This window comes from Scytonema hankhaensis NUACC26, from assembly GCF_045865695.1.
Lineage (GTDB): Bacteria > Cyanobacteriota > Cyanobacteriia > Cyanobacteriales > Nostocaceae > Scytonema.
Window position 1 is genome coordinate 1 of the sequence record NZ_BAACAP010000254.1, and the last position, 55,438, is coordinate 55,438.

General features: G+C 42.7%; 63 protein-coding genes and 1 pseudogene (1 of these 64 cut by a window edge). 33 read left to right on the top strand and 31 right to left on the bottom strand.

Translation table 11 applies throughout. The features are described from left to right. From ACKTT2_RS50265 to ACKTT2_RS50285, 5 genes are all read right to left on the bottom strand, one after another. Window positions 1-773: aldo/keto reductase (locus ACKTT2_RS50265; protein WP_407900635.1), on the bottom strand; the 773-nt coding region annotated here is incomplete at its 3' end. A gap of 190 nt (window positions 774-963) precedes the next feature. After that, window positions 964-1,584 carry a GDSL-type esterase/lipase family protein gene (locus ACKTT2_RS50270; protein WP_407900636.1) on the bottom strand — a complete coding sequence of 207 codons (621 nt, stop codon included), beginning with the start codon at window positions 1,582-1,584 and terminating at the stop codon, window positions 964-966. A gap of 52 nt (window positions 1,585-1,636) precedes the next feature. Next, a complete protein-coding gene (locus ACKTT2_RS50275; RefSeq protein WP_407900637.1) occupies window positions 1,637-2,305 on the bottom strand; it encodes a carboxylesterase family protein in 669 nt (222 codons plus the stop codon). 21 nt (window positions 2,306-2,326) lie between these two features. Next, a complete protein-coding gene (locus ACKTT2_RS50280) occupies window positions 2,327-3,766 on the bottom strand; it encodes an NAD(P)-binding domain-containing protein (protein WP_407900638.1) in 1,440 nt (479 codons plus the stop codon). Between the two features lie 355 nt (window positions 3,767-4,121). Further along, complete coding sequence (locus ACKTT2_RS50285) at window positions 4,122-5,534, bottom strand: amidase (protein WP_407900639.1); 1,413 nt, start codon at window positions 5,532-5,534, stop codon at window positions 4,122-4,124. Window positions 5,535-6,032: 498 nt separating this feature from the next. On the opposite strand from ACKTT2_RS50285, the gene ACKTT2_RS50290 reads away from it, so the two are divergent. The 5 genes from ACKTT2_RS50290 (at window position 6,033) to ACKTT2_RS50310 (ending at window position 9,468) form a co-directional block, all read left to right on the top strand. Next, entirely contained in the window at window positions 6,033-6,932 is a 900-nt protein-coding gene (locus ACKTT2_RS50290; RefSeq protein ID WP_407900640.1) for an NAD(P)-dependent oxidoreductase, read from the top strand. A gap of 267 nt (window positions 6,933-7,199) precedes the next feature. Beyond that, window positions 7,200-7,340, top strand: coding sequence for an SDR family NAD(P)-dependent oxidoreductase (locus ACKTT2_RS50295; protein WP_407900641.1), 141 nt, complete (start codon window positions 7,200-7,202; stop codon window positions 7,338-7,340). A gap of 50 nt (window positions 7,341-7,390) precedes the next feature. Beyond that, entirely contained in the window at window positions 7,391-8,002 is a 612-nt protein-coding gene (locus ACKTT2_RS50300; protein ID WP_407900813.1) for an SDR family oxidoreductase, read from the top strand. A 93-nt stretch (window positions 8,003-8,095) separates the two neighbouring features. Further along, window positions 8,096-9,049, top strand: a complete 954-nt coding sequence (locus tag ACKTT2_RS50305; protein WP_407900642.1) for a DMT family transporter — start codon at window positions 8,096-8,098, stop codon at window positions 9,047-9,049. 215 nt (window positions 9,050-9,264) lie between these two features. Beyond that, a complete protein-coding gene (locus ACKTT2_RS50310) occupies window positions 9,265-9,468 on the top strand; it encodes a hypothetical protein (RefSeq protein WP_407900643.1) in 204 nt (67 codons plus the stop codon). A gap of 257 nt (window positions 9,469-9,725) precedes the next feature. On the opposite strand, the gene groL is transcribed toward ACKTT2_RS50310, so the two are convergent. The 3 genes from groL to ACKTT2_RS50325 all read right to left on the bottom strand — a co-directional run bounded on the left by groL (window position 9,726) and on the right by ACKTT2_RS50325 (window position 12,878). Next, window positions 9,726-11,366 (bottom strand): chaperonin GroEL, encoded by a 1,641-nt coding sequence (groL, locus tag ACKTT2_RS50315; RefSeq protein ID WP_407900644.1) that lies wholly within the window; start codon window positions 11,364-11,366, stop codon window positions 9,726-9,728. Window positions 11,367-11,456: 90 nt separating this feature from the next. Beyond that, window positions 11,457-11,768, bottom strand: a complete 312-nt coding sequence (groES, locus tag ACKTT2_RS50320) for a co-chaperone GroES (protein WP_407900645.1) — start codon at window positions 11,766-11,768, stop codon at window positions 11,457-11,459. A 231-nt stretch (window positions 11,769-11,999) separates the two neighbouring features. Beyond that, the gene (locus ACKTT2_RS50325; protein ID WP_407900646.1) at window positions 12,000-12,878 is read right to left on the bottom strand and encodes a CmcJ/NvfI family oxidoreductase; all 879 of its coding nucleotides are present in this window, start codon (window positions 12,876-12,878) and stop codon (window positions 12,000-12,002) included. 631 nt (window positions 12,879-13,509) lie between these two features. Here ACKTT2_RS50325 and ACKTT2_RS50330 point away from each other — a divergent pair. Beyond that, window positions 13,510-15,831 (top strand): FAD/NAD(P)-binding protein, encoded by a 2,322-nt coding sequence (locus ACKTT2_RS50330; RefSeq protein ID WP_407900647.1) that lies wholly within the window; start codon window positions 13,510-13,512, stop codon window positions 15,829-15,831. Window positions 15,832-15,857: 26 nt separating this feature from the next. Here ACKTT2_RS50330 and ACKTT2_RS50335 read toward each other — a convergent pair whose 3' ends face one another. After that, a complete protein-coding gene (locus ACKTT2_RS50335; RefSeq protein ID WP_407900648.1) occupies window positions 15,858-16,064 on the bottom strand; it encodes a hypothetical protein in 207 nt (68 codons plus the stop codon). A gap of 111 nt (window positions 16,065-16,175) precedes the next feature. On the opposite strand from ACKTT2_RS50335, the gene ACKTT2_RS50340 reads away from it, so the two are divergent. After that, the gene (locus ACKTT2_RS50340; protein WP_407900649.1) at window positions 16,176-16,568 is read left to right on the top strand and encodes a VOC family protein; all 393 of its coding nucleotides are present in this window, start codon (window positions 16,176-16,178) and stop codon (window positions 16,566-16,568) included. A gap of 107 nt (window positions 16,569-16,675) precedes the next feature. Here ACKTT2_RS50340 and ACKTT2_RS50345 read toward each other — a convergent pair whose 3' ends face one another. Next, a complete protein-coding gene (locus tag ACKTT2_RS50345) occupies window positions 16,676-17,860 on the bottom strand; it encodes an LLM class flavin-dependent oxidoreductase (protein WP_407900650.1) in 1,185 nt (394 codons plus the stop codon). Window positions 17,861-17,898: 38 nt separating this feature from the next. Continuing rightward, window positions 17,899-18,036 (bottom strand): hypothetical protein, encoded by a 138-nt coding sequence (locus ACKTT2_RS50350; protein WP_407900651.1) that lies wholly within the window; start codon window positions 18,034-18,036, stop codon window positions 17,899-17,901. Between the two features lie 237 nt (window positions 18,037-18,273). On the opposite strand from ACKTT2_RS50350, the gene ACKTT2_RS50355 reads away from it, so the two are divergent. After that, a complete protein-coding gene (locus tag ACKTT2_RS50355) occupies window positions 18,274-19,164 on the top strand; it encodes an alpha/beta hydrolase (protein ID WP_407900652.1) in 891 nt (296 codons plus the stop codon). A 95-nt stretch (window positions 19,165-19,259) separates the two neighbouring features. Here ACKTT2_RS50355 and ACKTT2_RS50360 read toward each other — a convergent pair whose 3' ends face one another. From ACKTT2_RS50360 to ACKTT2_RS50380, 5 genes are all read right to left on the bottom strand, one after another. After that, window positions 19,260-19,769 carry a sterol desaturase family protein gene (locus ACKTT2_RS50360; RefSeq protein ID WP_407900653.1) on the bottom strand — a complete coding sequence of 170 codons (510 nt, stop codon included), beginning with the start codon at window positions 19,767-19,769 and terminating at the stop codon, window positions 19,260-19,262. A 2-nt stretch (window positions 19,770-19,771) separates the two neighbouring features. After that, window positions 19,772-20,215 carry a protein tyrosine phosphatase family protein gene (locus ACKTT2_RS50365; RefSeq protein ID WP_407900654.1) on the bottom strand — a complete coding sequence of 148 codons (444 nt, stop codon included), beginning with the start codon at window positions 20,213-20,215 and terminating at the stop codon, window positions 19,772-19,774. Window positions 20,216-20,236: 21 nt separating this feature from the next. Then, the gene (locus ACKTT2_RS50370; protein WP_407900655.1) at window positions 20,237-20,365 is read right to left on the bottom strand and encodes a hypothetical protein; all 129 of its coding nucleotides are present in this window, start codon (window positions 20,363-20,365) and stop codon (window positions 20,237-20,239) included. A 303-nt stretch (window positions 20,366-20,668) separates the two neighbouring features. Beyond that, window positions 20,669-21,448 (bottom strand): class II aldolase/adducin family protein, encoded by a 780-nt coding sequence (locus ACKTT2_RS50375; RefSeq protein WP_407900656.1) that lies wholly within the window; start codon window positions 21,446-21,448, stop codon window positions 20,669-20,671. A gap of 294 nt (window positions 21,449-21,742) precedes the next feature. Next, window positions 21,743-22,399, bottom strand: a complete 657-nt coding sequence (locus ACKTT2_RS50380) for a class I SAM-dependent methyltransferase family protein (RefSeq protein ID WP_407900657.1) — start codon at window positions 22,397-22,399, stop codon at window positions 21,743-21,745. A 575-nt stretch (window positions 22,400-22,974) separates the two neighbouring features. Between ACKTT2_RS50380 and ACKTT2_RS50385 the strand changes: the two genes are divergently transcribed. The 4 genes from ACKTT2_RS50385 (at window position 22,975) to maiA (ending at window position 25,245) form a co-directional block, all read left to right on the top strand. Beyond that, on the top strand, window positions 22,975-23,202 hold the full coding sequence (locus ACKTT2_RS50385; RefSeq protein ID WP_407900658.1) for a hypothetical protein: 228 nt from the start codon (window positions 22,975-22,977) through the stop codon (window positions 23,200-23,202). A gap of 50 nt (window positions 23,203-23,252) precedes the next feature. Then, window positions 23,253-23,510 carry an EamA family transporter gene (locus ACKTT2_RS50390; RefSeq protein ID WP_500691438.1) on the top strand — a complete coding sequence of 86 codons (258 nt, stop codon included), beginning with the start codon at window positions 23,253-23,255 and terminating at the stop codon, window positions 23,508-23,510. 23 nt (window positions 23,511-23,533) lie between these two features. After that, window positions 23,534-24,487 carry a hypothetical protein gene (locus tag ACKTT2_RS50395; RefSeq protein WP_407900659.1) on the top strand — a complete coding sequence of 318 codons (954 nt, stop codon included), beginning with the start codon at window positions 23,534-23,536 and terminating at the stop codon, window positions 24,485-24,487. 86 nt (window positions 24,488-24,573) lie between these two features. After that, window positions 24,574-25,245, top strand: coding sequence for a maleylacetoacetate isomerase (maiA, locus tag ACKTT2_RS50400; RefSeq protein ID WP_407900660.1), 672 nt, complete (start codon window positions 24,574-24,576; stop codon window positions 25,243-25,245). Between the two features lie 197 nt (window positions 25,246-25,442). On the opposite strand, the gene ACKTT2_RS50405 is transcribed toward maiA, so the two are convergent. Continuing rightward, window positions 25,443-26,219 carry a class I SAM-dependent methyltransferase gene (locus ACKTT2_RS50405; protein ID WP_407900661.1) on the bottom strand — a complete coding sequence of 259 codons (777 nt, stop codon included), beginning with the start codon at window positions 26,217-26,219 and terminating at the stop codon, window positions 25,443-25,445. A 250-nt stretch (window positions 26,220-26,469) separates the two neighbouring features. Here ACKTT2_RS50405 and ACKTT2_RS50410 point away from each other — a divergent pair, with 250 nt between their 5' ends. Both ACKTT2_RS50410 and ACKTT2_RS50415 read left to right on the top strand, forming a co-directional pair. Beyond that, a complete protein-coding gene (locus ACKTT2_RS50410) occupies window positions 26,470-26,706 on the top strand; it encodes a hypothetical protein (RefSeq protein ID WP_407900662.1) in 237 nt (78 codons plus the stop codon). Window positions 26,707-26,769: 63 nt separating this feature from the next. Further along, entirely contained in the window at window positions 26,770-27,141 is a 372-nt protein-coding gene (locus ACKTT2_RS50415; RefSeq protein WP_407900663.1) for a hypothetical protein, read from the top strand. Window positions 27,142-27,646: 505 nt separating this feature from the next. On the opposite strand, the gene ACKTT2_RS50420 is transcribed toward ACKTT2_RS50415, so the two are convergent. Further along, window positions 27,647-28,270, bottom strand: coding sequence for a hypothetical protein (locus ACKTT2_RS50420; protein ID WP_407900664.1), 624 nt, complete (start codon window positions 28,268-28,270; stop codon window positions 27,647-27,649). 560 nt (window positions 28,271-28,830) lie between these two features. Here ACKTT2_RS50420 and ACKTT2_RS50425 point away from each other — a divergent pair. After that, on the top strand, window positions 28,831-29,058 hold the full coding sequence (locus ACKTT2_RS50425; protein ID WP_407900665.1) for a hypothetical protein: 228 nt from the start codon (window positions 28,831-28,833) through the stop codon (window positions 29,056-29,058). A gap of 363 nt (window positions 29,059-29,421) precedes the next feature. Further along, the gene (locus ACKTT2_RS50430) at window positions 29,422-30,006 is read left to right on the top strand and encodes a beta-class carbonic anhydrase (protein ID WP_407900666.1); all 585 of its coding nucleotides are present in this window, start codon (window positions 29,422-29,424) and stop codon (window positions 30,004-30,006) included. A 35-nt stretch (window positions 30,007-30,041) separates the two neighbouring features. Here the strand turns inward: ACKTT2_RS50430 and ACKTT2_RS50435 are convergent, their stop codons facing one another. Together ACKTT2_RS50435 and ACKTT2_RS50440 are read right to left on the bottom strand one after the other, a co-directional pair. Beyond that, entirely contained in the window at window positions 30,042-30,284 is a 243-nt protein-coding gene (locus tag ACKTT2_RS50435; protein ID WP_407900667.1) for a hypothetical protein, read from the bottom strand. Beyond that, a pseudogene (locus tag ACKTT2_RS50440) lies at window positions 30,262-30,981 on the bottom strand (transglycosylase domain-containing protein); the annotation flags it as partial. The pseudogene ACKTT2_RS50440 and the gene ACKTT2_RS50435, both read right to left, overlap by 23 nt. A gap of 503 nt (window positions 30,982-31,484) precedes the next feature. Here ACKTT2_RS50440 and ACKTT2_RS50445 point away from each other — a divergent pair. The 8 genes from ACKTT2_RS50445 (at window position 31,485) to ACKTT2_RS50480 (ending at window position 38,985) form a co-directional block, all read left to right on the top strand. Further along, window positions 31,485-33,113 (top strand): FAD-dependent oxidoreductase, encoded by a 1,629-nt coding sequence (locus ACKTT2_RS50445; RefSeq protein ID WP_407900668.1) that lies wholly within the window; start codon window positions 31,485-31,487, stop codon window positions 33,111-33,113. Between the two features lie 77 nt (window positions 33,114-33,190). Next, window positions 33,191-34,057, top strand: coding sequence for a CmcJ/NvfI family oxidoreductase (locus ACKTT2_RS50450; RefSeq protein WP_407900669.1), 867 nt, complete (start codon window positions 33,191-33,193; stop codon window positions 34,055-34,057). Window positions 34,058-34,066: 9 nt separating this feature from the next. Then, window positions 34,067-34,873 carry a sulfite exporter TauE/SafE family protein gene (locus ACKTT2_RS50455; protein WP_407900670.1) on the top strand — a complete coding sequence of 269 codons (807 nt, stop codon included), beginning with the start codon at window positions 34,067-34,069 and terminating at the stop codon, window positions 34,871-34,873. A gap of 209 nt (window positions 34,874-35,082) precedes the next feature. Further along, window positions 35,083-35,283 (top strand): hypothetical protein, encoded by a 201-nt coding sequence (locus ACKTT2_RS50460; protein WP_407900671.1) that lies wholly within the window; start codon window positions 35,083-35,085, stop codon window positions 35,281-35,283. Beyond that, complete coding sequence (locus ACKTT2_RS50465; protein WP_407900672.1) at window positions 35,280-36,104, top strand: hypothetical protein; 825 nt, start codon at window positions 35,280-35,282, stop codon at window positions 36,102-36,104. Before ACKTT2_RS50460 ends, ACKTT2_RS50465 begins: the two co-directional genes overlap by 4 nt. Continuing rightward, complete coding sequence (locus ACKTT2_RS50470) at window positions 36,088-36,261, top strand: hypothetical protein (RefSeq protein ID WP_407900673.1); 174 nt, start codon at window positions 36,088-36,090, stop codon at window positions 36,259-36,261. Before ACKTT2_RS50465 ends, ACKTT2_RS50470 begins: the two co-directional genes overlap by 17 nt. A 254-nt stretch (window positions 36,262-36,515) precedes the next feature. After that, window positions 36,516-37,601 carry an aliphatic sulfonate ABC transporter substrate-binding protein gene (locus ACKTT2_RS50475; protein ID WP_407900674.1) on the top strand — a complete coding sequence of 362 codons (1,086 nt, stop codon included), beginning with the start codon at window positions 36,516-36,518 and terminating at the stop codon, window positions 37,599-37,601. Between the two features lie 154 nt (window positions 37,602-37,755). After that, window positions 37,756-38,985, top strand: coding sequence for a sulfate ABC transporter substrate-binding protein (locus ACKTT2_RS50480; RefSeq protein WP_407900675.1), 1,230 nt, complete (start codon window positions 37,756-37,758; stop codon window positions 38,983-38,985). Window positions 38,986-39,477: 492 nt separating this feature from the next. On the opposite strand, the gene ACKTT2_RS50485 is transcribed toward ACKTT2_RS50480, so the two are convergent. Then, window positions 39,478-40,380: an exosortase-dependent surface protein XDP2 gene (locus tag ACKTT2_RS50485; protein ID WP_407900676.1), complete on the bottom strand. Its 903-nt coding sequence runs from the start codon at window positions 40,378-40,380 to the stop codon at window positions 39,478-39,480. Between the two features lie 623 nt (window positions 40,381-41,003). Between ACKTT2_RS50485 and ACKTT2_RS50490 the strand changes: the two genes are divergently transcribed. The 7 genes from ACKTT2_RS50490 to ACKTT2_RS50520 all read left to right on the top strand — a co-directional run bounded on the left by ACKTT2_RS50490 (window position 41,004) and on the right by ACKTT2_RS50520 (window position 47,093). Further along, window positions 41,004-42,053, top strand: coding sequence for an LLM class flavin-dependent oxidoreductase (locus ACKTT2_RS50490; RefSeq protein ID WP_407900677.1), 1,050 nt, complete (start codon window positions 41,004-41,006; stop codon window positions 42,051-42,053). Between the two features lie 27 nt (window positions 42,054-42,080). Beyond that, window positions 42,081-42,893, top strand: a complete 813-nt coding sequence (locus tag ACKTT2_RS50495) for a hypothetical protein (protein ID WP_407900678.1) — start codon at window positions 42,081-42,083, stop codon at window positions 42,891-42,893. Next, window positions 42,886-43,200 (top strand): hypothetical protein, encoded by a 315-nt coding sequence (locus ACKTT2_RS50500; protein WP_407900679.1) that lies wholly within the window; start codon window positions 42,886-42,888, stop codon window positions 43,198-43,200. The genes ACKTT2_RS50495 and ACKTT2_RS50500 overlap by 8 nt, the downstream gene beginning before the upstream one ends. Window positions 43,201-43,445: 245 nt before the next feature. Then, on the top strand, window positions 43,446-44,330 hold the full coding sequence (locus tag ACKTT2_RS50505) for a MetQ/NlpA family ABC transporter substrate-binding protein (protein WP_407900680.1): 885 nt from the start codon (window positions 43,446-43,448) through the stop codon (window positions 44,328-44,330). Between the two features lie 99 nt (window positions 44,331-44,429). Then, window positions 44,430-45,407: a methionine ABC transporter ATP-binding protein gene (locus ACKTT2_RS50510; protein WP_407900681.1), complete on the top strand. Its 978-nt coding sequence runs from the start codon at window positions 44,430-44,432 to the stop codon at window positions 45,405-45,407. Beyond that, on the top strand, window positions 45,407-46,063 hold the full coding sequence (locus ACKTT2_RS50515) for a methionine ABC transporter permease (protein WP_407900682.1): 657 nt from the start codon (window positions 45,407-45,409) through the stop codon (window positions 46,061-46,063). The genes ACKTT2_RS50510 and ACKTT2_RS50515 overlap by 1 nt, the downstream gene beginning before the upstream one ends. A 172-nt stretch (window positions 46,064-46,235) precedes the next feature. After that, on the top strand, window positions 46,236-47,093 hold the full coding sequence (locus ACKTT2_RS50520) for a MetQ/NlpA family ABC transporter substrate-binding protein (protein ID WP_407900683.1): 858 nt from the start codon (window positions 46,236-46,238) through the stop codon (window positions 47,091-47,093). A 29-nt stretch (window positions 47,094-47,122) separates the two neighbouring features. On the opposite strand, the gene ACKTT2_RS50525 is transcribed toward ACKTT2_RS50520, so the two are convergent. The 9 genes from ACKTT2_RS50525 to cutA form a co-directional block, all read right to left on the bottom strand. Further along, on the bottom strand, window positions 47,123-48,265 hold the full coding sequence (locus ACKTT2_RS50525) for an acyl-CoA dehydrogenase family protein (RefSeq protein WP_407900814.1): 1,143 nt from the start codon (window positions 48,263-48,265) through the stop codon (window positions 47,123-47,125). 250 nt (window positions 48,266-48,515) lie between these two features. After that, window positions 48,516-48,686, bottom strand: a complete 171-nt coding sequence (locus tag ACKTT2_RS50530) for a hypothetical protein (RefSeq protein ID WP_407900684.1) — start codon at window positions 48,684-48,686, stop codon at window positions 48,516-48,518. Window positions 48,687-49,183: 497 nt separating this feature from the next. Beyond that, on the bottom strand, window positions 49,184-50,188 hold the full coding sequence (locus ACKTT2_RS50535) for a HEAT repeat domain-containing protein (protein ID WP_407900685.1): 1,005 nt from the start codon (window positions 50,186-50,188) through the stop codon (window positions 49,184-49,186). 9 nt (window positions 50,189-50,197) lie between these two features. Next, a complete protein-coding gene (locus ACKTT2_RS50540) occupies window positions 50,198-50,425 on the bottom strand; it encodes a 4Fe-4S dicluster domain-containing protein (RefSeq protein ID WP_407900686.1) in 228 nt (75 codons plus the stop codon). Between the two features lie 140 nt (window positions 50,426-50,565). Beyond that, on the bottom strand, window positions 50,566-51,099 hold the full coding sequence (locus ACKTT2_RS50545; protein ID WP_407900687.1) for a GNAT family N-acetyltransferase: 534 nt from the start codon (window positions 51,097-51,099) through the stop codon (window positions 50,566-50,568). A gap of 210 nt (window positions 51,100-51,309) precedes the next feature. After that, on the bottom strand, window positions 51,310-51,843 hold the full coding sequence (pyrE, locus tag ACKTT2_RS50550; protein ID WP_407900688.1) for an orotate phosphoribosyltransferase: 534 nt from the start codon (window positions 51,841-51,843) through the stop codon (window positions 51,310-51,312). Between the two features lie 16 nt (window positions 51,844-51,859). Then, on the bottom strand, window positions 51,860-52,207 hold the full coding sequence (locus tag ACKTT2_RS50555) for an HD domain-containing protein (protein WP_407900689.1): 348 nt from the start codon (window positions 52,205-52,207) through the stop codon (window positions 51,860-51,862). An 89-nt stretch (window positions 52,208-52,296) separates the two neighbouring features. Then, window positions 52,297-52,731 (bottom strand): FosX/FosE/FosI family fosfomycin resistance hydrolase, encoded by a 435-nt coding sequence (gene fosX, locus ACKTT2_RS50560; protein WP_407900690.1) that lies wholly within the window; start codon window positions 52,729-52,731, stop codon window positions 52,297-52,299. A gap of 24 nt (window positions 52,732-52,755) precedes the next feature. Then, window positions 52,756-53,088: a divalent-cation tolerance protein CutA gene (gene cutA / locus ACKTT2_RS50565; RefSeq protein WP_407900691.1), complete on the bottom strand. Its 333-nt coding sequence runs from the start codon at window positions 53,086-53,088 to the stop codon at window positions 52,756-52,758. A gap of 289 nt (window positions 53,089-53,377) precedes the next feature. On the opposite strand from cutA, the gene ACKTT2_RS50570 reads away from it, so the two are divergent. Continuing rightward, window positions 53,378-53,809: a VOC family protein gene (locus ACKTT2_RS50570; RefSeq protein WP_407900692.1), complete on the top strand. Its 432-nt coding sequence runs from the start codon at window positions 53,378-53,380 to the stop codon at window positions 53,807-53,809. Window positions 53,810-53,901: 92 nt separating this feature from the next. Next, entirely contained in the window at window positions 53,902-54,258 is a 357-nt protein-coding gene (locus ACKTT2_RS50575; RefSeq protein WP_407900815.1) for a DOPA 4,5-dioxygenase family protein, read from the top strand. A gap of 113 nt (window positions 54,259-54,371) precedes the next feature. Here ACKTT2_RS50575 and ACKTT2_RS50580 read toward each other — a convergent pair whose 3' ends face one another. Then, on the bottom strand, window positions 54,372-55,438 hold the 3' portion of the coding sequence (locus ACKTT2_RS50580; protein WP_407900693.1) for an MFS transporter. Its footprint extends 250 nt past the window's final position; the window shows 1,067 of its 1,317 coding nt (coding positions 251-1,317); the start codon falls outside the window, past its right edge; the stop codon is at window positions 54,372-54,374.

Genomic DNA, 55,438 nt, shown 5'->3' on the forward strand with positions numbered 1-55,438 from the left:
ACAGTATTGAACTCGCGATCGTGCCAATAGCGTTCTTGATAACGTTCAGCAGCAGCACCTAAAGTGAAACGAGTTCCTGTAGTGGGACCTTGAGCAAGATTGTGTTTGCCAGTAAGTAAACCTCCCGCTAACGGATTGTAAGGAATTACACCCAGCCCTTCTTCTTGCGCGAGGGGCAAGAGTTCTCGCTCAATTTCGCGAAACAATAGATTGTAGCGAGGCTGTATCGAGACAAAGCGAGTTAGATTCCGAACATCAGCACGACCTAAAGCGCGGCTGAGTCGGTAAGCTAAGAAGTTAGAGACTCCAATATAGCGTGCTTTACCAGAACGAACTATGGTGTCTAGAGCCTCTAAAGTCTCATCCAAAGGGGTTGAGGCATCATCAGAGTGCAATTGATACAGATCCACATAATCAGTTTGCAATCGTCTGAGAGAAGCATCGATCGCATCTAAAAGATGCTTGCGCGAAGCACCCCGATCCCAAGGTGCAGGACCAACCTTACCTACAGCCTTAGTCGCTAGTATAAAATGTTCGCGCTTGCCTTTGAGCCAGCGTCCAATGATTTCTTCGGTGCGTCCTACAGTGTCAATTCCACCGCCAAGGGGATAAACATCAGCTGTATCCAGAAAGTTAATACCAGCATCGGCGGCTGTATCAAGGATGACCCTAGAAGTTTCTTCGTCACTCTGCAATCCAAAGGTCATGGTGCCAAGAGTAAGGCGTGAAACAGTCAATCCTGTTTTACCGAGATTTGTAGTTGGTAACGTCATGATGATGTTGTTGATTGAAATTTCTAAATATAGAGGTTTTCAGTTGAGTGCAGTACATAAAAAAGGGCGTTGCTGAATCAAGATATGAATTTCAAAATTCCCATTGATGTAGAGACGCGATTAATCGCGTCTCTACATCGCGTCTCTACAAGGATGTGTAGGAAATTGAAAATGTGCTACGGTTCTATTTTTAAGGTGTGAACCAATTTAACCAACCCTCCCAAGTTTGTACCATCGCGGCAAATTCTGCATAACCGTCTGCTTTTGGATGAGCACCGTCATTAGCTTTCGCTTCTGTTAGCCAGATCGATGACTTCACCAAACTGGAAAACACATCAAGATATGGAACATTTAATTCATTACAAACTAATGCAAATTCCCGCGACAGATTTGCAATAATTTGATTTCTTTTTTCTTGATTGGCATCACCACACGGTGGTGGTCCAACCATCAAGATAGGATAGAGTTGCTTTGCTTGAGTCAGGATATTACGAGCATTTGCGATCGACTCTGAAAGTTCGATGCCTTGCTTTTTCCCCGCCCATCCTGAATCATTTACCCCAAAGGAAAACACTACTCGACCATCATGTTCTGGTGGGAGTCGATAGGAAACTTCTGAGTGCCAACGTTGTTTGAGATACCGACTCGTCTCTGCTCGTACCCCCAAGTTGTAGTGAGTGATTGCGTATCCTTTAGATTCAGTATTGCGACACACTCTACCTGTCCAGCCCAGAAACTCTGGATCGCCTGTGCCATTGACAAACGATTCACCAATAAAACAAATTCTGATTTCTTTGCGAGAATCTGACATTGCGATCGCAGGTTAAGTCAGTGGGCATAATTCAACTTGATTATATGATGTATCAGACAACTAGGGCAGTGTTGCGACGGTTCTGTGAAACTAGCCACTGTTGCAACTTCGGATCGCTGTACACTTCATCGGCAATAAAATGATCCCCATCAGGCAGTACGGTAAAATCTACTTTTCCCCCTAGTCCGCGCAAAGTAGCGACAATAGACTCTGTGTCCTCAATCGGTAGTTTTTCGTCTTTTCCACCTTGGAATATTTGAATGGGAATTTCCTTGAGTGCAGTCAGTTGAGTTTCGTCTAATGTCTTGGGTACACGACCTGATACTGCGACTAAACCAGCAAATCGTCCGGGATTGGAAGCGGCAATATGCCAAGCACCAGCCGTACCCAAGCTGAATCCAGACAAGATTACACGATATGGATCGATGGGATGTCCGGCGATGAGATCGTCAAGCAAAGCAATAACATCTGAATCTCGCTCCACCCAAGTCTGTCCTTCAGGAAGTTGGGGGGCTGCAAAAACATAAGGTAATGGGCTGGAAATATCTACAAAACGAGGTAGACCCCATTTCAGCAGCACATCTAAATCGTTACCGCGATCTCTCGCTCCGTGTAGAAAAAGTACAAGGGGCGAGGGTTTACTGGCATTGTCAGCAACAGGCGAGAAAAGATAAGGCAATGAACCATTGCTATTGTCTTGAGAGCGTTTTTCCACTGGCATATTCTTTACTCCTAAAGTTTACTAGCTAACTGCATGGGCTGGCTGTTTCCACACTGCTTTGGCATATAGTGAGTCCTGAAAGTCCGGTGCAACATTGTCGCTGGTAATGCGTGCCTCGTGCTGCTCCCAGTCAGCGAAGAACAAGTCATGGCTGATGCGTGCTACTATTGCTGGCACGTCACGTCGGATGCTGGGTACGTCACCGATAGGCAGACCGAAGCTCACGAAGCCAGCTGGGTTAAACACGTGGATGTCTTTGAGGTAGGGCTCACTGCCAGGTACTTTCTCTAGGTATTCGTGGGCGCTGCCGAGGTAGGGATGGGTTCCCAGATCGTCGTTGCGTTGGTCAGCCGGTGGCTCGTAGCGATCGCGCCAGAGGGCAATATGATGAGCAAAGTCGGCTAGTTCGGGACGTTTTGTTGGGTCAACAAAGTAACCAGTACCAGCGATCGCAAAATCAAACTCGAAAACATCATCGTTTACTTGAGCGACGATACGACCGCTCTTTTCCTGTGCTTTTTTCCAAGGTGCAGACAGATGCAAGTGGAAATTAGAAAACGCGCTCGCTCGCTCAATTGCATCAGGTGGTGGTGTGGAGCCTACTTGACGAAAGCGCCAAGCTTGAAACCAACGAGCTGCATCTGGCAGTTGTGGATAGTTGTAATAAGCACCAGGGTAACCTCGTACTCGAATTACTGGCAGTGATGCAATCTCCGAGCGACGTGCAAATAAGTGTACTGCTTTTGCTCCTGATTCCAGCGCCACCCCTGCTGCATCAAAAGCTGAAGCTGCAGCACCTATCACTGCCACAGTCTTACCTTGTAATGCGTCGAAGTCAATGGCATTAGCGGTGTGAGCGTAGAGCGTGCGCGGTAAGTCAGCGAGTACAGGCGGTATGTATGGACCACCAGTCCCAGCGACACCATTGGCGAAGATAATCTTACGTGTAGTTTCCACCTGCGGGACACCGTTTACCTCAAGGTGGAGGCGAAAAAAACCTTCGGCTGGCTCCACCCGCACCAACTTCGTCTGGTATCGAACTGAAATGCCGAGGAACTGCCGATACCAGCTGAGGTACTCAGCCCATGTCACTCGTGGAATGCGATCGATGGCTGCATATGCCTCAGCACCATGTCGTGCCTCATACCAGGCTTGGAAGGATAGTTCTGGGATGCCCAGTTCATGACCAGGTAAGTTCTTTGGCGTGCGTAGCTTTTTCATCCGCGCTCGCGTGAGCCACACGCCTGCATGGGTCTCGTCCTCAGCAGCATCAATTATCGTCACGCGACCAATGCCAGCACGCCGTAGCGCAAATGCAAATGTGCTGCCACTGCCACTACCACCTACTATTGTGACGTTGTGGTCTATCCCTGGACGGTCAGGTATCCAGTTTTCTGGATCGGAACCGAGTAGGCGTAGTGCCTCACGAGCATTAAAATCAATGTCAGTCGTTGCTGTCATGTTGCTCTTTGTGATTCGTCATTGGTAAGAATTTCAGGCAGATTTACATTTTGTAATGTAATTTGGTTTATTTCTGCCTAGCTACGTACAAAAATCTGTATTGCACGTACTGCGAAACATAATTATATGATACACGAATTATTCGTTTATCAAACATTAAATATTACAAACTATTTTTGATGGCTGAGATGATTGTGTGAGATGCTTGCTAGATAGGTCTTAGGGGCTTCTGAATATCTCTTGTGGTGTGGACTTTTAGCCCACTTTTGGAATGTACGGGCGGGGACGCCCGTACCACACGCAAGATGGAGTATTTATTTGAAAATTTTTTACTGTCAATCATTTTCGGTTGAGATTACTGGACAAGATTTGTGTTTAATTCTGAAGGCATGATGAACGGAAAAACGGTTTCGTATGCTCTAGCTGCTTGTAATACTAGTAAATCTCTGTATTTAGCAGAGACAATTTGTATACCCACAGGTAAGCCGTTTTTAGTGAAGCCACAAGGTACAGAGGCAGCTGGTTGTTGTGTAAGATTAAAAAGATATGCAAACGGCGACCAATCTCGTTGTGGCTTGTCAATATATGCTTGGGGTCTATTTTGTCCGACAGGAAAGGCAACTACAGGTAAAGTAGGCGTTATCAGTAGATCGTAATTTTCGTGAAAGCGTTGCAGATGTCTTCCTAAAGCTTCGCGAGCATCTTGGGCGTTGAGATATTCTGATAAAGTAATGCGATCGCCTTCTTTGGCTATACCCCGCAAGTCTTCTTCAATCGCAGCTTGTTGTTCTGGGCTAAAACCACGAAGTAACTTGGCTGCACCCGCCCACCACAAGGTTTGGAAAATACTACGGGGATTAGCAAAACCTGGATTGACTTCTTCAATAACAGCACCAAGTTTAGCGAAAACATCTATTGCTGCTTTCACTAAGGCGGCTACTTCTGGCTCGACATCAGCATATCCAAAATTGGGACTGTAAGCAATTCGCAATCCTGCTACACCCCGATCTAAATCAACAGTATAATCTTGTCGATTATCTGGTAAAGCATACCAATCGCGTACATCAGGACGAGCAATGACATTTAATGTAACTGCTGCATCAGTAACAGTGCGAACAAGAAGGCCAATATGAAACAAAGTACCTGTATGAGCTGATGGGTAACCAGCCACATATCCAAAAGTTGGTTTGAAACCAAACACCCCTGTTAACGCTGCTGGTGTTCTTGACGATCCGCCGCCATCTGTAGCGAGATGGACTGTTCCCATCCCTAATGCAGCAGCCACAGCCGCCCCACCACTACTACCTCCGGGTGTCAGTTCTGTATTCCAAGGATTGCGAGTGATACCAGTGAGAGGACTATCTGTGACACCTTTCCAACCAAATTCCGAGGTTGTAGTTTTTCCAAGTAATACGGCTCCCTGTTCGCGCAAACGAGCCACTGCAGGTGCATCTTCTTCCCAAGGTTGACTGACGATAATCGCTTTACTTCCTCGGCGCGTTGGTAAACCTTTAGTTAACAGTAAGTCTTTGGCAGTAAAGGGTATCCCATCCATCAAGCCAAGTGGATTTTTATTTAGCCAACGGACTTCTGAGGCATGGGCTTCAGCAAGAGCAGTCTTTTCATCTACGATCGCAAAAGCATTAACTGAGGTATTGTAAGTATCAATCCGTTCCAGAGCAGCTTTTGTTGCCTCTACTGGTGACAACTGGCGATCTCGATAGAGGGATAAAAGTTGAGAAGCAGAAAAATCGGCAATTTCTGACATATTTTAGGGTTTTGTAAACAAGAACTTGCGAAATTCTATACGGAATCAAACTTGCAGCAGTACAAGCCCACTTGTTAATACTTCATCCCACTGAGCTAGGTGGTTCTAGCTCAAAGGAAATTGCTGTTTCGCGGACAATCGGTGCATAGATGGTCAACATATGTGATACATCTTTTCCATTAACTAATCTGATTCTCGTTTTCAAAGCAAGTTATTGATTAAAGCTCAGTAGGTGGGAAAACAACTATGTAAAGGTATGTAAATATGCATCTTAACTAGATAGAACCCTCCTTTTTGAGACATTCAGTTCAGTTTCTTGCTTCTTAAAATGGATTTGTGGTAAGTTCTTAATTAAATAAAATACAGTATATTTATTAGATTACCGTACTTTGTTTCGTAACTCAAGCTTTGAGCTTATGCTGAACAATCAGTACAGGGAGTTGGGTCTAACGAAGTATGTTAGTACTCTTTGAGTAGCATTTTGGAATCAAGCTTTCCATGCAAATTCAAACTGTTGGTATTTTAAGTCCGGGTGACATGGGGCAGGCAATAGCAGCTGTACTCCATCAACATGGATTAAAGACAATTGCTGCTTTGGATGAACGGAGCGATCGCACTCGACAATTAGCAGCAGCAGCTAACGTCCAGGATGTCGGTTCCCTTAAACAACTGGTGATAGAATCAGATGTAGTGCTATCAGTTTTAGTACCCGCCGCCGCGACTGAAGCAGCAGAACGAGTGGCTGAGGTAATAGGCAGTACAGGTAAAAGCATTTTATACGTTGACTGTAACGCCATATCACCCCAAAAAGTAAAAAGTATTGCCCATATTATCGAATCCAAAGGTGGACAATTTGTTGATGCATCAATCATTGGACCGCCTCCACGAGTACCCAATCGCACCCGCATCTATGCATCAGGAAAACAGGCAGTTGAACTCCAACAACTACGGGATTATGGATTAGATATACGGGAGATTGGCAACGAAATTGGTAATGCTTCTGGTTTGAAGATGTGCTATGCAGCCTTGACAAAAGGACTGACAGCAATTGGCACAGAATTACTCATTGCAGCTCATCGCCTTGGTTTAGATCGACAACTCTGGGACGAAGTATTGAGCAGTCAACCAGAACTAGCAAAAATACTCTCCCGCTCTATTCCATCTATGACGCCAAAAGCACATCGGTGGATCGGGGAAATGGAAGAAATAGCAGAAACCTTTGAAGCGTTAGAGTTAACAGAGCGAATTTTCCAAGGAGCAGCTGATGTTTATCGCCTAGTCAAAGAAACGTCTTTGGGCAAAGAAACACCAGAAGAACGCGATCGCGAGCGTCCGATCGCAGAGGTTATTACAACTCTTTCTCAAGAAACTTTAAGAGTTACAAATCAGAAGAACTAGTGCTGCACCACATTAATTTTGAGGATCTGTCGAAAGTTTGTATCACCTCGATCCGGTGGCTCCGCCTAGGAATGCCTTACGGGAGGCTCCGCCTCCTCTATGGCGAGGCTCTGCCTCGCTGTCCGCATTCCCAGGTTCTACCTGGGAACGAGAGAGACTAGAGAGAAAAAATCCGTTCCACCCATGAAAACTTACGTGGCGAACCACTAGTAAATTATTTGTTACAGACAGTAAATAGTTAGACCACCAAATCGAGGAATTAATCTCATGAGCTTGGAACTACATCTATCAGGTAAAACAGCAATTGTTACAGGTGGTAGTGCGGGTATTGGTTTAGCCATTGCCAAAGCCCTGTATAGTGAAGGTGTGAATGTGACCATTGCTGCTCGTAACCCCCAGAACGATTAGAGAATGCAGTCAGTGCTATTCAGTCCCTACCCACACCAGGAGCGAAAGTCATTGCGATCGCAGCCGATCTGACACAAGTAGAAAGTGTTGATAAAGTTGTCTCAACTACACTGGAACAGTTTGGACAAATTGATATCTTAGTCAATAATGCAGGGTCAGCTCGTGCAGGGTCTTTTCTGGAACTAAGCGATGATGTATTTCTAGACGCTTGGAACCTAAAATTATTGGGTTACATTCGCCTAGTAAAAGCTGTTGTTCCCCATCAAAAAAATCGGCGAGATGGACGAATTGTCAATATTATTGGCGGTGCAGGTCGGACACCCCGTCCTGGCTTCCTTCCTGGTGGCACAACTAACGCTGCTTTGCTGAACTTCACGCGGGGAATTTCTAAAGAGTTAGCTGAGTATAACATTCGGATTAATGCTATTTCGCCCGGAGCGACCGCTACCGAACGGGCTGAACGCTTGGCAGAACAAAACGCTCAAGCTCGTGGGATTACAGTTGAGCAAGCAAAAGCAGAAACTTTACAAGGAATTCCTCTCAAAAGAATCGCCCAACCAGAAGAAATCGCTGCATTAACACTGTTTTTAGTGTCTGACCTTGCTGCTTCTATTACAGGTGCTGAGATTCTTGTTGATGGTGGACACACTCCAGGGGTTTAAAGTGCGGTAGTTTTTAATATCGGATAATACTCTTGTGGAGCAGGACATGGTTATGGTAAAGCACAAGAGTCGCTACTAAAGGAACTTTTAACCTTGTTGGGCATCTCGATCGTTCTTTTATCCTCCTTGTTCTTGTCATTGCATAACGTTGCTGTCCGAGTTTTATTTTCAGAACATCTCATACTGAGTTTATTTTTACTTGGTGGATACGTTAAACCAGATTTTCAGAATTCATTTTTGCTGATGTTTATGCGAATGCTACTGGTAGTTCCACTTATGGCTTCTGTAGCATTCAAACTCTATCCATCTGCTCTTCAAGAATTCCTAAGTTTGTTCAAGCGAGAACGCTTGGACGTTATGCTCCAAGCCTCTAGCTGTGGAATTCTCATGTTTGTGTATATTGCTTTACTCTACATTGCAATTGGCTTGATTCCTACTGGCATTGCAATTGCGCTCTTCTTCACCTATCCTGTCTTCACAGCACTACTGTCGTGGAAGTTTTTTGGCGATCGCCCTACACTCTTCCGTTGGCTAGTGATGAGTATTATTCTGGGGGGCGGTGTTCTGATTATTCCCCATTCTTCTACTAGCTACAGTAGTAATACCATTACGATTGGCATTTGTGCTAGTGTTGTGTCTGGGATAGTTTACGCCTTCTACAACGTCATCGCCCAAAAATGTCTAGAAAAATTCCATCCCGTTCCCTTTACGTGGATTAGTTTTGCCTTAACTTTGCTGCTCTCTGGTATTAGTTTATTGTTGTTTCCACCTAGCACTACCCAACTTGACTGGACACCTATGTGGGTTGGCAGTCTTTTTTCGGGTTTGACGAGCTTTATCGGGCACTCTCTATACAATTTAGGAATTCGCAAGAGCGGCGCAAATACTGCTTCTATTATCGGCTCTAGCAGCCCAGCATTAACGGCTCTGGTTGCATGGGCAACGATTAGCGAAACTTTAAACGTGATTCAGAGTGTAGGGATTGTTATAGTCACATTAGGGATTGCGTTACTGAGTAGAGAAAAGTTGATTCACAAGAGAAAATAGAGGCGATAAGCTTCGCTTATCGCCTCTAAAGATTTAGCGAAGAGGAGAAAACTTTTACCGTAGTTACTAGCAATAGTTAGTTAGATGACTAATATGTCCACCCGTTTGCTGCTTCCAAACAGTTATGCTACGATTTCACTGAATGAACATTCAATTAGCTAATAGAAGAGGTTTTAGAAGTTAATTAAGGTATTAAATTGATTAAGAATATAAAAATGGAAACCATAACTAAAAGACAAGCGTTGCTAAAAGCAATCTCCGAAAAATTAGAACAGGCTTATGAAGACACTTTAGAAGATGTCATAGAACTGTTAAATATTCGTAAGGCTGAAGATGAAGAAGATATTCAAGCTATTAATGACGTTAAAAATGATACTAGTATTAGTTGGGAAGAATATAAGCGAGAATTAGAATCGTGACCTATCAAATAAAAATTAAAATTAATGATACAGAGGTTCTCACTTAAATGAGCTAAAAATTTATCTGCGTTCGTCCGCGTTCATCTGGGGTTCCATAACATTTTCATGTATTGAGAAGAAAAAGGTTAATTCACAAGAAAAAAGAGGCGATAAGCGAAGCTTAACGGCTAAAGCCGTATCGCAACATTTGGAGCAAACCGCCTCTAGAGATTTAACGAAGAGGAGAAAATTTTAACCGTTACTGCTTGATATAAAAATTAGTAATCAAAATCGCCACCCAAGCCACCAGCACCAGGTGCGGTAGGAACAGCATCCTTCGGTTCTGGCTTGTCAACTACAATTGCTTCGGTGGTCAACACCATGCCTGCAATTGACGCTGCATTCTGCACAGCCGAACGGGTCACCTTCGCGGGGTCAACAATCCCTGCTTCAAACAAATCCACAAACTCGCCAGTTGTTGCGTCGTAGCCTACATTGAAGTCCTTCTCTTTGACTCGCTCCGCAACGACTGCACCGTTTTGACCCGCATTCTCTGCAATCCGCTTCAAGGGAGCAGCCAATGCTCGAGACACAATCAATGCCCCCGTCAATTCTTCACCCACTAGGGTAGACTTTGCCCAGTCTTCTAATCCAGGAGCCAGATGTGCCAGCGTCGTACCACCACCAGGAACAATACCTTCTTCAACAGCAGCTTTAGTAGCATTAATCGCATCTTCTAGGCGGAGTTTGCGGTCTTTGAGTTCAGTTTCAGTGGCAGCACCCACCTTAACGACCGCAACCCCGCCTGCTAGCTTTGCCAAACGTTCTTGCAGTTTCTCCTTATCATAAGAAGATTCGGTTTCTTCAATTTGCCGACGGATTTGCTCCACCCGCGCCTTTACAGCTTGCTCGTTACCTTCAGCAACAAGGGTGGTGCTATCTTTGGTAATGGTGATTCGGCGAGCTTTACCGAGTTGATCGAGCTTGGTAGCATCCAACTTCAAACCAGCATCTTCTGTAATTAACTGTCCCCCTGTAAGAATGGCAATGTCCTCCAAGATAGCCTTACGGCGATCCCCAAATCCAGGTGCTTTCACAGCAGCTACATTCAACACACCACGTAAGCGGTTAACAACCAAAGTTGCCAAAGCTTCTTTTTCAATGTCTTCGGCAATAATTACCAAGGGTTTGCCTTGACGCGCTACTTGCTCGAGAATGGGTACTAAATCTTGAACTAAAGCAATTTTCTTATCGGTTAACAACAGGAAAGGTTCGTCTAGCACTGCTTCTAACCGCTCGGTATCCGTTGCAAAATAGGGAGAAATATATCCCTTGTCGAAGTTCAACCCTTCTGTGACTTCTAATTCGGTGGTGACTGACTTACCTTCTTCTAGAGAAATTACTCCTTCACGACCAACCTTATCTAATGCTTCTGCAATTAGAGCACCCACAACTTCATCGTTTCCAGCAGAAATGGCAGCAACTTGAGCGATCGCTTTAGAGTCTTCGACGGGACGAGCGTGTTCTTTGATCTTGTCCACTAAAAAACCTGTGGCTTTATCGATACCACGCTTGAGTTGAATGGCGTTTGCACCAGCAGCAACGTTCCGCAATCCTTCTTTAACAATAGCGTGAGCCAAAACGGTTGCAGTTGTGGTACCATCTCCTGCTGCATCATTAGTTTTGGAAGCAGCTTGACGGATTAAGGATACACCAGTGTTTTCAACGTGATCTTCCAGTTCAATTTCTTTGGCGATGGTGACTCCATCATTGACAATTTGAGGAGCGCCAAATTTCTTCTCCAAAACAACGTTACGACCTTTAGGACCGAGGGTAACAGCTACTGCCTCAGCTAGAATATCAATTCCTTTTTCCAATGCACGACGAGCATTTTCGTTGTAAATGATGCGCTTTGCCATATTTGTTCTTTGTCCTTTGTTGTTGTATCAGTGACCAGTGACCAGTGACCAGTGACCAGTGACCAATTCCCAATCCCCAATCCCCAATGACTATGAAACTATCGCAAGAATGTCCTTCTCGGATAACAGGACATATTCTTCCGTACCAAGCTTGATGTCGGTACCAGCATACTTGGAGTAGAGAACTTTATCCCCAACTGCAATATCAATTGCCTGACGAGTGCCATTATCATTCAGCTTGCCAGGACCCACTGCAACAATTTCACCCACTTGAGGCTTTTCTTTGGCACTATCAGGCAGAAGAATACCGCCTGTCGTTTTCTCTTCGGACTCACTAACCTTAATGAAAACTCGATCGCCTAGAGGCTTAACAGTGGATACGCTCAACGTTATGGATGGCATACACAATCCTCCAAACTCACAAAATAAGGTGATTAACAGCAAGCAAATTTAAAGGTTGCTGGTAGTTGAGGCTAAAAATCCAGTAAGTTCATCGGGATACTGAACTTTATCATATCAAGTATGATGTCATATAGTTATGTAAAAATCAAGCGGTTTAGAAAAAGAACTAGCAGTTGCTGTTGGCAACTGCCACATTTTCAGTAAAATCTTCTCCAATGCTTTGTAGAAAAGCTAATCAGGATAGAAAACTATCGTCCGTAATTCAACACTCTGACGTAGCGGAGCATCTGGAGGGCTTGTGGGGTCGTCAAATCCCGTATGAGCAGCAAACCTCGCCCTTCCATCCTCTGCAGAGTCAAAGCACTTAATAAATAGCGCTTCGTCTGGTTGCATTTGGGGGAAGTAGAACCAATTGTGTGATGGGTTATAGGTGATTGAGTAGGTTTCACCAGCGTAATTAGGGTACAAAAGATCTCTAGCCACAAGGTCTTTTGGTGCAATACTTTGGGCATCGCACACTGCTAATGGTGACTCTTGAATTGGTGCGATCGCTCGCCAAATATTAATCAGTTTAGTAGTTGCTATTGCTTCAACAAAAGTCATCCGAAATAGCATTACATAGACTGCTGTAAGTAGAGTTACGTAACCTCCACTGAAAAAACCACCATAGATACCAAGTATAAAAGTAGCTGTATAACCAGCAATTTCAGTTATTGGTGAAGGTATTCCTTCTACTGGAACTAGTCCTGCATTACGGTTAGTAATTGAAAATACAGCGACTGCGATCGTAGAGATAGAAATAATAAGTGGCATTGATTTTGATGGGATAACAAGAATAAGTAATGCACCCAAAATTGACCCGATAAGAGTCAAGAATATCAGCAATGGTAACCGTCTAGTATCGATCGCGTTTTTACCAAGAAAAGGTAGTGTTCCACCAATACTCATTAAGGTTAATGCCAGCATATTAGTTGCAATGGCGATACACGGCTCAACTCCAAACTCAAGCATGACTGGTACGGTAATGAGGGAAGTGCTACCAGCAATAACGCTAATAATGCTAGCTAGCAAGAAAATTCCCGCAAGAATTAGTATTGAGTAAACACCCATACAATAGGAGGATTTAATTGTTATCAATCAATATTTTGAAAGTATTTTTGCTGTTTATCAAGTCTTTTAAAACTATAGTTTAATCTACCTACTTAACAAGTAAAAAAAGAATTTTATTGGTAACAACTAAGTTGGTAAAAAAGATACTAAAACCAAATAAATGCTTTTTTATTTGTCTATTTTTATACTTAATTGACTCTCTTACTCTGTCTTAACAGGCATACCAAAATTACGGAAGAACCTAAGTTAAGATGTCAAAGGTATTCCCAGAATTGCGTCAAGCTCTCTATAAATTTATTTACAGAAAGACTTTTCTTTCCAGAAGAGTTATACGCTCAATAAAAGTACGATAATATTATCGATAAACAGGAATATGCAGGTTAACAAGTGTTGGTATTTGTCAGAAGGGCTTACTGTTCAACCGCTGCTTGCGATCGAGGTCTGGTGGTTGGGTGTTACAGGTTGAATCATACACACAAAACCTGATAAATATGTAGTATAATAAACTAAATTATTTTTACCACAAGCGTTTAATTAAAGCATTAGTGGCTGAGGAGATGTCATATAGGATTTTGTTAGTAGCAAAAGTCTGCTACTCGAACATTTGTTGCCATACACTATATTAAGCACCGTGATTGATTCTAATGTCCTGATAGCACATCCTTCAACCACCACGATCGCGATCGTCGGCGCAGGCTTTAGTGGTTCTTTAGTAGCGGCTCACCTGTTAAAAACTGCCAACAGACCCCTGCTGATCGAGCTGATTGAGCGCAGTCACGAAATTGGCAAGGGAGTTGCCTACAGCACCGACACCACCAGCCATTTGCTCAATGTATCCGCAGGCAAGATGAGTGCCTTTCCCGACGATCCCGGTCATCTGCTGCGCTGGCTGCAGTATAACCGCAGCGAGTTGGCAGCATTCCTACCCAATGACTTGAACGCCAGCAGCTTCATTCCCCGTCAGATCTACGGGCTTTATATCCAATCCATTCTGGAGGAAGCTGAAGCCACGGCTTCGAGTAACGTTCGGCTGGAGCGCGTCATCGATGAAGTGGTAGCAGTAGAGCCACAAGCCAAACAAGTAATCGTCTCCTTGCGGAGCAGCCGTACTTTCGTGGCAGATAAAATTGTGCTGGCAGTAGGAAATGCGCCCACTCCTCCCCCAGTGTCTCAACCTATAGCATCACAGCAGAACGATCGCACCAACAACTCCTACCTACGCCATGCCTGGTCAGCCGATGCGTTAGCAGAGCTTGAGCCGGATGCGCCTGTATTGCTGATTGGCACTGGACTGACTATGGTGGATATGGTAGTGGCACTCCACGAGCGCAACCATCGGGGCAAAATTGATGCCGTGTCTCGCCGGGGCTTGTTTCCGCTGCCGCATCAATCAACAAAACCCTACCCCGCCTTCCTAACCCCAGACACCGCACCTAAAACGACTCGGGGCTTGCTGCGGCGCATTCGCACTGAAGTGCAGACGGCAATGGAGCAGGGGTACGATTGGCGAGCGGTAATTGATTCCCTGCGTCCCATCACCCAGCAACTCTGGCAACAACTGCTCCGCGTGGAGCAGCAGCGTTTTTTGCGCCATGTCACCCCCTATTGGGATGTACATCGGCATCGAATTGCCCCCGAAATTGGCAAGGTTATCCAGGCAATGCTGGATTCAGGGCAACTAACTATTACCTCCGGACGCATTCAGGACTATCAAACGGCATCTGACGGGGTAGCAGTGACAGTTCGCCGACGCCAAACGACAACAAATTGGATCTTGCAGGTTAGCCGTGTGGTGAATTGCACCGGGGTACACGCAGATTATCGTCGCTCACCCCAACCCCTGATTGCCAATTTACGTGACCAGGGGTTGATCCGCCCCAACGACATTGGCTTGGGGTTGGATACTGCTGCTGATGGTGTCGTATTCGATGCTCAAAACAACCGTTCAACCCTACTCTATACCTTGGGTACGCCGCGCAAAGGCAATTTGTTTGAAACGATCGCCGTCCCAGAACTGCGCGAGCAGGCACAGGCACTAGCGGTAACTTTGTTGCAGTCACTCCCAGTGCGGGTACGTCCCGTTTCACCCTTTTCTCGCGCCATTAAACAAGACAGCAACGCTCCTCGACCAACCATCCCCCAGTCAACGCTGTTGTTTCGCCAATTCTTTGACCCGGAATCGAGCACCTACACCTATCTGATTGCGGACAGTCAAACGAAAGAAGCGGTGCTGGTTGATACAGTATTGGAGCAGGTTAACCGTGATTTACAAGCGCTGGATGACTTGGGGTTGACCCTGCGCTACTGTTTGGAAACTCACATCCATGCCGATCATATCACCGGGGCAGGTAAACTGAGACAGCAAACGGGTTGTCAGGTAATGGTGCCCCTAAATAGTACTGCTCGGTCTGCAGATCGCTCCCTTGTCGATCGCGAAACCTTAATTGTGGGGACGGTACGTATTGAGGCGATCTCCACACCAGGGCACACCGATAGCCATCTGGCTTATTTAGTCAACAACACTCATCTATTAACAGGGGATGCCTTATTAATTCGGGGCTGTGGACGTACAGACTTCCAATCAGGAGATGCGGGCATTCTGTACGATACGGTGACGCAACAGTTATTTACTCTCCCAGAGGAAACCCTAGTTTATCCCGCCCATGACTACAAAGGGCGCACCGTTTCCACGATTGGCGAAGAAAAACGCCTCAATCCCCGATTTGCTGGTCGTAGCCGCGATCAATTTATCACAATCATGAGCCATCTAGGTTTGAGCTATCCCAAAAAGATGAACGAAGCCGTACCCGCCAATGAATACTGTGGCGATTTCATGCCAGAAGCGAGTCTGAGCAATGGTAAGAGTTCGGCGGATGCAGATCGTGAAAAAGTAGAACTGACACTATCGACCAATACTGAAATCTATGAGGACTACTTTGCTATGTACATTTAGCTCTCCAGGATACTTGTCAAACATAGTTAACCCAACACACCCGGATTAACATCTAAAATATTTTCCTCAAGCAGAATTGACATAATTTCAATTCCTTGTAAATGTGTTTTACCACTGTTGTCAGTCTGCGATCGCACAACGTTATGCAAAACTTCTCTTTCTTTAATGGTGTTAAATCTATACCAGAGCATTCCCATAATACCTTTTCTCATCGCAAAGTGTCTATAACTCATAATTCAAATCTCAAATGAAAAAGATTCTACATCCCATATACTTAGATATGGGTTTAATTTCACAAGTTAAATAAAAATTGAATTTATACCGAAAAATAGGAGGATGTACATATGTGGTTGGATGCGATCGCTCATATTCAAGTGACATATTCGCCTGAAGTAGAAGATGCAATGCTATTTTTCTACAGCAAAGTTTTGGGACTTACTGAAATAGACAAACCTGAGGCAATTAAGGCTAATGGGGGTGCTTGGTATGTTCTGGGAGATATTCAGGTTCACCTTAGTATAGAGAAAAACCCAGATAACGCAACTTCTCGGCGACACATTTGCTACTTAGTACAGGATTTAAAAGCATTCAAACAACACTTACAAAAACATGGAGTGGAAATAATTGGCGATCGCTTTCCAGTACCGGGGCTAAATCGCTTCTTTCTACGCGATCCTGCTGGAAATCGCATAGAAATAGCAGAGCAATCAATTAAATCTACACCCAAGTGTATTTAATATGGTGTTAACAAATTTACTGCAAGCAGCTAAAATTGCTGTTGATATACCCAAACCTAAAAAATTGTCGCGTTTTATATGGTTGGACATATTAACTTATGAGTATCTTATAACCGAAGACCCGCTTGTTTCATGAGCGGTAAAATGCGATCGCCAAAAAATTCTAGGTCTTTCTTAAAGTCAAAAAAGCTCAATTGCAAGCCGTCAACACCTGCCTTTTTCAGTTGTAAAAACTGTTCGACAACCTGTTCGGGCGTACCAATAACCTCAATGTTACCACCAATAGCTCGACGTTTTGGTGCATCAATACCCCGGCGACCCTTCCAAGCGTGAGCGTCGCTGTCAAATCTACTAAAACCCAAAGGCGCATCTGAGTCGGCGTGGGCGACTATAGCATCATAGTAAGCCCAAGTTTCGCGTTCAGTTTCGTGGCTGATTACCATGGGGTTAAGGAGTGTTCGTACTTCGCGTCCAATATCCCGTGCTGCTTGTTTAACTCTTTCAGTATGTGCGGGCAGTAATTTAATGGCACTGGCAAAGTCCGAGCCTCCTGGGCTAGTGATGAACACGATGTCAGAATAGCGTGCGGCGAAGGAGATACCGGCGTCCGATCCTGTGGCATTGACTAAGACTGGACGACCGTATTTCGGCTTAGGTGTAACAAAGGCGTTGTGGAGTTTCCACGAAGACTTGCCCTCAAATGAAAAGTTTTCGTCATCACCCCACAGGCGTTGTACTACTTCGATGAACTCGGCTGCAAGTTCATAACGATGGTCGTGCTCAATGCGTTCCCAACCAAACATCTCGTGTTCAACAGCACGATGCCCAGTTACTACGTTAATACCCCAGCGACCTCCTGATATATGGTCTAGCGTTGCACCATACTTGGCAAAGTGTAATGGATGAATTGGTCCATATAACACATGGATAGTGGAGATGAGTAGAATTTTATACGTCAGACTCGTTAGGGCAGCTGTAGTCATAAATGAGTCTAACGCTTGACCGTTGAACACACCACCATAACCACCTTTGGGTAGCCATTGTGACAGTGCAAACACTAAGTCAAAGCCCAGTGCCTCGGCGTGCAGCACAAGAGCTTTATTGTACTCAAAGCTCCAATCTGTAGTGCGTGGTAATGTGGAGGCACTCCAACCACCTGCTTGGATTGGCAGAAATAACCCTAGCAATACAGGCTGCTTTAGGGCTTGGGAGAGAGGACTAAGCTCAAAGTCTATTGGAGATGCAAAGCGATCGCAACCGACAATCGAACCAGGGTAATGGCTAAGGGTCATTGCTCAAATTGTATATTTCAGTAGTTACGTAAAATTCTTCAATCTAATAAATCTGGTTGGTCGCGAGTAATTTCATCCCACAAATACTGAAATCCACGCCAACCTGCTTCGTGAGTCCCGTTACGTTTTTGAATCCCTAGGGCAAGATCGTGCCATTTCAACCAATCTTTTGACATAAGGGGTAATTCCCATTTCTTGCAAATTGTGGCTTTGCAGAACGACAAGTACGCTGTAGGTTTATTAAAATACGCTAAATCGATTGACTAATTGGATTTTACAACATATACACACTATCATAAAAAATCTTACCAAAATTAAACTTTCAAGCTTTAGTAATCAACTTTACCAGCAATGTTAAAGCATCTGTGATTCAATAATGCCAAAAGCAATAATTGTAAGCAGAGATTTTAATAATGGAACATCGCTTAGGGAGCCTCAAAGGATTTAGAGGACTGAACCTCTATTACCAAAGCTGGCATCCACTCGGTAATCCTTGTGCAATAGTACTGATTATACATGGATTAGGAAGTCATAGTGGTTTGTTTAGCAACGTAGTTGAGCATCTCGTCGGATCTGGATATGCTGTCTATGGGTTGGATTTGCGTGGACATGGACGCTCACAAGGTCAGCGAGGACATATCAATACTTGGTCTGAGTTTCGAGAAGATCTCAAAGCCTTCTTTAAATTGATTGAGGTACAACATCCAGGATACCCACGCTTTCTCTTAGGTCACAGTCTGGGGGGAGCGATCGTTTTAGACTATGTACTACGTTTTCCAACCGTAGTACAGGGTGTGATTACAATGGCTCCACCCTTGGGAAGGGTTGGCGTTTCACCCGTCAAGTTGAGCTTGGGGCGCACACTCTCACAAGTGATGCCACGCTTCGCACTCAATACTGGTTTTGCTGGCGCTACAGTTTCAAGGGATCAGAACGTGCTAGCGACTTTCACTCAAGATCGACTCATGCATTCTTGGGGGAGTGCACGTCTGGCGACAGAGTTTTTAGCCGCGATCGCTTGGATTCAATCCCATGCAGATGATTTACTTGTACCAATCTTGATTCTTCATGGTGGAGCCGATCGAGTAGCTCTTCCTGAAGGCAGTCGTGTCTTCTTTGAAAAGATTAGCTTCCCAGACAAAGAGCGTTACGAATATCCTCAAAGCCGTCATGCCCTTCATCGGGATCTCGATTATCAGGAAATGTTAGCTGACTTGGAAGATTGGCTGGCTCGACATATCAAAGGAAGAACTTTACTCCCTTTCAGACGGCGAGCAGTGTCAGATGAATATATGCTCGGATAAAGAAACCAAACTCCACAAATCTTAATCTCCCCCACTACCTACGGCGGTAATGGGGGAGATTAAGATTTGTCAATGCAATCTTCAAAAAAGAATTACTACTCAGGCTGAATCAGTGAGGAACGCAGGTGCAGTCTAAGAAAGCGTAGCCAGCACAACCAAACTTTAGCAGGTTGGTCAAAGAATGTAAAAATATCGCCAAAGCTTACGTTAGTTTTTTGATGGTGAAGCCAATGTTGCTCGGGAGTTGTGATGAACAGAATCTGACACAAAAAATTCACTGACTTCGGAGTTTGCCAACTGATGACGCTGGTATGTCTCCACCAGACATGAAACTGACCAAAAAGCATTCCAAAGACTACGCCGACGGGAGAAAAAGACCATAAAACTAATGCTACCAGTATATACGGTAAAGCACCTAGAAAACCATCTAAAAGAATCTGGTAATTGAACATCACAATAGCGTAGTGACGGAATTCTTTCTTTGCAGAGTGGTGTGTTTTTAGGTGGAGACTACCAAAAACATGTTCGGGTACGTGGTAGCAGAAGGTAGAAAGAAAGTCCCCAAAAAACAGTAACAGCCAAGCCAAAGCTAAAGCCTTAAACATTTTTACTCCTCTGCCTTATTCTTAGTTTGTTGCTCTAAGAATTGTTTTAGGTGAGGTTGATCTAATTTCAGATTAATTTCTTTAGCTTTAGCAGTAATTTCCTCTGGTGTCAAACCGTCTTGAATTGAAGTAGCAATTAAAGCAACAGCACTTGCCCTAGCTCCGGCAGCACAGTGAATTAAAATTGGTTTGGGTAAATTCTCAATTTCTCGAATTGCTTTATCTACCAATTCCTGATTTGGTTCGGAAGGATTTAATGGAATGTTGGTATAATCAAGTCCTGCGGCTAGTGCCTGTTCCTGTTCGTCAGCTTGAAAGCCAGTTTCTTGAGGAGAACGCAGGTTTACTATAGATTTGAACCCTTCTTTTGCTGCCTGTTCCAATTCTTCAGGGGTAATTTGTCCGCCTGCACTAAACTGTTCGCTTACTTTTTTGATGTCTGTCATAACAAACTTTCTCTAACTAATTTACACTAATAAAGAACCCAGCAATACAGGCTGCTTTAATGCTTGGGAAAGGGGGCTGAGGGCAAAGTCTGTTGGAGCCGCAAAGCGATGCCAATCGGCAATTGAACCAGGGCGGTGGTTGAGGCTCATCGTTCAGATTGTCTGTATAGATGATGGTTAGGCAAAATTTTTATACCAAATTGAAAAAAGAATGGGATAGATAGATTGGTTGAGATGAAGTCTAAGGACAACTTTCTCATATTATGTCCGGCAAATTAGTCATCATAAAACCTCAGCAAACTTCTTCGCGTCTTTGCGACGGCAGGCGCTACAACTGGTGGTAACCAGAGCAACGCGCTGCCTCGCCTTTGCGTGAGGTAAATCACAATTGTTTAACCGGACATGATATCAATCCAAAATCTAAAATCCACGCATGGTATTCCTCAATCTCCATCAATTCAACAAATCTGGTTGAGCGTGAGTAATTTCATCCCACAAATACTGAAATCCACGCCAACCTGCTTCGTGAGAACCATTACGTTTTTGAATCCCTAGGGCAATATCGTGGTCGATGGGAATGGGTTTATCTACAGCTTCTGCTAACAATTGGGATTGAGCTGCATCTTCTAGACGGATGAACCACCAAGCGGCTTCGTCTACACTGTGTCCTACGGTTAACAGTCCATGATTGCGGAGGATTGCAGCTTTGCGATCGCCTAGTGCTTGAGCAATGCGTTTTCCTTCACTTGTTTCCAACACAATGCCTTTAAAATCATCAAATAAAGCATGATCTTGATAAAAGGCAGCAGAATCTTGGGTAATGGGGTCAAGCAATCGACCTAGTGATGACCAAGTTTTCCCATAAAAAGAATGAGCATGAGCCGCAGCGATGATATCTGGACGGGCTTCGTGGATTTGTGAGTGAATAGCAAAAGCTGCTTGATTCAGTAGACCATCACCTCGAACAACGTCACCTTGAGGATTGACCAAGATCAAGTCTGAAACACGAATGCGACTGAAATGAACTCCAAAGGGGTTGACCCAAAAATGGTCAGTGAGTTCGGGATCGCGGGCTGTAATATGTCCTGCTAGCCCTTGGACAAAACCGAAGCGAGCAAAAACTCTTAAAGCAGCTGCTAAACGTTCTTGGCGATGGCGACGCTCTGCTTCCACAGAAGTGAAGGTTGGTGGCTTAACAAGACTACCATTGCGGACGAAAGAAGTTTGTACCATAATTCTTAACTCCTATCAATAAAAGATTGTGTAGATGTGTAAGTACTCAATACCTCAGGAACAGGTGGTTCATACAAAACACGTACTGGCGAGAAAAATACCTACAAAAATGCTACACTGGTGCCTAGTGCTCCTACCCAAAGTGAAGCTCGTAACCCGATGGTGTCACCCAGTCTTCCCCCCAACAATGCCCCCACACCGAAGCAGACCCCAAATCATAAAGCGGATACTGGCATTCATTCTACCCTGTAGTCCGTCTGGTAAAAGAGCCTGACGCAAGCTTATCCGATCGTATTACCTCGCTTTATTGGGAATGCCAGAAAATACGAATAATTGTTGCTCTTTGGGTGCAGGTAAATTTTCACCAAGGTAACGATGAATACCTACGCCCATATCTCCTGTGGCGGTAAGTTTGAACTTCACTTCTTCAAATTCAAATGCTTGCAAAAATTGCCGCACGTCATCGGAATAGGGAATACCGTTAGAGTGTCCGCGAGTCCAGATAACAAAAGTACCTTGTTTGCTGAGAAATCTCAAATTGTCTAGCAAGCGTTGGAGTTCGGCTTCATCAGCAAGATTGCCGAAGACACCACATACGATCGCAACGTCTGCTGGTACTGCTCCTACATAGTTAGCAGAGATCGTCGCATCATCATTGATAAATTCTATTTGCTTTGCCAGACCCAATGATTCTATAGTTGTTTTTCCACGTTCAACTAAATTCGGGTTTAGCTCAACGAGTCTTGCATAGACATCTTGGGCGCGAGGATGATTGGCTAGGGTTCCTAGCAAATCCCGTCCATCACCAGCGCAAACACTAACTACACGGATTCTTCCTGGTGGAGATGCATCCAAGCTGTAGGATATGTATTCCCGCACGATTTCTAAGCGCTGTTGCAGCTTTGGTTCAGTATTATAGAGATCGTGCCATTCTAACCAGTCTTTTGGCATAAAGGGTGATTCCCATTTCTTGCAAACTGTAGCAACGTAGAGTGACAAGCACGCTGTCAATCAAGCAAAATACGATAAATTTATCGACTAATAGTAGTTTAGGCTGGATAAACAGTATCATAAAGACTCATCCAAAATCAAGTCTGCTGGCAATACTAAATGAAAACCCAATCTGTCAAGAACTCAACTATGAGGGCTGGTAACTGTCACTTAATTACTACCCACATTTACCCAATACTCGCCTTTTTGAGAAGGTTCGTTGACTTCAATTAACATCAGAGTCCAACTAGATTCTGAACAAATTTTAAGATTTATTAATGGATGAAAAGTTGACTTTCAGAGGGCGATTAATTTATGATGAGTTCTTAACCAAGACTAGCGAGAAAGGCTTTGCAAATTTTGGGTCAAACCAAATACTCGTAAACACGTCTTTGCATACAAGTCAAGGTTTTAGAGCAATACTAATGTAAGCATTGGTATTGTTGACATTCACCCAATCTAACAGGTTCTACTGGCGACGCTTTGGTTGACACAGGTCTTCAAGAGATAACCCAAGCTCAAGCACAAGGATGGAAATGAAAGCCCCGTCAGTGAGTGAAGGTGTAAATCCTTCAGGGGAGGAGAAATTGACCGCTATTTCTCCGTGTTTGTCCAGATCTGTTCACTTGTGGGTAGGTTTGGGTAGACATTTACGAGCGGTTAGAGAATGGATGCTTCTGTTCATTCTGTCTTTATTATGGGGTGGTTCTTACTTTTTTATAATAAATACAGGTGAAAACCCCGTACCTTTAGGTCGGGGATGAAAACCGATCGCATCCTTTAGGATGCCTTCAGCTTCTTTTTAAGAGAACGAATAAACTCGCGGAGCGCTTCACTTTGCTGCCTACTAGGTCTATTTGGTAGCGCGAGCGCCAACTTAATTTATTTCCGCATACTTGCTGTTGCAGGTACGACTAACGTCTCATTGGTAAGCTTTTTGATTCCAATTACTGCGCTCTTACTCGGTGTCTTTGTCCTCGGTGAAAGGTTGGATTGGAATACTTTTGCAGGTATGGCACTCATTTTTACAGGATTAGCCGCCATTGACGGAAGGCTTTTGAGATTACAATAAAAACTATTAGCATTACTAAATACATGGAAGACAAAATTCTTGAGCGCATTCTCACCGCTACAGCTACCCCAGACCTCCTTGATATTTTAACGAATCGGCTAAGTTTGTCAGACTTACAATCTCTCCTCCTAGAGGTGTATCGCCGACGTGCAGCTAACCTCAGACCCAGCGACATCTTAAAGCAGTATGAACAAAATCGCTTTGTCACGCCGTCGGGTGTAAGTCCGCAGCAACAACTGGAATTCGATCGCCTCGCCTATTCTCTGCTCCCACCAGGGTTTGAGGTGCTGGAACTGTCGCCTGTCTGTCCGCTTGGGACAAACTCGGTCGTGGCGACAGTCAATCAAAACAAAGTACTTACCACCATTCGCAATACCGAAGTGACCGCAGATGCGACGAATGTTCTGGCTCTGGAGTGTGCGCGGCGGCGAGCATTATCCGCCAAACACACACGTCCCCTTGAAGCAACAAAATTGTGCGCCAGCCATCGCTTGCTACGAACTCAGGGAGTGCATGGTTCAGCATCATTCCCACATTTTCGTATACTCGCTCTTTGTACGGCTGGGCGTGACACAGGTTCCTATCGCTTTGAGATTGATGCCCTCACAGAACATCTAGAATTCTATCTCCGTCTCTTTAATGCAGCCAACAACGCCGGATTTGCGATCGCGGACGTGCGTGTCTCGTTGACCGCGTTTGATGAAGCTCGCTACAATACACTCCGAACGTTCGTGCTCGAAAAACTCGCTGCCAAATACGCACAAATCACCTTTGCCTTCGATCGAGACCGCGAATCTGGGCGTGGCTACTATCGCGATGCTGGATTTCATATTTATGGTCGTGACTCATCGGGAACCGAGTATTTTCTTGTGGATGGTGGGTTTACCGATTGGACGCAGCAATTACTGAACAACCAGAAGGAACGGTTGCTCATTAGCGGGATAGGAAGTGAGCGGTTTGTGTTCTGTTTTAGATAAAGAGCCAGTTGTGTTCATTGAATCAGAGAGGGCAACCAACAATACACTAAGTACTGAACATTTATTTTTAGTTTTAAGGAATCTACGTGTTAGAACTTTACAGCTACTATCGTTCAACGGCTTCATATAGAGTACGGATTGCACTAGAACTCAAAAAAATTACTTATTTGTATAAAAGTGTTTCCGAATTAAGAAAAGGTAACCCAGAGTTTACAACAAATTACCAAAAAACTAATCCTCAAAAATTAGTTCCTACCCTCATTGATGGTGAAGCTGTTATTACCCAATCCTTAGCAATCATTGAATATCTAGAAGAATATCGTCCGCAACCTGCCCTTCTACCACTAGACATTTTTGCACGAGCTTATACAAGACAAATTGCCCTTTTGATAGCCTGTGATATCCATCCATTAAGCATCATGAGAGTTCGTAAATACTTGACTGACCCAATAGGTTTAAATCATGCTGAAAAAATGAATTGGTACCACCACTGGCTAGGAGAAGGTTTAAACGCACTTGAGAATCTTCTAGCTAACAGTAAATTTTGCGGCAGTTTTTGTTATAGTGATGCTCCAACGATCGCGGATATATTTCTCGTACCTCAGGTTTATAATGCCGAGCGATTTAAATACCCTTTAGAGCCATATCCTCATATTCGCCGAATTTATGAAATATGTATGCATCATCCTGCATTTATTGCCGCACAACCGCATCTACAACCTGATGTTGTGGAGTACAATCCAGAAGATGAATATTAAGAAATAAACGTTGCAGTTATTGTGGTTTGTTTGCACTTACAGCCATTTTCAGGTAAATAGACCACATGGAGTAGGGTGGGCGTCCGATCCCGCCCTCTTATCCAGAACGGGCGAGGACGCCCGTACCACAAGAAAATGCTATGGTTCATTTAGGTGAAAACTGCTGTAATTCGGATTCACAAAGTGTATAACACCATCTAGGGTTGGGAGACGATAAGGCGCAAGGAACCGTCGAACTCGGGCAGCGTTCGCAAGGCACTGTGGCAGATATCCCAAGTGCCGTTGTCGAGATCGCGGCGTAAGCGATCGACGTAGCGGCGGCTAGTTTCTTGGCTCACGAAGCTCCATGCAGAGCAAGCCAACCGGGCACCATCTTCCAGCAACCGCTCGGGACGCCCGTAATAGGCTTCGTTGAACCCATCCTTGCAGTGGAGAGGGATAGGAACTGAAAGGGTGGTCACGCGACCGCCAAGAAGCGAACCAATCTGTTGCAGGGCAGGGTATCGGCGAGCCTCCGCCGCCAGCACATCCGGGGCGTAGGCGTTCAGCCAAAACTGTTGCACTAGATCGGGGTCGCACGACAGGACAACAACCGGACCCTTCGTCACCCGCCGCATCTGGTGCAGTCCGGCGTCCAGATCGCTCCATTGATGCACGGTGAATGTCGCCATGCTGGCGTCAAAGTGGCTGTCCGGGAATGGCAGCTTTTCGGCGACGGCATCGATCGCAACACTTAGATGAGCGGGTCGCTGTGCTCGCATTGACGCGGAAGGCTCAACAGCGGTCACGTCGCGATCCAAAGGTTCATAGGAGCCTGCGCCAGCACCGACATTCAGCACTGTTCGTGCTGTGCCGAGTGCAGCATTGATAAACGCAGCTATCCGTGGTTCTGGCTGACGGTATATAGAATAGTCTTTCCCAATTGTGCCGTAGTTTGCATCACCGGCACTACCATCATCTTTTCTTCCTGCCATGTGTTCTACATCTCTTGGGAAGGTAAGCTACAGCAATTTATTTTCCACAATGGTTATTATTGCTGCTTCATTGTTTGTATTGTACGACAAAAACCGCAGGCTTTAGCCCCTCCCTCCAAAGCTTGTAGTGATTCCTGTTTCCGCAGCACCAGCTATGCAGCACGACGTAGATAGAGTTAACTCTGGATCGTTTAAATTGTTATTTTTAACTATAGCTTGCGCTTTCGACATTGGATGACAGTTATGGCTGATGCCTTATGATAGCGCTCTAAATACCTTTGTTGTGTTGTTAACTCCCCCCCAAGACGACTGTACTGGAGGTGGTTTCGCTTCTAAAGTAATTGCTCAATGGATTTTAGCGAGATTACAAATAAATATTCCTAATGGAAAAATATTTGTACTTTCCAATCCTGAAAAAATAAATATGACTGGATTGAAATGGCTTGACCCAAAAGTAGAGGTAGAAGCAAGTAACCCCAACGCATAACAAAAGACCCACTAGAGCGCTTCTAGTGGGTACAATGATTTAAACTTCAAATACCATTCCATTATGACCATAAATCAACCAACCATAGAAGAACGTTTAAGTAGGTTAGAAACCCTATTTGTCAACGTTGGCGAAAAAGTTGCAGAACATGACGAAACAATCAAGCAGCATGATGAAACCATCGCACAACATGACGGTAACATTGATGTGCTAGTAGCCAATATTCAGGAACTAAAAGAAACTGTCAAAAATCTTACTGAAGAAACTACCCGCAACATCAACAGATTAGCAGAGGAAGCAGCACAAGACCGTCAGCAAGCCGCACTCGACCGTCAAGAGTTTCGTAGGCAGATGGAGGAACGCCAACGCGAAATACAACAAATCTGGCAATACTTGCGTGACCGTAATGGTGGGAGCACTCCACCACAACAATAAGCACTACTGTTAATAGCGTTTACCTTCCCTGGTTTTTTCAGCTATTGGAATTTACGCATTATTTATGTGTTATTTATATTACGTAATTTAGAGGAAAGTAAATAGGCATGGACGCGCTAAGGTTTTAGCTCAGGAAGAGATACAGTTAATCTTCAGTGAAGGTCTACCCAATGACCGGGATAGAACCTTGTTTGGCGTCTGCCTGTTTTCAGCGTGCCGTCTCCGCGAGTGCTGCACTGTCCTAGTCATTGGGTCTAATGGAAGTTTCGGGGAAAGGATAGATTTTGGTAGTGGCTTTATCTTTAAGTAAGCACCGAGCTGGATTTACTCCCGATTTGCTGGTCTAACAATTCAAATGCAGTGGATGGTTGAGAGTCGCTAGTGCTAAGTGCAAGGTTACTTATTCATTTTGCAAAAAACAAACCGAGTTAGTCGAGTCGATTGCGTTATCAGTGATGCATCTTTACTACAGAATCAATAACGCTCTGTTCTATATGAGAATTGCCTATTCATCTTTATCTGGCTGTGGCTTATTTAACTCCTCCTGTGCATCCGCAAAGGCATTGTCAATTTTATGACGGTCTGAGGTTTCTATGTTCGCTAGTATCTCACGTAAGGCGTTGAGTTCTGCTTGTATGTTGACGCTTGCAGGTGCGGGTAAACTGACTTGTTGAAAATTGACGTTTGCAGTGCTACTATCTCCCGTTATAATTGCGCTACCAGTTGCATTATCTCCAACAGAAACTGAACGGTTTTGCCCGCTTTGGTCATTAAATTGAGTGGGATCGAGTTTACGAACTGATTCCGCTTTGGACACACCAAAAGTTTGCCAACCATTATAATCAAGCACAAAATCTCTGGCTTGAAAGTGGGGATGATTTGATTTCACTACTTGGCTGACTGTACCACCGACGATCGCGGAGTTTAGTTCTACATTAGCTGTATAAGATTTACCAGCACCGATCGGACCACGCATATAGGGATCGAGAGATAGATAAATTGTGCGTGTTAAAATTTCGCCATTTCCTGGTTCGGGAATTGATGTTTCAACAAGTGCAAAATCACTTTCGGTTGGTTCACCGACTGGGCGACTTTTAAGTAAGATTTGCTTGTTAATTAAATCAGACATAATATTCTTTCTTTGCCCATCTTTTGCATTGAAATACAACGATAGGAGACTATCTTGCTTTTTGCTTGTAACTGTGTCAATATCAATACTACTATATTTTAATCAACTTAACGTGTATTTTTAAAATAAACTTGCACCGGAAGCTGCTGCTTTAACGCTCTCGCGTGGTAACATACTGTTGCAGCCTCCTAATCAAGAGTATCGCACCGACCTTGCAAACCAGGCAAAACTGCTGGCTCGTTTAGGACTTATCAAACAGGAGCCAGATTAGAGTCAGGTGATTGATACAAAATTGGCTGCATCTATTAAAACATGAATTTAATAACAATTCATACCTTGATTCAGCAACACTGAATTTTTCAGTTATATGCTTGTGCCACTGATTTAATTGCCACAAGTTTATTAACTAGACCAGCCGTAACTATAACAGTTCTGACAAAAAGGTCTTTTATTGTCAGAAAAAGTCATGCTTCTTGCTGTGGTTATTAAACTTTTAAGGAAATTCAATAACCAATGGTGATGACTTTATACATAGTTAAGCTGAGTCATTAAATACAAAAATGTCAAACTTATCTTCACAGTATCCATACACCTATATATATCAGTTGGCAGCACCATATAACGATGAATGGGCTGCTAGCATACCAGAGACTGAACCAGTGATACAAAAACATTGCAATTTTCAAACCAATAGCTTGCTCTTGTCAAAAAAGTCAGAGCGGTCAATTAACTGGTTTTGGAAGCATTTAAAACACAGTTATCGTGGTTTAGGAATTACCAAAGATTAGACATCTCCAGAAATTAATCATACATTACTCAAAAGTCTGGTAGGGGCGCAAGGCATTGCGCCCTTAAAGGACGTTGGTAAAGTCTTAATTCATACTTGCCGAGCGCGAATAGAATTCGCGGCTATACAAGCAAAACCCGCCTATGCGCTTCGCGCACGCTACACGAACGCAGGTTAAATTTATTAGTCCGCCTACGCGGACTTGGTTTGTGTAGTAGCGAGTTATATTCGCCCAGGACTTTTAAAACATCCTCTTACATCTTTGTTATGAAGGATCTTTTGGAGGCAACTCATGATAGAGTGTTCTTTATAAAACATACATATCTCTATCGGATTACCGAACTTTATAAAGAGGCAGAAATTTATGAGTAACGTTTTGGAAGAAGTTTTATCAGCCAACCAAAATTACGTGGAAACTTTTGGCGAAAAAGGTAGTCTCGCTATGCCACCGAAACGCCGTTTTGCTATTTTAACCTGCATGGATGCCCGTCTCGATCCCGCTCAATTTGCTGGATTGGCTGAAGGAGACGCCCACGTTATTCGCAATGCAGGTGGACGTGTGAGCGATGACGCCATTCGCTCTCTGGTTATTTCCTACAAACTTTTAGGGACTCGCGAATGGTTTGTGATTCATCATACTAACTGTGGCATGGAAACCTTCACTAACCAAATCATCAGCGATTTACTTAAAAGTAGCCTGGATACTGCTTATGTTAATGAAGCAGGTTGGCATGACGTTGGTTCTGGTTCTGGATCGGGCGAAGGGGTATATATTAATTGGTTGACAATTGACGACCTTGCTCAAAGCGTGTACGAAGATGTCAAGCGCATTCGCTTGCACCCATTGGTACCATCTCAAATTCCTATTTATGGCTATATCTATGATGTCAAAACTGGGAAACTGATTGAAGTTCTTGAAGCAATTGAAGTTGGCAAAGCTAAGCAGTAATAAAGCTAATATTTACCCTAAATAGGCTGTAATCCTTATCCAGCGTTACTTTTGGCTATTCTCCCCATATAGTCTCCCCACAGTTGAGCGGCTTGAGCACTACTCCCAGATATGGGGGCATTATTGTCATTTCCCAGCCAAATTCCCGTTGCCAGTCGTCTTCCAGGAATAAAGCCAATAAACCATAAATCAACGTTTTTATCTGTTGTCCCTGTTTTACCAGCTTCACCCAATCCGACAGCAGCGCTGCGACCATCGCTTTGCTCTGTTATACTCATCCTGTTTAATTTTGCCCAGATCTAGCATTCGCTTCAGTACGCGATCGCGATATTCAATTGTTCTGAGCTTATTGTCCTTATCCCCACATAAATCGAAAGCGTTGGGTGAAGGTAAAATTCCTACCAGCGTTGCTGCTTCCGACAAAGTTAATTCTTTTGCCGATTTGTCAAAGTAGTATTGGGCGGCTTCCTCAAAGCCAGAGATATTCGGTCCCAAGTAAACCCTGTTTAAGTAAGTCAGCAAAATATCATCTTTGCTGTAAAACGTTTCTAACTTCAGAGCGACCACTCCTTCTCGAAGTATACGTCTTAAAGAAGTCGGTCCCCCAATATAATCGCGAAACAAACTCCTTGCGACTCGCTGGGTAATGGTACTAACTTCTTGTTGGACACCATCACTACGGGTATTGATAAACACAGCACGCAAAATTCCCAGTAGGTCAATCCCAAAATGCCAGTAATAACGGCTATCCTCTCTTGCTACTACTGCTGCTGGTAAATAAGGACCAAAGTCCTGTAACCGCTTCATGTCAATGTGAACCGTAGTATGCGGTTCGCGTAAGCGTGTTTCTCGATCGCGAGCGTAAATAATCACCGGTCCTCGTGTGGCTGCTGGTAAGGGTCTAACATCAAATTTCAACCCTTCTAAGTAGATAGCTAAAATCATCAGGCTAAAGAGACTACCAATGCTATATGCAGCTAAACGACGAAAGTACGACATCCAACGGAATCTCATGCTCCTTAGCATCAATTACAAATTGTTCCCCAGTCTATCCTTGCTCTACAAAAGCAACTTCCATCAATTCTCCGGTAATTTGTTGTACATGGAGGAAAAGTAACAAGTTGTAAAGGTAAAATATTTTGATAAACTAATTATTAGTTTATCAAAATTTTAAGGTGTTATATATTTTATTGTTAAGGGGCTTGAATTTTACCCATTCTTCGTGAGAGACTATACAATTAAAGTACGGTTCTTCCATCGATAAACAGTATTTTATAATGTCAAGTCATTCACGGGAAAATCCCACAACCAAGTATGAAAGTAATTTCCCATGCCCGATGCCCTATTTTCTAACTAGTGTTCCATAAATAAATTACTGTTTTCTCCAAAGACTTATGAACGGGCTGATTGCTATAGATTTGTGTCTGTTGTCTCGATCGCTGATGAAAACAAGTTTGGAAGATTAAGGGGTGAAGCTCGTGAGCGTAAATCAATCAGAGCAAAGGCGACTGTCTACTAACTCCACTCAAAATTTAGAAACTGATGTCTTGGTAATTGGCGGTGGTCCCGCAGGTACTTGGGCTGCTTGGAATGCAGCAGCCAGTGGAGCAAGAGTCGTTTTGGTAGATAAGGGTTACTGCGGTACAAGTGGTGCAGCAGCAGCTTCAGGAAATGGTGTGTGGTATATTCCACCAGATCCCGAACAACGCGAATCAGCAATGGCAAGTCGGGAAGCGATGGGAGGATTTCTTGCCAACCGCCATTGGATGACTCGAGTTTTAGATCGAACTTACGACAACATTAATTCACTGGCAGACTGGGGTTATCCCTTTCGAGTTGATAATAATGGAGTTGCAATCCGTCGCTCTTTGCAAGGTCCGGATTATATGCGCTTCATGCGGAAAAAAATTCAGCAAGCAGGAGTGAAAATTTTAGACAACAGCCCAGCTTTAGAACTGCTTGTGGATGCAGAAGGGACTGTTGCGGGTGCATTGGGTATTAATCGCCAATCTGGAGAACAGTGGAAAGTCCAAGCAGGAGCAGTTGTCATTGCCACAGGAGGTTGTGCTTTCTTGAGTAAGGCTCTCGGTTGCAATGTGCTGACGGGAGATGGTTTGTTAATGGCAGCAGAGGTTGGCGCTGACTTCTCTGGCATGGAATTCTCTAATGCTTATGCTATTTCTCCTAGCTTTTCCTCTGTCACCAAAACTCGTTACTATGATTGGGCATCTTTTACCTACGAGGATGGTACGGTCATAGAAGGGGCTGGCTCTAAGCGCGGTCGCTCTGTCATTGCCAAAACTTTGCTGACTCAGCCAGTTTATGCCCGCCTCGACCAAGGTGTAGATGAGGAGACGAAGGCATGGATGCGGGCATCTCAGCCTAACTTTTTTGTTGTTTTCGATCGCGCTGGTATTGACCCCTTTACCCAACGCTTCCCCATCACTTTACGTTTAGAAGGAACTGTGCGCGGCACGGGAGGAATTCGGATTGCAGATTATACCTGTGCCACCTCAGTAACCGGGCTTTACGCTGCGGGAGATGCCGCAACTAGAGAGTTAATCTGTGGTGGATTTACAGGTGGAGGTAGTCACAATGCAGCTTGGGCAATGTCATCTGGGTACTGGTCTGGTCAGTCAGCAGCTACCTATGCCTTGAGTTTAGGAGAGAAAGCAACGCAGCGCCTGGTACGAGGAGTGGGTGAGGTCGGATTGCAGAGTGCCGGAAACCATACTTTATCTCCAGAGGAAGCGATTTCAGCAGTTCAAGCCGAAGTTTTTCCCTACGATCGCAATCTATTCCGTACTGCCACAGGCTTAAGCGCATCTCTAGAAAAACTCGATGACCTCTGGCAAGAAATTTGCAACAGCCAAATTCCTACAGACAGCAAAGTTATTCGCACGCGAGAAGTTGCGGCGATGGTTGCCACTGCCCGTTGGATGTACAACAGTGGATTGCAACGTCAAGAAACTAGAGGAATGCATAAACGGATGGATTACCCTCAGCAAGATCCCAATCGGCAATATCGATTGTTGAGTGGAGGGTTAGACAAGATTTGGGTCAAACCTGAATCAGCAGTGGTAAGTAAAGAATTAGTTGCAGTGTGATTCAACAAAAACAGGAGGCAAAAAGCAATTACGAAGAGGCTTGAATTATAATCCACGCATCCAAAATGGTATGACCTATGAGCTTAAATAATCAAGTTATAGACAGACCGATTTCCAGGGAACTGCCTTACGTAGAGGCTAACCTCAATTACTTAGTTCCAATGGCAGAAAAACCTGTCAATTACACCTACGAACCACCATCAGGGATTCCCAGATACAACGGAACTTATCAGACACACAGACTTCCAATTTATAATGCTCGCTCTATATCAAAGAACATCTCGCTAGATAGAGAAGGCTTTGCCTTAAAAGAACATAATACTAGCGTGCGAGACTTTTATAACGAAGATGAGGTGCGCCGTGTCTACTACCCAGAAGCAGAGCAATTACTAACAGAAGTCACGGGTGCAACTCAGGTAGTAATCTTTGACCATACTCTTCGCAATGCCCAAAGGATGAAGCTAGGAGAGAATGATATTAAAGAACCTGCTAAGCGCGTACATAATGACTTTACTGCCAAGTCCGGCTATACTCGCGCTCGCTTGGAACTAGCGGCACGGGGGATCGATAATATTGACACGCTATTGCAACAACGGTTTGCTATCATCAATGTTTGGCGAGCGATCGCTTCTCCCATTCAAGAGTCACCGTTGGCTGTGTGTGACGCGCAAAGTATTGCTCCAACAGACCTTGTAGCAACAGACTTAGTTTATCGCCATCGCGTTGGAGAAACTTATGCGATCGCATACAATCCAAGACATCAGTGGTATTATTTTCCGCAAATGCACAGAAACGAGGCATTATTTATTAAGTGTTTCGATTCTGCAGAAGATGGACGAGCGCGTTTTGCGGGTCACACGGCATTTAACGATCCGACAAGCCCACCTGATGCTCCGCCACGGGAAAGTATCGAACTGCGAACATTCGTTTTTTATCCCGCATAACTGCGGTGAATGCGTCACTCAACAATGCTAAGTACCATCACTCCCCAACTCTTAACACTTCCCCATACCTTACTGCTTTTCAGTACTGCTTTCATTGCAGGTGGATTAAATGCTGTAGCAGGTGGTGGTAGCTTTATTACCTTTCCAGCCCTCATATTTACGGGTGTACCGCCAGTAGCGGCAAACGCTACAAACAACACTGCTATATGGGTAGCAGCTTTAGCCAGTGCTGGAGCTTATCGTAAAGATTTGGGCATCAAACGACAAGTTTTTTTGCTCTTGTGTGGCATAAGTTTGGTTGGTGGTGTCATCGGCTCCTTAGCTTTGTTGTACACTTCGGCAGATGTTTTTAAGAAACTAATCCCCTATTTATTACTGCTAGCAACACTAATATTTACTTTCGGTGATTCTTTCAGGAAATGGCTTCAAGTTCATAACCAAAAATCATCTCCTGAGTCCGTACCTTTATGGAATTTGGTGTTAGCTCAACTCGCGATCGCTATCTATGGAGGTTTCTTCGGTGCGGGATTGGGAATTTTAATGCTAGCAACCTTATCGTTTTTAGGTATCAAAAGTATTCATACTATGAATGCCTTTAAAACGTTCTTAGGGAGTTGTGTGAATGGGATTGCGATCGTCCCGTTTATTTTTGCAGGCGTCATTGCTTGGCAGCAAGCGATTTTGATGGCTGTCGGTGGTTCTTTGGGAGGTTATTTCACGGCTCATTATGCGCGTCAACTAGACCCCCAAATGATTCGGAAATTTGTCACGATTGTTGCTGTTAGCATGACTATCTACTTTTTTATTCATGGTTAGGTTTTCAGATTTTGTTGTGTAATGCGATCGCATGGAGGATGTGTTGTGAAAATCATTCTACCTGTAGAACTTGCTACGGTCAACCCTGACGTAATATTGTGGATAAAACAGTAGGTTATTAAGTCTTTGGAAATTTGGGATTGGGAATTGGGCATTGAAAAAAGTTGTTTTCATGTCTTCATCGTGTTTATTTAAAAAAAGGAGAAGTTATGTTTTATGGCATAGAAAGAGAACTGTTAGATGGAGAACCTTGGTCATTTAGATATCAAACAAAATTACCAAATCATCTTCAGTTACTAGTAGAGCAAGAAATAGGAAGACAAGATATCTGGGAATTACCAGATAACGAGCCATTAGAAAAGAAATCAAAATTAAGCCCTAAAACTCACAACTCATGGAGCCAATCATGACTGCAACCTTAACTCGTCGGGCTTGGACAGTTGAATTTGAAACAGAAACTATCGACAGATTAATTGATAAGCACGCTCCCCACATTCCTAAAAAGCGGTTGCAAGAACCAAAACCCATTCAGACAGAAGAAGAACTGGAAAATTTTTACCACTTTCGGATTGGTGGTGCAGCCCATGACTTATTTATTGTCCAAGTTTGTGCCAAAATAATTAACCAAATTCCCGATCCCAAACTACAGTTATTTTTAAGTCGTCAATTGGGTGATGATGGTGCACACGCTGAAAATACCCGCAGGCGTGTAGAGGCATTATTTGGTCGTGACCCCATTGAGGATATTCAAAAGCAAGTGCAAAAACATTGGGACTTTATGGGGGACTTGCCAATTCGTCATTGGTTAGGTTTTTTAGCCTTTGAGTTACATTACGAACATCATATTGTTGCCACTGCCATATTAAATAGGCGTTTGTCACGGTTATACGATCCAGTATCAACCAGTTTTGCAGTGGAGAGAATTATTCCAGATGAAGCATTCCATCGTGTGGGAGTAGTGGAATGGTGGCAGCGTAAATTTGACAAAGCTTCGCCTACAGAAAAAGCTGAGTTAGTGGAACAGGTATTAGCTCTTGATGAAGAAGGACAACGCCGCCGAAATCCTTACCTCAAAGAACACGGACAAATTACCCGTCGCGCCCTTGGTATTGAAGTAAAAGATTCAAATTTAATTTATGACGCTTGGCGGCGAGAAGTCCTTGCTTACTTCTTTGATATCCCTGAAACAGCGCTTCCCAAACTTTTTAGTATTAATGATGAAACATCTTGAATATTCAATTTACATCAAACAGCGCTGGTTGGATGCAGAAACCTTAAATGGGGCTAATATCCAAGGGATAGAACCAGTTTACGATGCTTGGCGCAAAGAAGTCATTTCTTACCTATTGGATATCCCCAATCCTCAACTGACTCCTATTAATCAGTAGATTGTGGGTACAATCCAAATTGATTTTACAAAAAAATTCACTGATTTTAAAAGCCCGGTTTCCTTGAGTTTAACAGACGAAATATAGCGGTTCTCAACCGAATGAGATACAGATTCATCTGCGTACATCAGCGTACATCTACGGTTCCATAACTTTTTTATGTATTACACCCAAGTGAGAACTGCTATAGTACTTTCAACCAGATAGAAACCGGATTTTTTATTTTTTCATACCCATGTTTAATAGAAGTAAATATGTTTACTTGGATAGCACATCAGTTTTTTACTTTCATAAACAAGAACAGTTTATTTAAATATCCCGCCCTGAAAATTTTTGGCTTATCGTTCGTTGTTGGTTTAGGGTTGAGTCTTGCGATCGCGTCTTGCAGTCCTAGTAATTCAGTTAACGCACCTATAGAAAAGCCCCAAAGCAGCCAGTTAAAAGTCTTAAAAATGGGACATCAAAAAGGTATGGCTTTGCTCAATATTATTAAGGCTCAAGGAAGTTTAGAAAAGCGATTGCAACCTCAAGGTATTTCTGTCACTTGGAATGAATTTTCCTCCACAGCACCACTTCTTGATGCTATGGGTACAGGTGCGATCGTTTTTGGTGGTGGCGGCGGGACAGGGAGTGTATTTGCTCAAGCTGGTGACAAACCATTTGTGCGAGTAGCAGCAGGAACGGGTAGCACCAGAGGTTCAGCTATTTTAGTGCTAGAAAATTCACCCATTAAAACTCTCAGGGATCTCAAAGGTCAGAAAGTTGCTTTCGCTAAAGGTTCTGGTCAACACTACATTATTGTACGTGCCTTAAAAAAGGTAGGTTTGAAATTTAGTGATATTACACCTCTCTACCTGACACCAGCAGAAGCTTTGCCAGCATTCGAGCGTGGAGACATTGATGCATGGTTGATTTGGGATCCTTACACTGCTGAAGCAGAACGCAAATTCCGCACTCGTTTACTAGCAGATAATAGCACTATATTTGGTAACAAAGCTCCCCTAGAAAGCCCAAGCTTTTATTATGCTTCTCCAGATTTTATCCGCAACTATCCAGATATTGTTAAGATAATTTTACAAGAGCTAGAAAAGGCTGGTACTTGGTCTAGAAACAACTATAAAGATTCTGCAAAATTGCTATCTAAGTTATACAAAATTGATTTATCAACAATGGAAACTGTTGAAAAGCGTGGTGGTCAACGTCAGGTGTTACCTGTAAATGATGGTGTTTTGAGTGGATTACAACGCATGGCAGATACCTTTTACGAACTAAAAGTTATTCCTAAAAAAATTGATGTCAAGGATAAAAACTATAACTGGATTCCCGAGCGGAAGTGGTAGCATACGTTTGTCAAATTGAGTGTTCTTCTATTAGACATGGCTTTTGTTGATTTTTAAGAAAAATTAACTTTAGTTAAAAAATTAACTTCTTGACATATAATACCTCCAAAATACGGTAGTTAAATAAAAATGCCGGATTATTAGGGGGAATTTGATGAATAAGTGGCAACAGACAAAAAAAACAGGGACTGATTGGATCGGGCAATTTCAAACATCTGTTGTTAGAGCTTTGCAGGAGATCGGACAATGGAGCTGTAAAGCAGGAAGAGATGCATTAAACCGACATTCTCTTGGAGGCTTTTTGCTTCTTGTTTTTGTGGGAACCACCTTAAGCATAGCGATCGCTACTGCTAATGCTAGTATTAGTCATCATTTAGGAGCTATTCATTCTGGAAAAAGTGACAATCTTATTGCTCAACAGAAGAATATTCAACTGAACCTTGTTTCTTTCTCCGTCACCAAAGCCGCACATGACAAAATTATTCCCCGATTTGTCGAAAAGTGGAAAAAAGAGCGGCAGCAAAATGTTACCTTTCAGCAAAGTTATGGTGCTTCTAGTTCTCAAGCTCTTTCAACGATCGAGGGAGGAGTGGAAGCTGATGTCGTCCATCTATCTCTTGCTCCCGATGTTCAAAAAATTGAACGAGCAGGATTGATCCAACCTGGTTGGGAAAAAGAGTTTCGGAATAACAGTATCGTCAGTAAATCTGTTGTCGCCATTGTAACTCGTCAGGGTAATCCTAAAGGTATCAAAACATGGGAAGACTTGGCAAACAAGGAAGTCAATGTGATAACACCCAATCCTATAACCTCTGGTAGCGCACGCTGGAATTTTTTAGCATTTTGGAATGCAGCTATTAAAGCCGGAAGGGATGAGTCTAAAACATTAGATTTTGTAGGTAAGATTTACAAAAATAGTCCCAATTTGCCAGAAAGCGCTCGTAACGCAACTGATGCCTTTTTCAAAGGAGGTCAAGGGGATGCTCTGATTACTTATGAAAATGAAGTGCTTTTGAAAGCTCTCTCAGAAGAGAAACCTTCATACTCTATTCCTGATGTCAATTTCTCAATTGATAACCCAATTGCTATTGTTGATAAAAACGTAGACAAACACGGTACTCGTGAAGTCGCAGAAGCCTTCATTCGGTATTTGTATACTCCAGAAGCTCAGCAGATATTTGCCGAAACTGGTTACCGACCAATAAATTCGAGTGTAGCACAGAAAAAAGAGTTTGTTAGTAAATATCCTCGTCTGAAAAGTTTAGCAACAACTAACGATTATGGTGGTTGGGATGCTATTCAGAAAAAGTTTTTTGATGATAATGGCATTTTTGCTAAAATTATCAGCGACATTAATACAAGTGCAAATAAAAGTTTGCACTAATACCGTTTTCAGGTGAAGATGCTCCCGAAAAAACTCTACCATCTGTGGCATCTCTCCTTACCTCCCTTAATCCCCCCTTATAAAGCTATGCATTGGTCACATCTTTCTTTACAATCTTGAAACCCTTGTTTAATCTGCATTGTGGACGCTGAGATTGTCAGCAGACTTGACAAAATTGCGCTAATTTTTCTCGCAAAAAATCCATTTTTATTGAGAATGAACAACGAACGAATCAGGGTTAGAAAAAACGTGAGTGGTTACTCTCGCAAATGTTGAGAAAGATCCGGGTAATGCATAGCTTATAAAGGGGGGAAACAGGAAATTTATTTTCCTCCTCTTTATAAGGGGAGGTTAGGAGGGGTAAAAATAATATGCAGCTTCATATTAAATTGGTATAAGGTAGTTTGGCTTTGAATTGTTCCTTATAAAGAGATTTTCTTAAGGATTGACTCTGTGGAAAAAGTTTCCACAGAGTACAAGATGCGAACTAAATTAGCTTGCAACTGTTTTCTGACGTTTTAAGATAATTATCAAGCCAGTTATTAGCATACCTACAATTGTGGTGGGTTCAGAAACGGCTTTTGCTGCCACAATTTTAAAATCTGGTCCGTTGTCATTGGGAACACCAGGAAGAAGCCCATCATTGTTAACACTAGTTAATCGTAGCGTTTTTGTCGTGATTCCATCCAAGTGAATACCAAGTGAGCCAATATTGAATGGTCCGTTATTAAGAACCGGAATGACCTCAGTACTAATGTTGTAGTCAGCCTTTGTATAGTTTTGCCTCGAGATTTTATAACTTGCTACAACTGCATTATTATCGTCAAGCGCTTCAACCAATAGATCGCTATCCCCTGCAACTACTCCGCCTGCTGTTCCGCCACGCTCCCAAAAGAAGAAAGTATCTACAGGATTTTCAAAGGAGACTTCGATACTTGCTTTATTAGCATTTTCTCGTATTACTAAAATGCTATTCAGATTTAAGTTACCTAAACTGTCAACAATATCTTGAGCCGTTGGGTTGGGTTTTGAGGGCCCTTCTTCAAGCAGGTTGTCGTTGGGGGTATTGGGACCTCTTCCTGAATGGAGTACTCCCAGTAAACTTCCATCCTCAAGTCTGTATGTATCGTTTTGGAGAATTTTTGCTTGATTGACCAACTCAAAATTGTTAATTGTGTTTCTATTATACTCGATGGAGTTTAATCGGATATCTCTTGTAGGATCGTTTAATAAATTACCTGTAGGGTCATCAATCGAACTAGCCGTAACATTAGTTTTAAATGAAAATGGCGTGAATGATGCTGCCATAGTAGGTACTGCTATCGTTAAGGAAGCTATTGACATAGAAGCAGTCATTGTAGCGATCGTAACAGTTTTTGTAAAGAAAGTTTTCATTTGTATTTCACCTTGGATAGACATGGAAAATGAACTTAGGGATGTCCAAGAAATAAATTACCCATCTTGTGGGACCCAGAGCAGCGCCGTGCGGAGAGAAGTTGCGGCTTGGGGGAAACCCCAAGCCGCAAACTTCGGGGGGTTCCCCCCGTTGAGGCGACTGCGGAGCGTCCTCGCCCGTTCTTTGTGAGTGACGGGCTAGAAGCCCGTACCACAAGAGAAAGTTGGTTATTTTTTTATTTGGAAGTCCCTTACTTGAAATCAGACAGATAAATAAGCAGAACAAAACCGATCGCACAACTTACAGCAGTTTTCACCTAAATGCACCATATCGTTGATAGGGGTGTAATGCCTTACCCGCTACAAATGCGTGCCAACTTATGCATGAAAGAGCTACAAAATTTTGTCAAATCAAACACATTTTTGATAGAAGAACTAAGAAATTTAGATTTTATTTACTTGCCCCCGTTGCTTTTTTTAGCTATTTGTGAAAGTATTATATACTAAACAACAGTAATTTTATCAATTTACTGTAGTATTTTAAAAATAAGTCATGCGTTCAAAGTTTAATCGACCTCAAACTCCAGAAGATATTAACCCCTAGTAAAAGAGGGTGTAGACATATGGCTCAGCCACGCTACGGGATTTGGATTCCCGTTTACGGTAACTGTGGCGCGATGAACCACCCCCAAGAACCTTGTGAAGCCAGCTACAAAAGAGCAAAGCAGCTCGTCCAACTGGCAGAAGCATATGGGTTTACAACCACTCTCATCGCCGAACACATTATTAATCCCAGGAATCAAGAACTAGATCAGCTAGAAACTTGGACAACCGCAGCCGCCTTAGCGGAAGCAACTCAATCTATTGAAATTATTGCTGCAATTAAGCCTTTGTTATTTCATCCAGTTGTGCTAGCAAAGATGGCATTAAATATTGATGCAATTAGCAACGGACGATTTGCAATCAATTTGGTGAGTGCCTGGTTTATGCCAGAATTACAAAAGTCTGGTATTGCTTTCCTTCCCCACGACGAACGTTACCGTTATTCTCAGGAGTGGCTTCAGGTTGTGAAAGCACTGTGGAGTGGGGAACGAGTTAATTTCCAAGGCGATAGTTTTTATATTACTGATTTATGTTTGCGCCCGAGTCCAGTTGCACAACCTTATCCCCGCGTATACTTGGGGGGAGAGTCAGACGCTGCAAAAAATCTCGCTATGCAAGCAGCAGATGTGTTTTTTCTGAATGGTCGTCCGTTAGAAGTGGTGCGGGAAACCATTGCTGATGTGAGAAAGCGGGAGCGGCAAAAATCTAAACCCTTACAATTTGCTATGTCAGCTTTTGTCATTGCTCGACCTACTGACACCGAAGCTCAAGCAGAATATGAGTATCTTCTTGAACTCACAAAAAAAGACGACAGAACAGAATTGTTGAAAGGTGTTGAGCCAGAGGTAGTCATGTTCAAAAATATGGCGAAGTATGTGAGTGTAGGAAGTAACGGTGGTACAGCAGCAGGGTTAGTTGGAAGCTATGATACTGTAGCAGCAAGAATTGCAGATTTTGTCGGCGTAGGTATTGATACTTTCATGCTGCAATTCCAACCTTTTGCTCCAGAGATGAAACGGTTTTCTGAAGAAGTCATGCCGCGAGTGCGGTCTTTAGCGCTTGTAGCTTAACGTTCAATCCTTATCAAAGAAAACTTTATGACTGCAACTTTATCTCGTCCAGCTTGGACAACCGAATTTGAAATTCAAACTATCGATAAGCTTGTTGCTCAGCACGCTCCACACTTTCCGACAACTCGTATACAAGAAGCGCGATCGCTGACAAAAGAAGAATTTGAGAATTTCTACCACTTTCGCATTGGTGGAGCTGCTCACGATTTATATATTGTTCAAGTTTGCAGCAAGGCGATCGACCAAATTCCCGATCCAGAACTCCATCTGTTTTTAAGTCGCCAAATTGGCGATGACGGAGCGCATTCCCAATTTACTCGTCAGAGGGTATGGGAATTATCAGGATACGATCCTATAGACAAGATTGTACGGGAAGTACAAAATCATTGGGAATTTATGGGGGATTTACCTATTCGCAATTGGTTAGGGTTCATGGCATTTGAATTACATTATGAAATGCATATAGTCGCCCAACTAATTCTAAACAGCCGTACCTCGACAATTAGTGACCTTGAAACCTCCAAATTTGCTACACAAACAATCTTACCTGATGAAGCAGCCCACCGTTTTGGAGTATTAGCTTGGTGGCAAAGCAAGTACGATCGAGCATCTCCAACAGAGAAAGCAGAAATTGCTGCCCAATTATTGGAATTGGATGAAGAAGGACAGCGACGACGCAATCCCTATCTAAGAAAGCATTGGGAGATTGTTCGTCGTGCTACGGGTGCTGAAATTGAAGGACTAGGAGCCATTTATGATGCTTGGAGACGAGAAGTCATAGCGTATTTCCTCGATATTCCTGTCACTAAACTTCCACAACTTGTAAGCGTGGATGAGTGACGTACAGTTGGCAAGTGTTTTCTCTCTATTGTCTCCCCCCCCTATTTCAGGGGGGCTTTTTGAAAATGAGGATGTTATGAAATATTTAATTATGCATTTAATGGCTCATTTAGAAATAAGTAGTTTATGGGATTTCATCAATTATAAAGAATCTCAAGCTTTTATTGTCTTATTTTTTATTAGTTTTGGTTTAGGTATAGCAATTGCTACGATCCGCACAACTCCTTCCAATCGAGTTATTCATACACCACAAAATATTCAAAAGAAAAAGTCGATTTCAACTTCTAAGAAGGTACGGTCACAATAGCTTTTGAAGTATTACACTCAATATAAAAAATAAGTTTTATACCGTTTTCAGATGAAAATGCATAGAAAAAACTCTACAATCTGCAGCATCTCTCCTTACCCCCCTTAATCCCCCCTTATAAAGGGGGGAAAACAGGAAATTTATTTTCCTCCCCAATACATCGGGGAGGTTAGGAGGGGTAAAAATAATATGCAGCTTCATATTAAATTGGTTTTACCTCAAGAAGATACTTATTATAGGCTCTCATGAACTTCCAAATTAAACGCCGCTTTTTTGTCATAGCAGTAGCTTCCTTCACTGCTACAGTATTTACTAGCTGTGGTTCACTACAAAATAACAACACAACGAACACAGCGTCCAATCCCATTGCTAAAACAGCAGCAAATACAGTTGTAACTGGGACTAAAGAGAAAATCAAAATAGGGGTGACACCCGTACCTGCAGGAGAGATTTTGGAATTTGTGAAAAAAAATCTAGCACCGCAAGCAGGACTAGACATTGAAATTGTGACGTTCAACGATTCAGTACAAAACAACACTGCTTTAAAAGATGGGCAAATTGATACTAATTACTTCCAACATATTCCCTTTATGGAAGATTTTGGTAAGCGGAAAAACATGAAGATGTATGCCTTTACTCCCCAAATTCATTTGAATCCTGTGGGAATATTTTCTAAAAGACATAAATCTCTCGCCGAAGTTCCCCAAAACGCTTTAGTTGCAATTCCTGATGATGTTAGCAATGCTCATCGCGCCTTGAAGGTGTTAGAAGAAGCAAAGTTAATCGAACTCAAGCCAAATGTACAACCGGTGAGTCCTAAAGATATCACTAAGAATCCCAAAAATCTGCAAATCAAAGAAATACCAGGTTCGCAAGCAATCCAGACTCTACCGGATGTAGATTTATCTGGAATTACAGGTAATTGGGTTGTGCAATCGGGTATGAAGACAGATAAAGATGCTTTGGCAATAGAGTCTACTCAAAATCCTCTTTATGCCGTGACTTTAACCACATTAGCTGGAAAAGAAAAAGACCCCAGGATTCAAAAACTTTATAAATTGCTACGCGATGATAAAGTGAAGCAGTTTATTAAAAACAAGTATCGAGGCGCTGTACTTCCGATTCCTTAATAGAAAAAATATAGATAAGTAAGTCAGCATAATTAAAGTTAACTATTGAGGATCGTCATCAGTCACTTGTCATTCGTCGATCGCATAGGAGTTCTACATATGATTGAGTTAATTGATATACACAAAATCTATCATCAATGCGAACAAAAAGTAGTGGCGTTAGATAGTGTTAACTTGCACATTAAAGCAGGTGAAATATTTGGTGTTTTAGGACAAAGTGGAGCAGGTAAAAGTACTCTAATTCGCTGTGTCAATCAGTTAGAAAAGCCAACATCGGGTTTTGTAAAAGTCAACGGTCAAGAAATGACAACGCTTTCTAGTACTGCTTTGCGTCAAGCACGCCAAGGTATAGGCATGATTTTTCAACACTTTAATTTACTCAGTTCCAGAACTGTAGCAGAAAACATCGCTTTTCCCCTAGAAGTGATGGGTTATGGCAAATTGAAACGTAAAGCAAAAGTAGAAGAATTACTAGGGCTAGTAGGTTTGGAAGGTAAAGCAAATGCCTATCCAGCACAACTTTCAGGAGGTCAAAAACAACGGGTTGGTATTGCGCGATCGCTAGCAGGGGAGCCAAAAGTATTACTCTCTGATGAAGCCACCTCAGCCCTCGATCCCCATACCACTCGCTCAATTCTAGAACTCTTGCGCGACCTTAACAAGCGCATGGGATTGACGATATTACTAATCACTCATGAAATGGGTGTCGTTAAGCAAATTTGTGACAGTGTGGCAATACTCCATGCTGGTAGGATTGTTGAACAAGGACGTGTCTGCGATTTGGCATCTCGACCTGATTCAAAGTTAGCCCAAGAGTTTTTTCCGCGTTGCAAAAACTGTGCGCCTCGTCCGGGGACAATTCTCGCAACTGTGGCATTTGCTGGGGAAGTTGCTAGAAATCCTATATTTGCTACCTTGGCACGTCGTTTTGATGTTGATGTCAATATCCTCAATGGTAGCGTCGAAACTCTAGGCGATCGCCCTGTCGGTCAGCTTCAAGTCGAACTCGCTGGAGTTAAAGCAACCCAAGCACTGGAATACTTAAACGATTCAGAATACACTGTTGAGGTACATTAATGCAAGGTTGGGAACTGCTTAACAGTTTGTGGCAAGCCACACTGGAAACTTTTTACATGGTGGGAATCTCAGCTGTTGTGGCTGTGGTGCTGGGTTTGCCTCTAGGTTTATTACTAGTCATGACCAGTCCTGGTAACTTTCTCAACTCTCCCAAACTGAATCAGAGCCTCAGTGCGATCGTCAATACTGGACGTTCTTTCCCCTTTATTATTTTACTTGTAGTCCTCACTCCCCTGACGCGATTAATCGTTGGCACTTCTATCGGTAGCACTGCTGCACTCGTTCCCCTCACCCTTGCTGCTATTCCCTTCTTTGCCCGCATTGCTGAAACTAGCATTCTTGAAGTTGATAAAGGGTTAGTGGAAGCAGCAGAAGCCATGGGCTGTAACTATTGGCAAATTGTCCTGAAAGTTCTTATCCCAGAAGCTTTACCCTCTATTGTTTTAGGCATCACAATTTTAATTGTCAGTCTTCTTAATTCTTCAGCAATGGCTGGTGCGGTTGGTGGTGGTGGCTTAGGTAATTTAGCTATTCAATATGGATATCAACGGTTTGATGTTGGAGTCATGTTTGCCACAATTGCAGTACTGATTTTTCTCGTGCAATTCATCCAGCTTTTAGGTGATTTGCTAGCACGACAGTTAAGAAAAAAATAGTCATGGGCGAATGTAATTCGCTACTACACAAACGAAGTCCGCCTACGCGGACTAAAAACCCACGTAGGTGGGTTTTGCTTGTATAGCCGCGAATTCTATTCGCCAAGGCAATTATGAATTAAAAATTTACAAACATCCTCTTCAAGAATTCTAGAAAATCATGAGGTCTCTTATGAACGAATACCATAATTTAGCCCCTTTAACAAAAACTGGTCGTCGTTTTGTTCTCACAGCAGGAGGTGTATTAACTGCATCAATTATTTTCGCTGGTTGCAGCCGATTTGTAGAGACAGGCTCCACAACTGAACGAGAAGAGGTCGTTAAAGTTGGGGTGACCGGAATAGTTTCTGAAGATATTTTAAAGTTTGTTAATAATAATCTTGCTCGTCAAGAAAAAATAAAAATTGAAGTCGTGAAATTTAATGACTGGATACAGCCAAACACAGCCTTAAGAGACAAATTTATCGATGCTAATTTCTTTCAACATAAACCTTTTATGAATAATGCTATTAAAGAACTAAAAATCAATTTACTAGCATTAAATACAATTTATTTAAATACACTTGGTCTTTTCTCTAAAAAATTCAAATCAGTGAACGAAATTCCTCAAAATGCAACTGTAACAGTTGCGAATGATGTTATTAATAATGACCGAGGACTCAGGTTATTAGCAGCTAACGGTCTAATTAAACTTAAAGAAAATGCTAAAGAATTTGTGACTCAACGAGATATTGCTGCTAACCCCAAAAACTTGAAAATTAAAGAGGTAGAAGGAGTACAAGTTGTTCGAGCCATTAATGATGTAGACTTCATTGTTTCCACAGCACAAACTGTTGCTCTTGCAGGAATAGAACCTCATTCTATGGGACAAGAAACAGCTAAGGACAAGAAATATGCTCTAGCATTAGTCACATTACAGGGTCGAGAAAACGAATCAAAGATTCAAAAGTTAAACAAATTACTTGTTCATCCCAGTGTCAAAGATTTTATCAATAAAGAATATAAAGGAAGGCTCCTTCCCGTTTGGTAAATGTTTAGTCATCACCATTTTTAGGAGATTCAGACGAGATTTTTCATTGCCAACGCCGATTTACCCAAGGACAAACAGATCGCATCATTTTGGGGTGTATGAATGCGGCTACAAAGAACATCTCGATAATATCTTTCAAGAGGATTATTTTTAGATAATCCTGGATTACCAATCAATTCGAGTGCAATTTGTACGGCACGAATGGCATTGCTTGTGGTCAAATATTTCACGGTTTGAGCTTGTAAATTTACATTGGGATCGCGATCGCCCTTATCAATATCCGTTGCCAAACTATAAATGAGTCGGTTGTTGGCATATAATAATGCTTCAATTTCACCTACAGATGTTTGGAAGCGTGGTAAAGTGGCGAGACTTGCACCTAAATTAGTGGGCGAGCGCTCATTCAAATACCCCACTAACCAATTTCGCGCTGCCGTCGCTACTCCTTGATACAATGCACTCAAGAACAAACTGCCACCAGCTACCATCAGTGGATTGGCAGGTGACCATGCTTTGAGAGGACGGATATCCAAGGAATACTCTAGTGGAATCCAGACATTTTCTAAGATGAGCTCGTGACTACCTGTTGCCCGCATTCCCAAGTGATCCCAGGTTTCCACAATCCTTACACCAGGAAGATCGCGTGGTACAAGAAAACTCCCTACTAGCGGCTCTTCGTCATCCGTCCGCGCCCACACCACAAAGTAACGTAAAATTGGACTACCTGTGGTGTATTGTTTGTGACCAGTCAGTAGCCAACCATCAAATGTCTGTTTGGCAATGGTTGCAGGTAGTCCACCTCTAGCGGGAGTGCCTAATTCTGGTTCCACGCGAGCAGCATTGAGTAAGGCAATACCATTGACAGACTCTCGGCAAAGTCTCTCGTAGACAGCAGGATGCCAGCATCGAGTCCGAGCCGCGTTAGTATGTTGTAAGTAGTGCATTGTCAGCACTAGAGCGGTAGAAGCATCACCAGTTGCGATCGTTTCAATGACTTGACAAACGGTAGAATAACTTGCAGCCTGACCGCCAAATTCCACTGGTACAGTTAGACTCAATAGCTGTGCTTGGTGGAGGGCATCAAAGTTTTCAAAAGGAAAAGAAGCATCTCGGTCATGAGCAGCAGCGCGAGTAGCAAAATCAGCCGCTAGACGTTCAACAACCTCAAACATAGCGATCGCTGTATACACTTACTTCTTAAAGTACTGTAAATTTATAGATTTACAGTACTTTATAATTGCTACAATACCATCTTTTCACTTCAAAAATCAAGTTAAAGTGCAGTTTGAGAGCATTGTAGGCAAATTCATCTCTATTGAGACAATAACTTACAGTATCAGAACATACTTAATTAATAGCAAGCATTTGTATGTTCAAAAAGCTGTAATAACGTTGGGAGATTTTCTAGAGCTTTTACATAAGCTACTTTCCTTTAGCATCTATTGCAGAAAAAACTAGTTCTTGTATAACTAGCACAGAAACTACGTAAGTGATTAAAGCTACCTTAACTTCGCCGAGATGCCATAAATACATAGCAGTTGGTGGAATACAGAGAAGAATACCAAGTAAAAACCCAATCAACAAACGATTCATAGATTTACCCACAGGAGTAGATAGCCCCAATAAAGATCTATTCTGTTTGTTTTACAATATTCTAACAGTAAGTCAAGTTAAAAACTATTAAGCACCGTGCTATTTATATAGGACTTACAACACGGTGAAAGTGCTTATTTTTTAGAATTTGTAGCTCTCGTAACCGCAGCTACACATACAAATGTGTTATGATACAAGAACATATTCTTATGAGAAAAACCCCCCTTCTTGATGTATGCACAGCAAGACTACAGTTTTCTGATTGCGGTTTTTATTGGCATGAAATTACTGTCACTGATGTCAAAGACTTCACTCCGAGAGCTACACTGGTAAAATCCATAGAAATCCCTTTCAATTACTAGACTTTTACTTGTTGCCTCGACTTGAATTGGTCAGTTCTACTGTTGCTCAAATTTATTTTTTCGGTTAATTGTTACTTTAGGGCTTCCCTGTCAATTCAATCAAATATTATTTTTTATAAAAATAATAATTAAAAGTTATTCATTCAGCGTTCGCGAAGCGCAAGCTGTACCCAGCCGAGCGCTATGTTCGCGTAAATTAATCTTTTGAATGGCTCGTTGAGCTTGTATACTCACTTCTCTGTCGGGATCGTCTAGTGCTTGCTTCAGGGCGTAGAGTGCGTTAGGATCGCTCAGATAACCGAGAGCGATCGCTGCCTCTTTTCTAACATCTGAATATTTATCAGTCAATGCTGCAATCAGTGCAGGTAATAATTTGATATCTGGTAACTTGTGCAATACTTGTATAGCAAACTTCCGGACTTGCCAGTGTTCATCCTTGAAAGCTTTTTCGACAGCCGGAATTGCTTTAGGATGAGCGTGAATTGCGAGAGACTTAGCAGCATTGCGACGCACTTGCCAATCTGTGTCAGAAGTTAGCGTTTGACTCAGTAAGTCCACAACACCTTCATCAGCTAAATGCCCCAAAGTTAGAGCAGCTTCACGGCGTACATTCTCGTTTGAGTCATTTAACAGAAGTAAAGCTTGTGGACATTGCTTGACTTGATTAAGATAGCGGAGAGTTGTGACAGCCGCCTCTCGCAATTGGAAATGCTCTGATTCAAAAAAACTCAGCACAGCAGCAAGTGACTGAGCATCATGAATCTTCCGTAGGAGAATCAACAAATTGAGTTGTAGGTTAACATCCTGTCGCTGTAAAGCGCTGAGCAAAAATTGCAAATGTTCGGAGGATACGAGCTCGCTCAATGCTAACAAGGCTTCGCTACGTATGTCTTGTTCTAGTGAAGCCAGACATTCTAGTAAAGCAGGAACGGCGACGGGATTGCCTAACTCCCACAAAGCTGTCACGGCAATTTTCTGTACAGTGACGCTTTTATCTTTTAATATGGCAATCAGAGCATCAGTTGCAGCTTCGTCACCTAAATGCTGTAGGGTTTTGATTGCAACTAGGCGATCGCTTTCGTTGGGCGATCGTAACATTTCCAACCATTGATTTAATTCAGAGTCCGAATCCACCGTCATTTTTAAATCTCACCGTAATAAAAAAGGAATTTGAACTGTAATTGCGTTTGTAGGGCATTCCTTCTGACAGGGTAAGCAGAACCAACACTCGTCGTATTTCATATATGCTTTACCCGTTTCTGGGTTTTTTGCCAAAACATCTAGAGGACAAACCTCAATACAAGCCGTACATTTCTCTAGACATTTGGACTCATCTACAATTACTGGTACATCGACTCTTTGGTTACTTAAAGCCATAGTCTTACTCCATTAATTTTTTACAAAGTTGTTTTATTTTTTTTAGCGATCTAACAATTTCCACATTCGCAAGGTACGCTCTCGAAAGAATTAACCGCTGATGAACGCTGATGGACGCTGATAAATTGGGTCTCAACAGATTAGGAAATGCTACACAAACATCTAGGATCGGTAACACGGAATAGTACATGAATTAAGTTGGCTTTGATAAAGTCGCCTTCATATCTAAATCCCAACTTCTCCATTACCTTCTGTGATGCTTGGTTGGTAGTCAGAGTGTAGCAAACTACATCCGCCAAACCAAGTTTCTCAAAACCTAGTGTCAAGATCTCCTCACCAATCTCTGTCGCTAGACCTTTTCCCCAGAATTTAGGCATTAGTGCATAGGCTAACTCTACCTCGTCTTTACCATCTACTTGAGTCTTTCTAAACCCACCACGACCAACAAATCGACCGTCGGCTTTGTCTCGAAACATCCATAATCCAAATCCATAGCAGTTCCAATGGTCTAGGTTTGTTTGAAGAAACTGCCATGTTAGATCGTTGGTGCGAGTACCACCAAGAGTTTCCATGACCATAGAATTGGAATGCATAAGACAAAGGTCAGTGTAATCCTCAACACACAGACGATTTGCCTTCAAGCGTTTAGTATGAAATGTTTCTAGCAGTTGCATGAGAACTAGGCTCTGGCTTTAATCACAAGCTAACAACTATTTTTGAGGATTAATTTTGCTGAGTAACGATCGCCCAAACAGGGGTCAACTGAGTTGACTCATACAAAGGAAATCACACCAAGATACTCATCATATTACCATTAATTAGTAAGTTTACCGTATTATTAAGTTATTTTACTCATTAAGAAGTTAAAATAATGTAGTTTGACGTTAAAGTCTTTCAAGGTTCATCAAGATCTCTTGCATACTGAAATAGTGGATTTCTCGAATGCCAGCCTTTTCTAAAATCTCTGCTTGTTGAGCACTACGCCATATGGCACACAACACGCAATTGATGTGTGCTCCCATCGCTCGAAGCACTTCTACACTCTTGACTACCTGCCCTCCCGTTGTAATTACATCCTCAATCATACATAGTCTTTTCCCACTAATATCAATGCCCTCTACTATCTTTTCCGTACCATATGTTTTTCTTTCCTTTCTTACAAAAACAACTGGAAGTTGAATTTCTAATGAAATAGCTACAGCTAAGGGAATACCACCAAGTTCTAGTCCAGCTAGAACCTCAGTGTCTTGTGGAATCATTTTAGCCATTCCTATAGCTAGATGCTTTAAGAGGATAGGATTTGACTCAAATTGATACTTGTCAAAATAATGAGAGGACATTTCTCCAGAGCGCAAGCGGAACCTTCCTTTAAGATGGGATGCTAGCGCAATCTCTCTTACCAATTCATTTTTATCCATACGATTCTTGAAAAGATTACCATAAGAGTATGTTTGTAAAGTCTACTATTGTATCAAGCTCGGAACTAGCCCCCTTGTTTTTACCCCACCCTAACCCTCCCCAATGCATTGGGGAGGGAACAGGAATTCTAGTTTCCCCCCTTTTTAAGGAAATATTGCCATGAAAGTATGCACCAAGCTCAAGTAACTGCGGATCGTGTTTGTAGCTCCTCGCAATTTCTTTAGCTAACTTCCGAAGGCGATGAATGTGGGAAAGATTATGCATGAGATCGCGACCAGCATAATCTGAATGAACAAATGCCTCGACTTCTTCAACTGCTATCACTACGTTCATGTGCGATCGCCCTATCAATACTTTTAACACATCACCTCACCAACAACCCGACTACAGCCTAACTGTAATTCTCTCAATCAAGGTTATAGAATATTGTTGTCCGATGGAATTATAAATAGTCATTGGTATAATTCTTCAGGTAATTTTGTGCTTTTGTTTTGATACCTTTGCAATCGCTGATTTAGAGTTCCTGTATGTAACTCAAATAAATGATTATCATAATCATAAAAATATAAGGAACGTCCTTCACCTTCCACACGGCTTCGACCTTCTTTCACTTCTACACCAAGTCTCCTAACTTTGGCAACATAGAGTTCGTAGTCATCTTCGGTTATTTTAAATGCTATATGATTATAGGTTTTTTTAGGTAAAGATTCCCCTTCCATGATTGCTACCCATAAACTATTTATAAGAAAGAATTTTTCCTTTGAGATGGAGAAAGTTTGGTCACCACTTGAGTAAACTTCTTCGGCATCAAATATAGATGTAAGGAATTTGGTCATTTTCTCCAAATCCCTTACAATAAAGGTGATGTGACTAATTCCTTGAATCATTTGTGTTTTTGGACTAAATACCTTTTATTCTACAAAGGTTCTTTGTAAAGGACGTACAGGAACCTCAGCATTTAACCATTCTAAGAAGTTTTGGTTAATTTCTGTAGGTGAGATTTCTACAATAAAGTTAGTGTAATTAATGTGTTGCTGAATAACTCTTTCAATCTCACTACGATATCCCGATCGCGTTTTCACAATTAAAACTACTTCTGGCTCTTCTGTGATTTCTCCTTTCCATACATAAGCACAAGTTATGGGAAACCAGTTGACACAAACTGCTAGTTTTTGTTCTAACAAAGTATGTCCGATCTGACGTGCTTCATCTGAATTATTCAAGGTGACGTAGTAAAGTTTCATATCTTTAGTAAATATTCTAAACTCTTGTTAAAGTTTGTAAAATACTTTTATTTGATTAACTTACAGTATTATAGTATATAGCAGTTTTTAATTGGATACAATACATAAGAAAGTTATGGAACCGCAGCCTGTAGCTGACGAACGCAGATAAATTTGTACTTCATTCAAGTGAGAACTGCTATATAAGCAAAGTAATTATTCTATTCTGTAAAGAGAAAAACTTAGATGATGCAGTTCTAGACACATATTTGTTATTGAGCACATAATGTTATGGAGATTTAAAAACACTATGTTTCGCCCAATCTTTCATCTTGCTTTCCCTGTCCAAAACCTAGAAGAGTCCAAGGATTTTTACGTTACTACCTTCGGTGCTAAGGTTGGTCGTGTCCGCGATAAATGGTGCGACATATTCCTCTTTGAAGGGCAGATTACTTTGCACGAACGACCTTCTGAGGTATTACCGATTGGAGAACATGGTGTGCGTCACTGGGGAGCAGTTTTAGCATGGGATGATTGGGAGGCTCTTGCGGATCGCCTCAATGAAATGAGGATTCAGTTTAAGGTGAAGCCAAATGTTTCTTTTGTAGGGACTGACGCAGAGCAAGCGAAGATGCTATTGAGCGATCCAAGCGGAAATGCGATCGAAGTCAAGGCATACAAAAATTTATCTGTTGCTTTATCAATAGAAGACTTCCAAAAATGTTCCCCAACTGTCACCTAAAAGCTATTGCAACAATGACTAAGGACTTTTGCGATCGCACGCTAGAATACGATTGTGTTAGACGTTAAAAGCAAAAAGTAGAGCTGATAGTGATACAAGAAAATCTTATTGAAATCACTGGTTTTCACGCTCACGTTTATTTTGATACTGCAAGTCGCGAGACGGCTGAGCGTGTACGTGAAGAGTTGGGTGCTAGGTTTGAGGTACAACTTGGACGTTGGCACGATCGACCTATTGGTCCGCACCCAAAATCAATGTATCAAGTTGCATTCTCACCAGAACAATTTAGCAAAGTTGTGCCTTGGTTAATGCTCAATAGAGAGGGATTAGATATTCTCGTTCACCCCTCTACTGGCGATGATGTAGCAGATCATACCGAGCATGCTCTGTGGCTAGGAGAGAAATTAAAACTGAATATTGAGTTCTTAAAGACGGTAAAAACGACCTAAATATAGTGGTTTTCAGTTAAATAAAGCACAGATTTATCCGCGTTCATCCGCTACAGGCTGCGGTTCCATAACTTTTTTATATATTGCACTCAATTGAAAACCACTATATTCACTTATATTGAAGCAGTTTGTCGCTTGCCTGCAATAGGGTTTTGCCCAATACGGAGTACAAACAATGCTGCCAGAATGCACAGTACGCCTGACAAGATAAATGCCTGCATATAAGTACCCAAAACAGTCCGCATTGTGCCTGCTGTCAGAGTTGCAGTTGCTGCCCCGATTTGATGTGCTGCTACAATCCAACCAAACATCACTCCAGCTTTTTCTTTGCCGAACACCTCGGTTGTTAACCTTACCGTTGGTGGGACTGTGGCAATCCAATCCAAACCATAGAAAATTGCAAAAATCGACAGTCCATGAAACGAAGCAAAACTAAAGGGTAAGAAAATCAAAGATAATCCCCGCAATCCATAGTACCAGCACAGCAGATAGCGATTGTTCCAGCGTCGCGAAGCGCAAGCTGTACTCAGCTTATCGCTCAACCAACCAGATGCTGTTGTCCCCACAAAATCAAACATCCCCATAACGGCGAGCAATCCAGCTGCTTTGACTTCAGGAATGCCATAATCGATGCAAGCTGGAATCAGATGAGTGCCGATTAACCCGTTGGTGCTAGCACCACAGATGAAGAAACTGCCTGCCAATAACCAAAAGTCTGGCTCGCGCATTCCTATTCTTAGCGCATTTAATGTAGTCACAATTGGATTAACCTGAGATTGCGATCGCACTTCAAGGGAAGTTTCGTTGGTTTCCCCAAAAGGTCGCAATCCAATTTGAGATGGTCGCTCGCGCATTAACAAAGCAATCAACGGAATAATTAGAAATGTTACTCCGGCGATGGTTAACGCGGCATTGCGCCAGCCAAAGCGCTCTACTATGGAAGCAAGTAATGGTAAGAAAATCAATTGCCCAGTAGCCGTACTAGCTGTGAGAACACCAATTACCAAACCTCGCCGTTCCACAAACCATCGATTCGCTACGATCGCACCTAATACCAATGCGATCGTTCCTGTCCCACAACCCACGACGATCCCCCATACTAAGACTAATTGCCATACTTGAGACATCAATGTAGTCAAACTGACACCAATTCCCAAAAATGCCAAAGCGAATACCATCG

Excerpts from the sequence above, each read along its gene's own strand:
- ACKTT2_RS50270 (WP_407900636.1), bottom strand. The coding sequence starts at position 1,584 with ATGTCAGATTCTCGCAAAGAAATCAGAATTTGTTTTATTGGTGAATCG.
- ACKTT2_RS50275 (WP_407900637.1), bottom strand. The coding sequence starts at position 2,305 with ATGCCAGTGGAAAAACGCTCTCAAGACAATAGCAATGGTTCATTGCCT.
- ACKTT2_RS50280 (WP_407900638.1), bottom strand. The coding sequence starts at position 3,766 with ATGACAGCAACGACTGACATTGATTTTAATGCTCGTGAGGCACTACGC.
- ACKTT2_RS50285 (WP_407900639.1), bottom strand. The coding sequence starts at position 5,534 with ATGTCAGAAATTGCCGATTTTTCTGCTTCTCAACTTTTATCCCTCTAT.
- ACKTT2_RS50290 (WP_407900640.1), top strand. The coding sequence starts at position 6,033 with ATGCAAATTCAAACTGTTGGTATTTTAAGTCCGGGTGACATGGGGCAG.
- ACKTT2_RS50295 (WP_407900641.1), top strand. The coding sequence starts at position 7,200 with ATGAGCTTGGAACTACATCTATCAGGTAAAACAGCAATTGTTACAGGT.
- ACKTT2_RS50310 (WP_407900643.1), top strand. The coding sequence starts at position 9,265 with ATGGAAACCATAACTAAAAGACAAGCGTTGCTAAAAGCAATCTCCGAA.
- groL (WP_407900644.1), bottom strand. The coding sequence starts at position 11,366 with ATGGCAAAGCGCATCATTTACAACGAAAATGCTCGTCGTGCATTGGAA.
- groES (WP_407900645.1), bottom strand. The coding sequence starts at position 11,768 with ATGCCATCCATAACGTTGAGCGTATCCACTGTTAAGCCTCTAGGCGAT.
- ACKTT2_RS50325 (WP_407900646.1), bottom strand. The coding sequence starts at position 12,878 with ATGGGTGTTTACTCAATACTAATTCTTGCGGGAATTTTCTTGCTAGCT.
- ACKTT2_RS50335 (WP_407900648.1), bottom strand. The coding sequence starts at position 16,064 with ATGAGTTATAGACACTTTGCGATGAGAAAAGGTATTATGGGAATGCTC.
- ACKTT2_RS50340 (WP_407900649.1), top strand. The coding sequence starts at position 16,176 with ATGTGGTTGGATGCGATCGCTCATATTCAAGTGACATATTCGCCTGAA.
- ACKTT2_RS50345 (WP_407900650.1), bottom strand. The coding sequence starts at position 17,860 with ATGACCCTTAGCCATTACCCTGGTTCGATTGTCGGTTGCGATCGCTTT.
- ACKTT2_RS50350 (WP_407900651.1), bottom strand. The coding sequence starts at position 18,036 with ATGTCAAAAGATTGGTTGAAATGGCACGATCTTGCCCTAGGGATTCAA.
- ACKTT2_RS50355 (WP_407900652.1), top strand. The coding sequence starts at position 18,274 with ATGGAACATCGCTTAGGGAGCCTCAAAGGATTTAGAGGACTGAACCTC.
- ACKTT2_RS50360 (WP_407900653.1), bottom strand. The coding sequence starts at position 19,769 with ATGTTTAAGGCTTTAGCTTTGGCTTGGCTGTTACTGTTTTTTGGGGAC.
- ACKTT2_RS50365 (WP_407900654.1), bottom strand. The coding sequence starts at position 20,215 with ATGACAGACATCAAAAAAGTAAGCGAACAGTTTAGTGCAGGCGGACAA.
- ACKTT2_RS50370 (WP_407900655.1), bottom strand. The coding sequence starts at position 20,365 with ATGAGCCTCAACCACCGCCCTGGTTCAATTGCCGATTGGCATCGCTTT.
- ACKTT2_RS50375 (WP_407900656.1), bottom strand. The coding sequence starts at position 21,448 with ATGGTACAAACTTCTTTCGTCCGCAATGGTAGTCTTGTTAAGCCACCA.
- ACKTT2_RS50380 (WP_407900657.1), bottom strand. The coding sequence starts at position 22,399 with ATGCCAAAAGACTGGTTAGAATGGCACGATCTCTATAATACTGAACCA.
- ACKTT2_RS50385 (WP_407900658.1), top strand. The coding sequence starts at position 22,975 with ATGAAAGCCCCGTCAGTGAGTGAAGGTGTAAATCCTTCAGGGGAGGAG.
- ACKTT2_RS50395 (WP_407900659.1), top strand. The coding sequence starts at position 23,534 with ATGGAAGACAAAATTCTTGAGCGCATTCTCACCGCTACAGCTACCCCA.
- ACKTT2_RS50405 (WP_407900661.1), bottom strand. The coding sequence starts at position 26,219 with ATGGCAGGAAGAAAAGATGATGGTAGTGCCGGTGATGCAAACTACGGC.
- ACKTT2_RS50410 (WP_407900662.1), top strand. The coding sequence starts at position 26,470 with ATGCCTTATGATAGCGCTCTAAATACCTTTGTTGTGTTGTTAACTCCC.
- ACKTT2_RS50415 (WP_407900663.1), top strand. The coding sequence starts at position 26,770 with ATGACCATAAATCAACCAACCATAGAAGAACGTTTAAGTAGGTTAGAA.
- ACKTT2_RS50420 (WP_407900664.1), bottom strand. The coding sequence starts at position 28,270 with ATGTCTGATTTAATTAACAAGCAAATCTTACTTAAAAGTCGCCCAGTC.
- ACKTT2_RS50425 (WP_407900665.1), top strand. The coding sequence starts at position 28,831 with ATGTCAAACTTATCTTCACAGTATCCATACACCTATATATATCAGTTG.
- ACKTT2_RS50430 (WP_407900666.1), top strand. The coding sequence starts at position 29,422 with ATGAGTAACGTTTTGGAAGAAGTTTTATCAGCCAACCAAAATTACGTG.
- ACKTT2_RS50435 (WP_407900667.1), bottom strand. The coding sequence starts at position 30,284 with ATGAGTATAACAGAGCAAAGCGATGGTCGCAGCGCTGCTGTCGGATTG.
- ACKTT2_RS50450 (WP_407900669.1), top strand. The coding sequence starts at position 33,191 with ATGAGCTTAAATAATCAAGTTATAGACAGACCGATTTCCAGGGAACTG.
- ACKTT2_RS50455 (WP_407900670.1), top strand. The coding sequence starts at position 34,067 with ATGCGTCACTCAACAATGCTAAGTACCATCACTCCCCAACTCTTAACA.
- ACKTT2_RS50460 (WP_407900671.1), top strand. The coding sequence starts at position 35,083 with ATGTTTTATGGCATAGAAAGAGAACTGTTAGATGGAGAACCTTGGTCA.
- ACKTT2_RS50465 (WP_407900672.1), top strand. The coding sequence starts at position 35,280 with ATGACTGCAACCTTAACTCGTCGGGCTTGGACAGTTGAATTTGAAACA.
- ACKTT2_RS50470 (WP_407900673.1), top strand. The coding sequence starts at position 36,088 with ATGATGAAACATCTTGAATATTCAATTTACATCAAACAGCGCTGGTTG.
- ACKTT2_RS50475 (WP_407900674.1), top strand. The coding sequence starts at position 36,516 with ATGTTTACTTGGATAGCACATCAGTTTTTTACTTTCATAAACAAGAAC.
- ACKTT2_RS50480 (WP_407900675.1), top strand. The coding sequence starts at position 37,756 with ATGAATAAGTGGCAACAGACAAAAAAAACAGGGACTGATTGGATCGGG.
- ACKTT2_RS50485 (WP_407900676.1), bottom strand. The coding sequence starts at position 40,380 with ATGAAAACTTTCTTTACAAAAACTGTTACGATCGCTACAATGACTGCT.
- ACKTT2_RS50490 (WP_407900677.1), top strand. The coding sequence starts at position 41,004 with ATGGCTCAGCCACGCTACGGGATTTGGATTCCCGTTTACGGTAACTGT.
- ACKTT2_RS50495 (WP_407900678.1), top strand. The coding sequence starts at position 42,081 with ATGACTGCAACTTTATCTCGTCCAGCTTGGACAACCGAATTTGAAATT.
- ACKTT2_RS50500 (WP_407900679.1), top strand. The coding sequence starts at position 42,886 with ATGAGTGACGTACAGTTGGCAAGTGTTTTCTCTCTATTGTCTCCCCCC.
- ACKTT2_RS50505 (WP_407900680.1), top strand. The coding sequence starts at position 43,446 with ATGAACTTCCAAATTAAACGCCGCTTTTTTGTCATAGCAGTAGCTTCC.
- ACKTT2_RS50510 (WP_407900681.1), top strand. The coding sequence starts at position 44,430 with ATGATTGAGTTAATTGATATACACAAAATCTATCATCAATGCGAACAA.
- ACKTT2_RS50515 (WP_407900682.1), top strand. The coding sequence starts at position 45,407 with ATGCAAGGTTGGGAACTGCTTAACAGTTTGTGGCAAGCCACACTGGAA.
- ACKTT2_RS50520 (WP_407900683.1), top strand. The coding sequence starts at position 46,236 with ATGAACGAATACCATAATTTAGCCCCTTTAACAAAAACTGGTCGTCGT.
- ACKTT2_RS50525 (WP_407900814.1), bottom strand. The coding sequence starts at position 48,265 with ATGTTTGAGGTTGTTGAACGTCTAGCGGCTGATTTTGCTACTCGCGCT.
- ACKTT2_RS50530 (WP_407900684.1), bottom strand. The coding sequence starts at position 48,686 with ATGAATCGTTTGTTGATTGGGTTTTTACTTGGTATTCTTCTCTGTATT.
- ACKTT2_RS50535 (WP_407900685.1), bottom strand. The coding sequence starts at position 50,188 with ATGACGGTGGATTCGGACTCTGAATTAAATCAATGGTTGGAAATGTTA.
- ACKTT2_RS50540 (WP_407900686.1), bottom strand. The coding sequence starts at position 50,425 with ATGGCTTTAAGTAACCAAAGAGTCGATGTACCAGTAATTGTAGATGAG.
- ACKTT2_RS50545 (WP_407900687.1), bottom strand. The coding sequence starts at position 51,099 with ATGCAACTGCTAGAAACATTTCATACTAAACGCTTGAAGGCAAATCGT.
- pyrE (WP_407900688.1), bottom strand. The coding sequence starts at position 51,843 with ATGGATAAAAATGAATTGGTAAGAGAGATTGCGCTAGCATCCCATCTT.
- fosX (WP_407900690.1), bottom strand. The coding sequence starts at position 52,731 with ATGATTCAAGGAATTAGTCACATCACCTTTATTGTAAGGGATTTGGAG.
- cutA (WP_407900691.1), bottom strand. The coding sequence starts at position 53,088 with ATGAAACTTTACTACGTCACCTTGAATAATTCAGATGAAGCACGTCAG.
- ACKTT2_RS50570 (WP_407900692.1), top strand. The coding sequence starts at position 53,378 with ATGTTTCGCCCAATCTTTCATCTTGCTTTCCCTGTCCAAAACCTAGAA.